The sequence below is a fragment of the Loktanella sp. M215 genome (assembly GCF_021735925.1).
Taxonomy (GTDB): domain Bacteria; phylum Pseudomonadota; class Alphaproteobacteria; order Rhodobacterales; family Rhodobacteraceae; genus Loktanella.
In genome coordinates this window covers 347501-403821 of record NZ_WMEA01000001.1, presented here as the reverse complement: position 1 = coordinate 403821, position 56321 = coordinate 347501, and the positions used below count along the sequence as shown (strand labels likewise).

At 65.4% G+C, this 56321-nt stretch carries 52 protein-coding genes, 1 tRNA gene and 1 pseudogene (2 of these 54 running past the window's edge); 30 read left to right on the top strand and 24 right to left on the bottom strand.

Annotated elements, in window-relative coordinates:
* From GLR48_RS01930 to GLR48_RS01895, 8 genes are all read right to left on the bottom strand, one after another.
* On the bottom strand, positions 1 to 620 hold the 5' portion of the coding sequence (locus GLR48_RS01930) for an ABC transporter permease (RefSeq protein ID WP_237058211.1). 295 nt of this gene lie to the left of the window's left edge; only the first 620 of its 915 coding nucleotides appear in the window; its start codon is at positions 618 to 620; its stop codon lies beyond the left edge, outside the window.
* Positions 620 to 1702 (bottom strand): ABC transporter permease, encoded by a 1083-nt coding sequence (locus GLR48_RS01925; RefSeq protein ID WP_237058209.1) that lies wholly within the window; start codon positions 1700 to 1702, stop codon positions 620 to 622. The genes GLR48_RS01930 and GLR48_RS01925 overlap by 1 nt, the downstream gene beginning before the upstream one ends.
* Before the next feature lie 168 nt (positions 1703 to 1870).
* The gene (locus GLR48_RS01920; RefSeq protein ID WP_237058207.1) at positions 1871 to 3388 is read right to left on the bottom strand and encodes an ABC transporter ATP-binding protein; all 1518 of its coding nucleotides are present in this window, start codon (positions 3386 to 3388) and stop codon (positions 1871 to 1873) included.
* The gene (xdhC, locus tag GLR48_RS01915) at positions 3385 to 4125 is read right to left on the bottom strand and encodes a xanthine dehydrogenase accessory protein XdhC (RefSeq protein ID WP_237058189.1); all 741 of its coding nucleotides are present in this window, start codon (positions 4123 to 4125) and stop codon (positions 3385 to 3387) included. The genes GLR48_RS01920 and xdhC overlap by 4 nt, the downstream gene beginning before the upstream one ends.
* Positions 4122 to 6539: a xanthine dehydrogenase molybdopterin binding subunit gene (xdhB, locus tag GLR48_RS01910; RefSeq protein ID WP_237058187.1), complete on the bottom strand. Its 2418-nt coding sequence runs from the start codon at positions 6537 to 6539 to the stop codon at positions 4122 to 4124. Before xdhB ends, xdhC begins: the two co-directional genes overlap by 4 nt.
* Complete coding sequence (locus GLR48_RS01905) at positions 6536 to 7885, bottom strand: xanthine dehydrogenase small subunit (RefSeq protein ID WP_237058185.1); 1350 nt, start codon at positions 7883 to 7885, stop codon at positions 6536 to 6538. Before GLR48_RS01905 ends, xdhB begins: the two co-directional genes overlap by 4 nt.
* A gap of 518 nt (positions 7886 to 8403) precedes the next feature.
* On the bottom strand, positions 8404 to 8883 hold the full coding sequence (locus tag GLR48_RS01900; RefSeq protein WP_237058183.1) for an SRPBCC domain-containing protein: 480 nt from the start codon (positions 8881 to 8883) through the stop codon (positions 8404 to 8406).
* Positions 8873 to 9217, bottom strand: a complete 345-nt coding sequence (locus GLR48_RS01895) for an ArsR/SmtB family transcription factor (RefSeq protein ID WP_237058181.1) — start codon at positions 9215 to 9217, stop codon at positions 8873 to 8875. The genes GLR48_RS01900 and GLR48_RS01895 overlap by 11 nt, the downstream gene beginning before the upstream one ends.
* 102 nt (positions 9218 to 9319) lie before the next feature.
* Between GLR48_RS01895 and dnaE the strand changes: the two genes are divergently transcribed.
* The 3 genes from dnaE (at position 9320) to GLR48_RS01880 (ending at position 14169) form a co-directional block, all read left to right on the top strand.
* On the top strand, positions 9320 to 12820 hold the full coding sequence (gene dnaE / locus GLR48_RS01890) for a DNA polymerase III subunit alpha (RefSeq protein ID WP_237058179.1): 3501 nt from the start codon (positions 9320 to 9322) through the stop codon (positions 12818 to 12820).
* A 68-nt stretch (positions 12821 to 12888) separates the two neighbouring features.
* Positions 12889 to 13455: a hypothetical protein gene (locus GLR48_RS01885; protein WP_237058177.1), complete on the top strand. Its 567-nt coding sequence runs from the start codon at positions 12889 to 12891 to the stop codon at positions 13453 to 13455.
* Between the two features lie 60 nt (positions 13456 to 13515).
* Positions 13516 to 14169, top strand: coding sequence for an NAD(P)H-binding protein (locus GLR48_RS01880; RefSeq protein WP_237058175.1), 654 nt, complete (start codon positions 13516 to 13518; stop codon positions 14167 to 14169).
* A 70-nt stretch (positions 14170 to 14239) separates the two neighbouring features.
* Here the strand turns inward: GLR48_RS01880 and GLR48_RS01875 are convergent, their stop codons facing one another.
* The gene (locus tag GLR48_RS01875; RefSeq protein ID WP_237058173.1) at positions 14240 to 14443 is read right to left on the bottom strand and encodes a SlyX family protein; all 204 of its coding nucleotides are present in this window, start codon (positions 14441 to 14443) and stop codon (positions 14240 to 14242) included.
* 219 nt (positions 14444 to 14662) lie between these two features.
* Between GLR48_RS01875 and hisS the strand changes: the two genes are divergently transcribed.
* The 9 genes from hisS (at position 14663) to GLR48_RS01830 (ending at position 24828) form a co-directional block, all read left to right on the top strand.
* Positions 14663 to 16141: a histidine--tRNA ligase gene (gene hisS / locus GLR48_RS01870; RefSeq protein ID WP_237058171.1), complete on the top strand. Its 1479-nt coding sequence runs from the start codon at positions 14663 to 14665 to the stop codon at positions 16139 to 16141.
* Positions 16138 to 17217, top strand: a complete 1080-nt coding sequence (locus GLR48_RS01865) for an ATP phosphoribosyltransferase regulatory subunit (protein ID WP_237058169.1) — start codon at positions 16138 to 16140, stop codon at positions 17215 to 17217. The genes hisS and GLR48_RS01865 overlap by 4 nt, the downstream gene beginning before the upstream one ends.
* Complete coding sequence (gene hisG / locus GLR48_RS01860) at positions 17214 to 17906, top strand: ATP phosphoribosyltransferase (RefSeq protein ID WP_237064294.1); 693 nt, start codon at positions 17214 to 17216, stop codon at positions 17904 to 17906. Before GLR48_RS01865 ends, hisG begins: the two co-directional genes overlap by 4 nt.
* A gap of 430 nt (positions 17907 to 18336) precedes the next feature.
* Positions 18337 to 19104, top strand: a complete 768-nt coding sequence (locus GLR48_RS01855) for a glycoside hydrolase family 25 protein (protein WP_237058168.1) — start codon at positions 18337 to 18339, stop codon at positions 19102 to 19104.
* Between the two features lie 238 nt (positions 19105 to 19342).
* On the top strand, positions 19343 to 20965 hold the full coding sequence (locus tag GLR48_RS01850; protein ID WP_237058165.1) for a peptide ABC transporter substrate-binding protein: 1623 nt from the start codon (positions 19343 to 19345) through the stop codon (positions 20963 to 20965).
* Positions 20966 to 21033: 68 nt separating this feature from the next.
* Positions 21034 to 21951, top strand: a complete 918-nt coding sequence (oppB, locus tag GLR48_RS01845) for an oligopeptide ABC transporter permease OppB (RefSeq protein WP_237058164.1) — start codon at positions 21034 to 21036, stop codon at positions 21949 to 21951.
* A gap of 1 nt (position 21952) precedes the next feature.
* Positions 21953 to 22864, top strand: a complete 912-nt coding sequence (locus GLR48_RS01840) for an ABC transporter permease subunit (RefSeq protein ID WP_237058163.1) — start codon at positions 21953 to 21955, stop codon at positions 22862 to 22864.
* The gene (locus GLR48_RS01835; protein ID WP_237058162.1) at positions 22865 to 23833 is read left to right on the top strand and encodes an oligopeptide/dipeptide ABC transporter ATP-binding protein; all 969 of its coding nucleotides are present in this window, start codon (positions 22865 to 22867) and stop codon (positions 23831 to 23833) included. It begins immediately after the preceding gene.
* Positions 23830 to 24828, top strand: coding sequence for an oligopeptide/dipeptide ABC transporter ATP-binding protein (locus GLR48_RS01830; protein WP_237058161.1), 999 nt, complete (start codon positions 23830 to 23832; stop codon positions 24826 to 24828). The genes GLR48_RS01835 and GLR48_RS01830 overlap by 4 nt, the downstream gene beginning before the upstream one ends.
* Here GLR48_RS01830 and GLR48_RS01825 read toward each other — a convergent pair.
* The 3 genes from GLR48_RS01825 to GLR48_RS01815 are packed head-to-tail and all read right to left on the bottom strand — an operon-like array spanning position 24825 to position 27690.
* The gene (locus GLR48_RS01825) at positions 24825 to 25679 is read right to left on the bottom strand and encodes an NAD-dependent epimerase/dehydratase family protein (RefSeq protein ID WP_237058160.1); all 855 of its coding nucleotides are present in this window, start codon (positions 25677 to 25679) and stop codon (positions 24825 to 24827) included. The genes GLR48_RS01830 and GLR48_RS01825 overlap by 4 nt on opposite strands.
* Positions 25676 to 26476: a glycosyltransferase gene (locus tag GLR48_RS01820; protein ID WP_237058159.1), complete on the bottom strand. Its 801-nt coding sequence runs from the start codon at positions 26474 to 26476 to the stop codon at positions 25676 to 25678. Before GLR48_RS01820 ends, GLR48_RS01825 begins: the two co-directional genes overlap by 4 nt.
* Positions 26476 to 27690, bottom strand: a complete 1215-nt coding sequence (locus GLR48_RS01815; RefSeq protein ID WP_237058157.1) for an NAD-dependent epimerase/dehydratase family protein — start codon at positions 27688 to 27690, stop codon at positions 26476 to 26478. Before GLR48_RS01815 ends, GLR48_RS01820 begins: the two co-directional genes overlap by 1 nt.
* A gap of 227 nt (positions 27691 to 27917) precedes the next feature.
* On the opposite strand from GLR48_RS01815, the gene GLR48_RS01810 reads away from it, so the two are divergent.
* The 3 genes from GLR48_RS01810 (at position 27918) to GLR48_RS01800 (ending at position 38376) form a co-directional block, all read left to right on the top strand.
* The gene (locus GLR48_RS01810) at positions 27918 to 36320 is read left to right on the top strand and encodes a GH36-type glycosyl hydrolase domain-containing protein (RefSeq protein WP_237058155.1); all 8403 of its coding nucleotides are present in this window, start codon (positions 27918 to 27920) and stop codon (positions 36318 to 36320) included.
* Positions 36321 to 36410: 90 nt separating this feature from the next.
* Positions 36411 to 37694, top strand: a complete 1284-nt coding sequence (locus GLR48_RS01805; RefSeq protein WP_237058153.1) for a lipoprotein-releasing ABC transporter permease subunit — start codon at positions 36411 to 36413, stop codon at positions 37692 to 37694.
* A complete protein-coding gene (locus GLR48_RS01800) occupies positions 37687 to 38376 on the top strand; it encodes an ABC transporter ATP-binding protein (RefSeq protein ID WP_237058151.1) in 690 nt (229 codons plus the stop codon). Before GLR48_RS01805 ends, GLR48_RS01800 begins: the two co-directional genes overlap by 8 nt.
* Here GLR48_RS01800 and GLR48_RS01795 read toward each other — a convergent pair.
* Entirely contained in the window at positions 38373 to 38807 is a 435-nt protein-coding gene (locus GLR48_RS01795; protein ID WP_237058149.1) for a DMT family transporter, read from the bottom strand. The genes GLR48_RS01800 and GLR48_RS01795 overlap by 4 nt on opposite strands.
* A 91-nt stretch (positions 38808 to 38898) precedes the next feature.
* Between GLR48_RS01795 and GLR48_RS01790 the strand changes: the two genes are divergently transcribed.
* Complete coding sequence (locus GLR48_RS01790; protein WP_237058147.1) at positions 38899 to 39297, top strand: c-type cytochrome; 399 nt, start codon at positions 38899 to 38901, stop codon at positions 39295 to 39297.
* Here GLR48_RS01790 and GLR48_RS01785 read toward each other — a convergent pair.
* Positions 39271 to 39978 (bottom strand): DUF1194 domain-containing protein, encoded by a 708-nt coding sequence (locus tag GLR48_RS01785; RefSeq protein WP_237058145.1) that lies wholly within the window; start codon positions 39976 to 39978, stop codon positions 39271 to 39273. The two genes, GLR48_RS01790 and GLR48_RS01785, sit on opposite strands and share 27 nt — an antisense overlap.
* Before the next feature lie 119 nt (positions 39979 to 40097).
* On the opposite strand from GLR48_RS01785, the gene GLR48_RS01780 reads away from it, so the two are divergent.
* Together GLR48_RS01780 and GLR48_RS01775 are read left to right on the top strand one after the other, a co-directional pair.
* Positions 40098 to 40733 (top strand): DUF3047 domain-containing protein, encoded by a 636-nt coding sequence (locus GLR48_RS01780; protein WP_237058143.1) that lies wholly within the window; start codon positions 40098 to 40100, stop codon positions 40731 to 40733.
* A 453-nt stretch (positions 40734 to 41186) separates the two neighbouring features.
* A complete protein-coding gene (locus tag GLR48_RS01775; protein WP_237064293.1) occupies positions 41187 to 41558 on the top strand; it encodes a helix-turn-helix domain-containing protein in 372 nt (123 codons plus the stop codon).
* A 338-nt stretch (positions 41559 to 41896) separates the two neighbouring features.
* On the opposite strand, the gene GLR48_RS01770 is transcribed toward GLR48_RS01775, so the two are convergent.
* Entirely contained in the window at positions 41897 to 42391 is a 495-nt protein-coding gene (locus GLR48_RS01770) for an autoinducer binding domain-containing protein (RefSeq protein WP_237058141.1), read from the bottom strand.
* 101 nt (positions 42392 to 42492) lie between these two features.
* Here GLR48_RS01770 and GLR48_RS01765 point away from each other — a divergent pair, with 101 nt between their 5' ends.
* The 4 genes from GLR48_RS01765 (at position 42493) to GLR48_RS01750 (ending at position 44949) form a co-directional block, all read left to right on the top strand.
* Positions 42493 to 43095 (top strand): helix-turn-helix transcriptional regulator, encoded by a 603-nt coding sequence (locus GLR48_RS01765; RefSeq protein WP_237058139.1) that lies wholly within the window; start codon positions 42493 to 42495, stop codon positions 43093 to 43095.
* Between the two features lie 126 nt (positions 43096 to 43221).
* Positions 43222 to 43923, top strand: coding sequence for an autoinducer binding domain-containing protein (locus tag GLR48_RS01760; protein ID WP_237058137.1), 702 nt, complete (start codon positions 43222 to 43224; stop codon positions 43921 to 43923).
* A gap of 82 nt (positions 43924 to 44005) precedes the next feature.
* The gene (locus GLR48_RS01755) at positions 44006 to 44647 is read left to right on the top strand and encodes an acyl-homoserine-lactone synthase (protein ID WP_237058135.1); all 642 of its coding nucleotides are present in this window, start codon (positions 44006 to 44008) and stop codon (positions 44645 to 44647) included.
* A complete protein-coding gene (locus GLR48_RS01750; RefSeq protein ID WP_237058133.1) occupies positions 44644 to 44949 on the top strand; it encodes a hypothetical protein in 306 nt (101 codons plus the stop codon). Before GLR48_RS01755 ends, GLR48_RS01750 begins: the two co-directional genes overlap by 4 nt.
* Before the next feature lie 176 nt (positions 44950 to 45125).
* Here GLR48_RS01750 and GLR48_RS01745 read toward each other — a convergent pair.
* Positions 45126 to 45246 (bottom strand): annotated as a pseudogene (locus tag GLR48_RS01745) (IS3 family transposase); the annotation flags it as partial.
* Between GLR48_RS01745 and GLR48_RS01740 the strand changes: the two are divergent.
* Both GLR48_RS01740 and GLR48_RS01735 read left to right on the top strand, forming a co-directional pair.
* Positions 45205 to 45438 carry a hypothetical protein gene (locus tag GLR48_RS01740; protein WP_237064614.1) on the top strand — a complete coding sequence of 78 codons (234 nt, stop codon included), beginning with the start codon at positions 45205 to 45207 and terminating at the stop codon, positions 45436 to 45438. The pseudogene GLR48_RS01745 and the gene GLR48_RS01740 sit on opposite strands and share 42 nt — an antisense overlap.
* Positions 45374 to 45865: a hypothetical protein gene (locus tag GLR48_RS01735; protein ID WP_237058131.1), complete on the top strand. Its 492-nt coding sequence runs from the start codon at positions 45374 to 45376 to the stop codon at positions 45863 to 45865. Before GLR48_RS01740 ends, GLR48_RS01735 begins: the two co-directional genes overlap by 65 nt.
* Here the strand turns inward: GLR48_RS01735 and GLR48_RS01730 are convergent.
* Together GLR48_RS01730 and GLR48_RS01725 are read right to left on the bottom strand one after the other, a co-directional pair.
* Positions 45828 to 46310, bottom strand: coding sequence for a hypothetical protein (locus GLR48_RS01730; protein ID WP_237058129.1), 483 nt, complete (start codon positions 46308 to 46310; stop codon positions 45828 to 45830). The genes GLR48_RS01735 and GLR48_RS01730 overlap by 38 nt on opposite strands.
* A gap of 95 nt (positions 46311 to 46405) precedes the next feature.
* Positions 46406 to 46702, bottom strand: coding sequence for a hypothetical protein (locus tag GLR48_RS01725; protein ID WP_237058128.1), 297 nt, complete (start codon positions 46700 to 46702; stop codon positions 46406 to 46408).
* On the opposite strand from GLR48_RS01725, the gene GLR48_RS01720 reads away from it, so the two are divergent.
* Positions 46701 to 47237 (top strand): hypothetical protein, encoded by a 537-nt coding sequence (locus tag GLR48_RS01720; RefSeq protein WP_237058127.1) that lies wholly within the window; start codon positions 46701 to 46703, stop codon positions 47235 to 47237. The two genes, GLR48_RS01725 and GLR48_RS01720, sit on opposite strands and share 2 nt — an antisense overlap.
* Positions 47238 to 47299: 62 nt before the next feature.
* Here GLR48_RS01720 and GLR48_RS01715 read toward each other — a convergent pair.
* Together GLR48_RS01715 and GLR48_RS01710 are read right to left on the bottom strand one after the other, a co-directional pair.
* Positions 47300 to 47373: transfer RNA gene (locus GLR48_RS01715), tRNA-Cys, on the bottom strand.
* Positions 47374 to 47442: 69 nt separating this feature from the next.
* The gene (locus GLR48_RS01710) at positions 47443 to 48375 is read right to left on the bottom strand and encodes an MYG1 family protein (protein ID WP_237058126.1); all 933 of its coding nucleotides are present in this window, start codon (positions 48373 to 48375) and stop codon (positions 47443 to 47445) included.
* A 329-nt stretch (positions 48376 to 48704) separates the two neighbouring features.
* Here GLR48_RS01710 and pcaH point away from each other — a divergent pair, with 329 nt between their 5' ends.
* Together pcaH and pcaG are read left to right on the top strand one after the other, a co-directional pair.
* Positions 48705 to 49439 carry a protocatechuate 3,4-dioxygenase subunit beta gene (pcaH, locus tag GLR48_RS01705; RefSeq protein WP_237058125.1) on the top strand — a complete coding sequence of 245 codons (735 nt, stop codon included), beginning with the start codon at positions 48705 to 48707 and terminating at the stop codon, positions 49437 to 49439.
* 2 nt (positions 49440 to 49441) lie between these two features.
* Positions 49442 to 50050 carry a protocatechuate 3,4-dioxygenase subunit alpha gene (gene pcaG / locus GLR48_RS01700; RefSeq protein WP_237058124.1) on the top strand — a complete coding sequence of 203 codons (609 nt, stop codon included), beginning with the start codon at positions 49442 to 49444 and terminating at the stop codon, positions 50048 to 50050.
* 203 nt (positions 50051 to 50253) lie between these two features.
* Here the strand turns inward: pcaG and GLR48_RS01695 are convergent, their stop codons facing one another.
* Positions 50254 to 51573, bottom strand: coding sequence for an ATP-binding protein (locus tag GLR48_RS01695; RefSeq protein ID WP_237058123.1), 1320 nt, complete (start codon positions 51571 to 51573; stop codon positions 50254 to 50256).
* A gap of 4 nt (positions 51574 to 51577) precedes the next feature.
* Here GLR48_RS01695 and GLR48_RS01690 point away from each other — a divergent pair, with 4 nt between their 5' ends.
* On the top strand, positions 51578 to 52513 hold the full coding sequence (locus GLR48_RS01690; protein ID WP_237058121.1) for an MBL fold metallo-hydrolase: 936 nt from the start codon (positions 51578 to 51580) through the stop codon (positions 52511 to 52513).
* 141 nt (positions 52514 to 52654) lie between these two features.
* Complete coding sequence (locus tag GLR48_RS01685; protein ID WP_237058119.1) at positions 52655 to 52855, top strand: hypothetical protein; 201 nt, start codon at positions 52655 to 52657, stop codon at positions 52853 to 52855.
* A 123-nt stretch (positions 52856 to 52978) separates the two neighbouring features.
* Here the strand turns inward: GLR48_RS01685 and GLR48_RS01680 are convergent, their stop codons facing one another.
* From GLR48_RS01680 to GLR48_RS01670, 3 genes are read right to left on the bottom strand one after another with little or no spacing between them, the layout of a single operon-like run.
* Positions 52979 to 53584 (bottom strand): Isoquinoline 1-oxidoreductase subunit, encoded by a 606-nt coding sequence (locus GLR48_RS01680; RefSeq protein ID WP_237058117.1) that lies wholly within the window; start codon positions 53582 to 53584, stop codon positions 52979 to 52981.
* A 3-nt stretch (positions 53585 to 53587) separates the two neighbouring features.
* Positions 53588 to 55759, bottom strand: coding sequence for a xanthine dehydrogenase family protein molybdopterin-binding subunit (locus tag GLR48_RS01675; protein ID WP_237058115.1), 2172 nt, complete (start codon positions 55757 to 55759; stop codon positions 53588 to 53590).
* Between the two features lie 3 nt (positions 55760 to 55762).
* Entirely contained in the window at positions 55763 to 56221 is a 459-nt protein-coding gene (locus GLR48_RS01670) for a (2Fe-2S)-binding protein (protein WP_237058113.1), read from the bottom strand.
* Between GLR48_RS01670 and GLR48_RS01665 the strand changes: the two genes are divergently transcribed.
* On the top strand, positions 56220 to 56321 hold the start of the coding sequence (locus GLR48_RS01665) for a hypothetical protein (RefSeq protein ID WP_237058111.1). 138 nt of this gene lie beyond the right edge of the window; 102 of the gene's 240 nt are visible here — the first part of the coding sequence; the start codon lies at positions 56220 to 56222; its stop codon lies beyond the right edge, outside the window. The two genes, GLR48_RS01670 and GLR48_RS01665, sit on opposite strands and share 2 nt — an antisense overlap.

Genomic DNA, 56321 nt, shown 5'->3' with positions numbered 1-56321 from the left:
GCCCCGCCCAGCCCCGCACAGGCCCCGCCGAACATGATCGCCAGCATCCGCGTGCGTCGCACGTGATAGCCCAGCGCATGGGCGGCATCGTGATTCTCGCCTACCGCGCGCAGGACCAGGCCAGCGCGGGTCCGGTTCAGGAACCACCAGACTCCGGCCACGATCCCAAGGCCCACATAGACCATTGGATCGTGCTGGAACACGATCGGCCCGATGACCGGAATATCGCCCAGCAGCGGCACGTGAATATCCGGAAACGCCGGCGCCCGGATACCAAGATAGCTTTGCCCCATCAGCGCCGACAGCCCCAGCCCGAACAGCGTCAGCGCAAGGCCCGTCGCCACCTGGTTGGACAAAAGGAACTGCGTCAGCACCCCGAACAGCAGCGAGAGCAGCGCCCCGCCCAGTGCCGCGCCCAGAAATCCCAGCCACGGCGACCCCGTCGCCGTGGCGACGATGAACCCGCAGACGGCCCCGGTGATCATCATCCCCTCGACGCCAAGGTTCAAAACCCCCGCCCGCTCGACCACCAGCTCTCCGATCGCGGCGAGCAGGATCGGCGTGGCGGCCACCATCAGCGAGGCCAGCAGCAGGATCGGGTTAATTGCACTCAGGTCCATCACGCCACCTGTCTCGCGGCGAACCGCACACGGTAATGGGTCAGCACATCGACCGCGAGAAGGAAGAACAACAGCATCCCCTGCAACAACGAAATTGCAGCGGCGGGCAGGCCCAGATTGCTCTGCGCGATGCCGCCACCGATATAGGTCAGCGCCATCAGCCCCCCCGCCAGCAAAATGCCGACCGGATGCAGGCGGCCCAGAAACGCCACGATGATCGCGGTAAAGCCGTAGCCCACGTTGAAATCGATGGTGACCTGCCCCGCGGGTCCCGCCACCTCGAATAGTCCGGCCATGCCCGCCAGCGCGCCCGACAACCCCATGCAGATCAGGATCATCCGCGCGGGATTGACCCCCGCAAAGCGCGCGGCCCGCGGTGCCTGTCCCGCAAGCCGCACCTGAAACCCGAAGATATGCCGCGCCAGCACGACATAGGCAAAGATCACCGCGATCAGCGCGGCCACGACCCCCCAGTGCAAACCCGTGCCCGCAATCAGCTCCAGATTGGCGGCACTGGGATATTGCGCGAGGTTACGGCTGCCCGGAAATCCCATGCCTTCCGGGTTCTTCAACGGCCCCAGCGCCATCGCCGCCAGCAGGCTTTCGGCCACATAAACCAGCATCAGCGACACGAGGATCTCGTTCGTCCCGAACTTCACCTTCAGCACACCCGGGATCATCGCCCAGATCCAGCCGCCGAAGGCCCCAGCCACGATCATCAGCGGAAAGATCCACCGCGTCTCGGCGGGGTACAATGCCAGCCCCACCGCCGCACCGCACAGCGCCCCGATGATGTATTGCCCCTCGGCCCCGATGTTCCAGATCCCCGCGCGAAACCCGAAGCTGAGCCCCACGGCGATCAGCACCAGCGGCGCCCCCTTGATCAGCAGTTGCGGGCGATAGAACCACGCAAACTCCGAAAACAGCGGGTCGAGGAAGATCGTCCGGATCACCTCCACCGGGTTCTTGCCCAGCGCCGCGAACAGCACACCGCCGACCAGCATGGTCAGCACGACCGCCAGCACCGGTGCCGCATAACTCCACAGGCGGCTCGGCTGCGGCCTCTTGTCCAGCACGATCATGCCTGCGTCCCCTGTTTCATGTGGCCGGATAGACGCCCGCCCCGATTATTGAGAGAAGCCAAATGCAGCTTCGAGGCTCCAGAGCCATCAGGGAGTGCCACCGCTCGAACAACCGCACCCCTCCTCGCTTTTTTCCAAATACTCGCCCGCGGCAGGCGTCCCACAGGCTCACACATGCGCGACCTCCAGATCATGCGCGCCACCCAGCATCATCCCGATCTCGTCCACCGTCAGCCCGCGCGCGGGCCGCGACGCCGACAGCCGGCCGTCCGTCAGTGCACAGAACCTGTCCGAGACCTCCATCAACTCGTCCAGATCCTGAGAAATCACGATCACTGCCACGCCCGCGTCCGCCAGCGTCAGCAACGCCTGCCGGATCGCGGCGGCGGCAGCGGCATCCACACCCCAGGTCGGCTGGTTCACCACCAGCACGCGGGGTGCCTGCAGGATCTCGCGCCCGATGACGAATTTCTGCAGGTTGCCGCCCGACAGCGACCGCGCCGTGTTCTCCGGCCCCGGTGTCCGCACATCGAAATCCGCGATGATCTTCTGGGCAAAGGCGCGCGCCGCGGGCCAGCGCAGAAATCCGTGCCGTGCCAGATCCATCCGCCCCACGCCGGTCATCAGCGCATTTTCCGTCAAGGTCATGTCCGGGGCCGCCGCATGGCCCAGCCGCTCCTCCGGTCCGCAGAGCAGCCCCGCGCTGCGGCGCGCATTGACACCCCAGTCGCCGATCTCCGCCTCCGCCAGCCGCACCATGCCGCCTGCCACCGGCATCTCGCCCGACAGCGCCGCGACCAACTCGTCCTGCCCGTTACCGGCCACGCCGCCGATCCCCAGCACTTCGCCGCCGCGCAGGGTCAGGTCGATCCCCTTCAGCGCCGTGCCGAACCGGTGCGGGGCAGGGGCCGCCAGCCCACGCAGCGTCAGCAGCACCGGCCCCTCCGGCCGGGTCGCACGCACGGGCGACTGCAGCACCGTGCCGACCATCAGCTCCGCCATCTCGCGCGGGGCGGTCTGGCGCGGATCGCAGGTTGCCACGACCTGACCCTGCCGCAGCACCGTTGCCGTGTCGCACAGCGCCGCGATCTCGCCCAGCTTGTGCGAGATATAAAGGATCGCCGTCCCCTCGGCCGACAGCTTGCGCAGGGTGGTGAAGAGAATCTCAACCTCCTGCGGCGTCAGCACGCTGGTCGGCTCGTCCATGATCAACAACTTCGGGTCCTGCAGCAGACAGCGCACGATCTCGACCCGCTGCCGCTCGCCCGCCGACAGATCGCCCACGATCCGCTCCGGATCCAGCGGCAGACCGTAAAGCTGGCTCACCCGCCGCACTTCGCCTGCAATCGCGCGGGGCGAGGGTGGATTGTCCATCCCCAGCACGATGTTCTCGGCCACGGTCATCGCATCGAACAGGGAAAAGTGCTGGAACACCATCGCGACGCCTGCACGCCGCGCGGCCCCCGGATCGGCAGGCGCAAAACCCGCACCGTTCAGCGTCATCGTCCCCGCATCGGGCTTCACCAGACCATAGATCGTCTTGACCAGCGTCGACTTGCCTGCTCCGTTCTCGCCGAGCAGTGCATGGATTTCGCCCCGTCCGATGCGGAACGACACATCGCGGTTCGCAATCACACCGGGATAGGCCTTGGTCAGACCGTCCAGTGCCAGCAGGGTTTCTCTCATCCGGCATCCTCAACGGCGCAGGACGCGCCGCGGCCCAGCATCGCCATGGCCACGCCGATGGCAATGGCCTGCGGATGTTTTCCAAGCGCGGGGTCACCGATGGGACACGCGATGCGCGCGATATGGGTGGGCGCGTGACCCAAGGCGGCCAGCCGCCCCCGGAACCGCGCCCATTTCGTTGCCGACCCGATCAGCCCGGCACTGGCAAAATCACGCGACAGCACCGCATGGCAGATCGCCAGATCGATCGCATGGCTGTAGGTCAGGATCAGGTGATGCGCCGCGTCCGGCGCATGCGCCACCGCCCGCGCCGGATCGGCGGCCACCAACGTCGTCACCGCCGCCGCCGCGGGAAACCGCTCTGCCGCCGTATCGACCCAGGTGATCTCCCACGCTGGCAGCGGCGCCATCACGCCGACCAAGGCCCGCCCCACATGCCCCGCGCCATAGATCCAAAGCGGCGCACCGGGCAGGGCCTCCAGCCCCTCGGCCACGGCAAAATCCAGCGTCACCGACCCACCGCAGCATTGTCCCAGCGCCGGTCCCAGCGGCAAGGTCAATACATCTTCCCTGTGCCCCTCTGCCAGCATGGTTCGCGCGTGCTGCATCGCCTGCCACTCCAGCGCGCCACCGCCGATGGTGCCGTCCGTCCGGTCCGCCCAGACCATCATCTGCGTGCCCGCCCCGCGCGGCACCGACCCTGCCGTGCGGGTCACCGTGATGCGGATGCCGGTCACGCCCGCGCCCGACCGATCGCGGCCAGCACCGCCTCCGGCGTCGCGGGCGCCTGCAGATCGGGCCACGCGGGCCCACAGGCCGCCACCGCGTCCCCCAGCGCCAGAAAGGCGGAAATCCCGTGCATGAACGGCGGCTCGCCCACCGCCTTGGACCGGTAGATCGTCGCAGCCGGGTTCGGCTGATCCCACAGCGCCACGTTGAACACGTCCGGCCGGTCCGCACAGGCGGGAATCTTGTAGGTGCTGGGCGCATGGGTCCGCAAACGCCCCGCATCATCCCAGACCAGCTCCTCCGTCGTCAGCCAGCCCGCCCCCTGCACATAGCCGCCCTCGATCTGCCCCAGATCAAGGGCGGGGTTCAGCGACGCCCCCGCATCGTGCAGGATGTCGCAACGCAGGATCCGGTTCTCGCCGGTCAGCGTGTCCACCACGACCTCGGTCACCGCACAGCCTTGCGCGAAATAAAAGAACGGCCGCCCCTGACCCTTCACCCGGTCCCAGGCCAGGTCCGGCGTCTTGTAGAACCCGGTCGCACTCAGCGACACGCGGTTCTGATAGGCCGTCATCACGGCGGCGGCAAAGCTGACCTTCTCCCCCGCCACCTGCACCTGACCGTCGCGGAACCGCACCGTATCCGGCGCCACCTGATGCAATTCCGCCAGACAGACTGCGATCCGGTCACGGATCGTGTCACAGGCAATCGCCACCGCCATCCCGTTCAGGTCTGCGCCCGACGACGCCGCCGTGGCGCTGGTATTCGGCACCTTCCCCGTATCCGTCGCCGTGATCTTCACCGCGCCCACATCGATCCCGAACCGCGATGCCGCCACTTGTGCTACTTTCTGGAACAACCCTTGCCCCATCTCCGTCCCGCCGTGGTTCAGATGCACCGAACCGTCCTGATACACATGCACCAAAGCGCCCGCCTGATTGAGGTGCGTCAGCGTAAACGAAATCCCGAACTTCACCGGGGAAAACCCGATCCCCCGCTTCAACAAGGGGTTCTGCGCGTTCCAATCCGCAATCGCCCCCCGCCGCGCCGCGTAATCGCTCGTCGCCAGCAGCGCCTCCGTCATCCCGTCCAGAATGAAATCCGTCACCTCCATCCCGTAGGGCGTCGCATTCTGCGCCGCTTTTGGCACCGCCACCCGGTCATCCGCGGTCACCTGCGCCCCGCGCGAGGCCACATCCTCCATCCTCGCTTTTTCCGAAATACTCTCGGGGGGCGGCGCATCGCGCCGGGGGGCAGACAGCCCCCCTCCGACCACGCCCATCGGCGCATAGTAATTCACCTGCCGCACCACCACCGGATCCAGCCCCAGCACATGGGCCACGTGATCCATCACCCGCTCGATCCCCAGCACCCCCTGCGGCCCGCCGAACCCGCGAAACGCCGTGGCGCTTTGGGTGTTCGTCTTCAACCGGTGGGACGTGATCCGGCAGGCGTCCAGCAGATAGGCGTTGTCTGCGTGCAGCATGGCCCGGTCGGCCACCGGCAGGGACAGGTCCATGGCCCAGCCGCAGCGGGTGAAATGGGTGAAATCCACGCCCGTCAGACGGCCCCTGTCGTCGAACCCCGCGTCGTAATCGACGCGGAAATCATGCCGCTTGCCGGTCACGATCATGTCGTCGTCGCGGTCATAGCGCATCTTGCAGGGCTTACCCGTCAACCGCGCCGCCACCGCACAGGCGACCGCCAAGGCGTTGCCCTGCGATTCCTTGCCACCAAAGCCGCCGCCCATCCGCCGGACCTCGACCCGGACGGCGTGCATCGGCACACCCAGCGCCTCGGCCACCTTGTGCTGGATTTCCGTCGGGTGCTGGGTGCTGGAATGGACGGTCATGTCGCCGCCTTCCTGCGGCAGCGCGAGGGCCGCCTGACCCTCCAGATAGAAATGCTCCTGACCGCCCATCTCGATCCGGCCCTGCACCCGGTGCGGCGCGCGGCTCAGGGCCGCGGTCACATCGCCCTTCGTCCAGACCCGCGGCCCATCCTCGAACCGGCTGTCGGCGGCCAAAGCCTCCTCCACCGTCAAAATCGGCGTCTCGGCGGCGATCTCGATCTGCCCCAGCCGCGCCGCATGGCGCGCTGCCAGATGGCTCTCCGCCACGACGGCAAACAGCGGCTGGCCCGCGTAATGCATCCGGCCTGTCGCCAGCAACGGCTCGTCGTGGTTACTGGGCGAGACATCGTTGGCAAAGGGCAGATCGGCGGCGGTCAGGACCGCAACGACGCCGGGTGCGCGTCGCACCGCCGTCAGGTCCATCGCCGTGATCGCACCCCGCGCGACCTGGGACAGGCCAAAGGCCAGATGCAGGGTGCCCGCAGGCACCGGCAGATCGTCGATATAGCGCGCAGCACCGGTCACATGCAGGTGGGCGGAATCGTGGGGCAGGGGGGTGGCGACGCTCATGCGCTGACCCTCCGCACATCGACATCGCCGCCCGACAGGTCCGCATGATACCGCCGCAGCATGTTCTGCGCCGCCGCCAGCCGGTAGGCCGCACTCGCCCGCATGTCGCCAAGCGGTTCGAAATCCTGCGCAAAGGCGGGCAGGGCCGCCATCACCGTTTCATCGGTCCAAGGCTGACCCACCAGCGCCGCCTCGACCGCGCCCGCACGCTTGGGCACACCCGCCATACCGCCAAAGGCGATCCGCGCTGCCTGCACCACGCCACCCGTCACTGTCACGTCGAACCCGCCGCAGACCGCGCTGATATCCTGATCGAACCGCTTGCTCAGTTTATAGACCCGGTGCGCCGCACGCCCCCGCGGGATCGTCACACCCGTCACGAACTCGCCGGGCTGCCGGTCCTGTTTGCCGTAGGCGAGAAAGAAATCCTCCAGCGCCAGATCGCGCACCACATCACCCCGCCGCAGATGCAGCACGGCCCCCAGTGCGATCAGCGCCGGCGGGTTGTCACCGATGGGCGAGCCGTTCGCGATATTGCCGCCGATCGTCGCCGCGTTGCGCACCTGCACAGAGCCATAGCGCCGGATCATCGCCGCATAGGAGGGGTACTCCCCTGCCACCGCCTCCAGCACCCGCGTCATCGTGACGCCCGCGCCGAAATGCATGGTATCCTCCGTCACCGAAACCTCTTGCAGGTCCGCGCAGGCATGCAGAAAGGCCACATCGCCCAGATCGCGGAACTGCTTGGTGACCCACAGGCCCACATCCGTCGCCCCGGCGATCAGCGTGCCGTCCGGATGATCCAGATACCACGCCGCCAGCGCATCCGCGTCACGCGGTGCCAGCGGCGTGCCGCCGCCGGGCGCCACGTCGCGCATGTGCTTCGGCACCGGCGCCTCCGCCGCGGCCTGTGCCGCGCGCACGATGGGGGCATAGCCGGTGCAGCGGCACAGGTTGCCCGCCAGCTGGTCATCGTGATCCACCCGGCCGTTCAGATGCGCCGTGGCCATGCTGACCACGAACCCCGGCGTGCAGAAGCCACATTGCGATCCGTGGTGATCGACCATCGCCTGCTGCACCGGATGCAGACCCTCCGGCCCCGCGATCCCCTCGACCGTGCGTACCGCCTTGCCTGCCAACTGCCCCATGAACAGGATGCAGGCGTTCAGGCTCTGCGCGCCGCGGTCGTCCGTCACCATCACGGTGCAGGCCCCGCAGTCGCCTTCGTTGCAACCTTCCTTGGTGCCGCACAGGCCCCGGTCCGTCCGCAGCCAGTCCAGCAACGTGACCGTGGGGGCCGTGCGGGCCGTGACAGTCTCTCCGTTCAGAAGAAACGTGATATCCATGTGAAAACCTGCCGCCTTACCAATATCAGTCGGGTGACGGCGCGACATCGATGCGGCGTAGAGATCGGCCCCCGTTTCGATCACCAAAGCGGCTTGCGGCCCGTTTGGCAAGGGCGCAGGCGCCCGCGTGGCAGTTCCTGTGGCGCAGGGCCTGCCGCCGTGGCCTGTCACGTCATCCTGTCGGGGCCAGACTGCACCGCACCGCAGCTGCCGCCCGCCAAGGCGTCTTTGCGGTCCGAGGCGCGCGGAACCTGCGCGTTTTCAGCATAGGGTGAGGGCGCTTGTGCCTTTCGGTGCCGACAGGACAATCAGGAGACATGCACGCACTGGCGAAAAGTGTGGGCCACGGGCTGCGCGCCCGGCGTCATCAGCGGGTCTGGTGCGGCATGGGGTCTGCTGCCCATGCGGCCAGCCCGCGAATGACGCAGGATGCCCGTGGATGGAGGGGGCAGTGGGGGCGCTGCCCCCGGCCTGCGGCCTCCCCCGAAGTATTTTTGACCAGAAGAAGGGGCGCGCGATTACAGGCCGCGCGCGACCTCTTCCAGCTGCGTGGTGGCGGCGCCCCATCCGTCGAAGAAGCCCATGTCCTTGTGGGTATGGGCGGCCTGCGGCGTCGCATGCATGACAGTCGCGGTATAGGTGCAGCCACCGGGGGCGGCGGCAATCAGGATCTCGGCGGTGAAGGCGAAATCCATGGGGCCGTCGCCCATCGCGTTGGGCCGGAACCCCGGTCCCAGCGCGTTGGTCCAGACCAGCCGCCGGTCGGTGTCCGCCACGAGGATACAGCCTGCGTCGCCTGCCATCGTGCCGTGATCCGGCACCTCCATCACCGTGCGGAAGGTGCCGCCGGGGGTCAGGTTGATCTCGACCGCGGTGGTTGCGACCGGGCGGGGGGCAAACCACTGGCGGATCAGCTCCGGCTCGGTCCAGCAGCGCCAGACGGCGGCGGGCGAGGCGGCCAGCGTGCGGGTGAAGCTCAGGGTCAGATCATCGGTCATCGGCGCTTTCCTTTTCGGCGTCCAGCGCGAGCGCCAGCTGGTCCAAGTGATCCAGCCGGGTTTCCCACAGGCTGCGCTGCCACGCGATCCAGCCCTGTGCCGTCACCAGCGGTGTCGCGTCCAGATGGCAGGTCCGGACGCGGCCCTTCTTGATCGTCTGCACGAGGCCCGCCCGTTCCAGCACTTTCAGATGCTTCATGAAGGTCGGCAGGGCCATCGGATGCGGGGCCGCGAGGTCGCTGACGGACGCAGGCCCGGCCGTCAGGTGTTCCACGATAGCCCGGCGCGTCGGGTCCGACAGGGCGGCGAAAAATTGATTGAGGTGCATGGTCATGGCAGCGATCCTGCACCCGGCGCGGCGGTGTGTCAATAAACTTAGCTTTATGACTAAGCGTTAGCGGCTTTCCCCCGCCTGACCCGCGTCCTATGGTGGCGCATGACCCAATCCCCCCGATTCATCCACCTGCGCGTCCATACGGAATACTCCCTTCTGGAAGGCGCCGTGCCTGTCAAGAAGCTGTCCGGCATGGCCGAGGCGGCAGGCATGCCCGCCGTCGCCGTGACCGACACGAACAACATGTTCGCCGCCCTCGAATTCAGCGAATATGCCTCCAAGGCGGGGATCCAGCCGATCATCGGCTGCCAGATGTCGCTGGCCTACGTGACGCCGGAACCGGGCAAGCGCGCGCCCGATCCCGCCCCCATCGTGCTGCTGGCGCAGACCGAGGCGGGGTATCTGAACCTGATGAAGCTGAACTCTGCCGCCTACCTCGACAATGGCGGGCAGGCGGCGCAGATCGACTTCGACGATCTGAGCCATCACAACACCGGCCTAATCTGTCTGACCGGTGGCCCCGACGGCCCCGTCGGGCGCCTGCTGCGGCAAGGCCAGCGGCCCCGTGCCGAACAGGTGCTGGACACGCTGCACAGCCTCTTTGGCGACCGCCTTTATGTCGAACTGCAGCGTCACCCCGACGGCGGCGGCCTGCCAGAGGCAGAGGCCCTGTCCGAACAGGGCCATATCGAGATGGCCTATGCCAAGGGTCTGCCCATCGTCGCCACGAACGACGTCTATTTCCCCAAGACCGGTCTGTACGAGGCGCATGACGCGCTGTTGTGCATTTCCGAAGGGTCCTATGTCGACCAGTCCGAACCGCGCAGGCGTCTGACGCCGCAGCACTACTTCAAGTCCGAGCGTGAGATGGCGACCCTGTTCGCTGACCTGCCCGAAGCGCTGGAAAACACCATCGAGATCGCGAAGCGCTGCGCCTTCAAGGTCTACAAGCGTGCGCCGATCCTGCCGAAATTCGCCGACGACGAGGTGGCCGAGTTGCGCCGTCAGGCGCAGGAGGGGCTGAAATTCCGCCTGTCGATTATCCCCCACGCGGTGAGTGTGGAGGAGTATGAGGCGCGGCTGGAATTCGAACTCGGCATCATCGAAGGCATGGGATTCCCCGGCTATTTCCTGATCGTGGCCGATTTCATCAAATGGGCCAAGGACAACGGCATCCCCGTGGGGCCGGGTCGTGGTTCGGGTGCCGGTTCACTGGTCGCCTATGCTCTTTTGATCACCGACCTCGATCCGCTGCGTTATTCTCTGCTTTTCGAACGTTTCCTCAATCCCGAACGGGTCTCCATGCCCGACTTCGACATCGACTTCTGCATGGACCGACGCGAAGAAGTGATCCGCTACGTGCAGGAGAAGTATGGCCGCGACAAGGTCGGCCAGATCATCACCTTCGGCGCCCTGCTGTCCAAGGCCGCCGTCCGTGACGTGGGACGCGTGCTGCAGATGCCCTACGGTCAGGTCGACCGGTTGTCCAAGATGATCCCTGTCGAAGGCGTCAAACCGGTTTCGATCGAGAAGGCGCTGGCGGACGAGCCGCGGCTGCGCGAAGAGGCGAAGAACGAGGAAGTCGTCGACCGCCTTCTGAAATACGCGCAACAGGTCGAAGGGCTGCTGCGCAACGCGTCCACCCACGCCGCCGGTGTCGTGATCGGCGACCGGCCCCTAGACGAGCTTGTGCCGCTGTATCAGGACCCGCGGTCCGACATGCCCGCGACCCAGTTCAACATGAAATGGGTCGAACAGGCCGGTCTGGTGAAATTCGACTTTCTGGGCCTCAAGACCCTGACCGTCATCCAGAACGCCGTCGAACTGGTGCGCAAGACCGGGCGGCCCCTGAACCACGCTGCCGATGGCACAGAACTCTACCAGCCGCCCGCAGGCTTTGAGTATGAAATCGGGGCGATCCCGCTGGACGACGAGGCCAGCTACAAGCTCTATGCCTCCGCCAAGACCGTCGCCGTCTTTCAGGTGGAATCCAGCGGCATGATGGACGCGCTCAAGCGCATGAAGCCGACCTGTATCGAGGATATCGTGGCGCTGGTTGCCCTCTACCGTCCCGGTCCGATGGAAAACATCCCTGTCTATTGCGAGGTCAAGAACGGGTTGCGAGAGATCGAATCCGTCCACCCGTCCATCGACCACCTGCTGGCGGAAACCCAGGGCATCATCGTCTATCAGGAACAGGTGATGCAGATCGCGCAGGTCATGGCGGGGTACTCGCTTGGCGGCGCCGACCTGTTGCGCCGCGCCATGGGCAAGAAGATCGCCGAGGAGATGGCCAAGGAACGCCCCAAGTTCGAAAAGGGCGCGATGGCCAATGGCGTGGATAAAAAGAAGGCGAGCGAGGTCTTCGACCTTCTGGAAAAATTCGCCAACTACGGCTTCAACAAGTCCCACGCCGCGGCCTACGCCGTCGTCAGCTATCAGACCGCCTGGATGAAGGCGAACCACCCGGTCGAATTCATGGCCGGCGTGATGAACTGCGATATCCACCTGACCGACAAGCTGGGCGTCTATTTTCAGGAAGTGAAAAAGGGTCTTGGCCTTGGCTACATTCCGCCCTGCGTGAACCGCTCCATGGCGACCTTCGACGTGAAGGACGGCAAGCTGGTCTATGCGCTGGGCGCGCTCAAGAACGTCGGTGTCGAGGCGATGAAGCTGGTCGTCGAAGGGCGCGCAGGCAAACCCTTCGTCAACCTCTTCGACGTGGCCCGCCGGGTCGACCTGAAACGCGTCGGCAAGCGCCCGATGGAAATGCTGGCCCGTGCGGGCGCATTTGATATCCTCGACCCCAATCGACGGCGTGTCATGTCCTCCCTTGATGCGCTCGTTGGCTATTCCGCCGCGATCCATGACCAGAAGTCGTCCAATCAGGTCAGCCTGTTTGGCGAGGCCGGCGATGACCTGCCCGAACCGCGCCTCGCGGGCGGCGACGACTGGCTGCCGGCAGAGCGTCTGGCCGAGGAGTTCAAGGCCATCGGCTTCTACCTCTCCGGTCACCCGCTCGACGACTACATGGGCGCCTTGAAGCGCAAGAATGTGCTGACGCTGGACGAGGTGCTGGTGAAGGCCGAACGCGCCGCCTGCATCGTCAAGATGGCCGGCACCGTGTCGGGCCGTCAGGAACGCAAGTCGGCGCGCGGCAACCGCTTTGCCTTCGTGCAGCTGTCGGACCCCACCGGCCAATACGAAGTCACCATGTTTTCGGACACGCTGGAAGTCGCCCGGGAGCATCTTGAAACCGGCTCTCAGGTCGTGATCCAGGTCGAGGCGACGATGGAATCCGACCAGCTGAAACTGCTGGGCCGCTCTGTCAGTCCGATCGATACCGCCGTCGTCGACGCGACCACCAACGGGCTGCGGGTCTTCCTCGATTGCGCCGACGCGATCCCCTCGGTCGCCTCGATCCTCGAGGCCGCGACCCGGGACAAGGTCAAGGGCGCGCGCGGGCCGATCTATTTCTGCCTGATGGACCCGGACCTGCCGGGCGAGGTCGAACTCGACCTCGGGCAGGACTTCCCGGTCAATCCGCAGATCCGCGGCGCGCTGCGGTCGCTGGGTGGCGTGATAGAGGTGGAAGACGCCTAGTGCCGTCAAAGGGACTCGCTTTGACCGGCGGTGATGCTAATTCAGGCGGACACCAACGGGGTCTGTCCATGCATCGCAGTTTTACCAGTCTGATCCTTTGCCTTGTCGTCGCGGGCTGCGCCGGCACCGGCGGTGGCGCGCCCGTCGTCAACAGTGACGTGGACGCGGGGCAGGTGGCGCCCGGGGCCGGATTGCCCTTTGGCCGGATCGACACGACCTGCGGCGTCAGCGCCGCGAGCCTCGGCAAACCCGTGGTGACCGCGGCGGGCTATACGGTCTATGACACCAACCCCAGCAGCACGGCCCAGCGGGCGCATTACATCGACGGCTTCACCGACGGTTGCCTGCGTCAGTTCACCGCCGCCCTCGTGCTGATGGGTGACGCGGCGACCCACGAAGGCGTCCGCTACCAGCCGACGAACAAGCGCCCCTATTCCGATACGGACAAGACCTACGAGGTCATCAAGGCCGCCTATTGCGGCGCCCCGTCCGGCCAACCCTGCGGTGCGAAGCTTGACGCACTCAGCCGCCGGACGGTCTTCGTCACCGCCTATCCGTCGTTTTCCGACAGCGACACCTGGGTCGAATACCTGCTGCACGAAGGCGTCGTGGCCGAAGCGGGCGACGAACGCTGAGGCGGAACAATCCCGCAGCAAAGCCATTGTGCCGGGTCAAACCAGATCAAGAAACATCCCATGGCCCACGTCTTTATCATCGGCGCGACCGGCGGCGTCGGTCAGCGCCTGATCCCGTTGCTGCAGGACCGCGGCCATACCGTCAGCGGGTTGCACCGCAAGCCCGAACAGGCGGACGACCTGCGCGCGAAGGGTGTGACCCCCGTCGCCGGTGACCTGATGCAGATGGACGAGGCCGCAATGACCGCGGCGCTGAAAGGTGCCGATGTCGTGGTCTTTTCAGCCGGTGCCGCCGGGTCCGGGCAGGACCGGGCGACCGTTATCGACGGCGACGGCCCGATCAAGATGCTCGCCGCCGCCCGCGCCAACGGCATCCGCCGCCTGCTGGTCGTCTCGGTCTTTCCCGAGGCGGGGCGGACGCAGGATCTGGGCGCGGGGTTCGAGCACTATATGACCCAGAAAAAGCGCGCCGACGTGGCGATCGCCGCAAGCGATCTGGACTGGGTGCTGCTGCGCCCGGGCACGCTGAAGGACGATGATGGCGACGGACATGTCACGCTGGGCCGTGCGATTGCCTATGGCGACGTGGCGCGCGGGCACGTGGCGGGCGTGCTGGCCGAACTGGTCGATGCGCCCGGCATCCGGCAGGAGGCGCTGGAGCTGACCGACGGTGACATGCCCCTGCCGCAGGCCGTTGCGGCGATGGTGCGCTGATGACGGGCGTGGCTGGGGGCTCTGCCCCCGGCTGCGCCTCCCCCGAAGTATTTTTGACCAGAAGAAGGGGCTACCAGTGCGGCGGGCGCTGGTCGCCAAGCGGGACCGTGCCGCCGGCGTCAGCCTCGCGGGTGGCCTCGCGCTGCATCAGCATCTCGATCCGGCGGGTCGCCGTGTCGATGGCGCGGTCCTGACGGGCGACGACATCGCTCAGGTCTTCGACCAGGCGGGTCAGGTGGGCGATCTGTTCTTCGAGGCGCATGATATCGGTCATGGGCAAAGGTCTAGCGCACCGCGGCAGGGGGCGCCACTGCCCGTTGCGGCAGGATCGGTGGCGCATGTGAATAACCCGTTCATTTCGCTGATCTATTTTACATAATATGTTTCGCATGCGAAACATTGAGGTTTTGCGATGCAAAGCGCCGCGTCCTTGCCCCGCAGGCGGGCGCAGGTTATGTCGCGCCACAAGATCCCCCGCAGCCAGAGGACCATCATGGCCAAGGACAAGAAGACCCCGCGCCCCAAGGCCGAGACGCCCAAGGGCTTTCGCGATTATTTCGGTGCCGAGGTCACGCAGCGCACCGAGATGCTGCGCAAGATCGCCGCGGTCTATCATCGCTATGGCTTCGATCCCTTGGAGACGAGCGGGGTCGAGACGGTCGAGGCGCTTGGCAAGTTCCTGCCCGACGTGGACCGGCCGAACGAGGGGGTCTTTGCCTGGGAAGAGGACGCCGACTGGCTGGCACTGCGCTACGACCTGACAGCACCGCTGGCGCGGGTCGCGGCGCAGTATCGCAACGATCTGCCAAGCCCCTATCGCCGCTATGCGATGGGGCCGGTCTGGCGCAACGAAAAGCCCGGTCCGGGGCGGTTTCGCCAGTTTTATCAATGCGACGCCGATACGGTGGGCGCGCCGTCTGTCGCCGCGGACGCCGAGATCTGCGCGATGCTTTCGGATACGCTGGAGGCCGTGGGGATCAAGCGCGGCGACTACGTGATCCGCGTGAACAACCGCAAAGTCCTGAACGGCGTGCTGGAGGTGGCGGGCCTGTCAGGCGACGACAAGGAAGCCGAGCGCGGCATCGTGTTGCGCGCCATCGACAAGCTGGACCGGCTGGGCGTGGACGGTGTCCGCGCGCTTCTGGGCGAGGGGCGCCGCGACGAAAGCGGGGATGTGACGAAGGGGGCAGGGCTGGGCGACGCACAGGCGCAGGTCGTGCTTGATTTCGTCGCAGCCTTGGCCGGCGACAACGCAGAGACTCTGGGTCGGTTGGCGACGCTTGTGACGGGATCGGACACAGGCGCCGAGGGTGTGGAAGAGCTTCAAACCATCGCCGATCTGCTGGCCGCCCAAGGTTACGGCCCCGACCGCATCGTCATCGACCCTTCCGTCGTGCGCGGCCTCGGCTATTACACCGGGCCGGTGTTCGAGGCGGAGCTGACCTTCGAGGTCACCGACGAAAAGGGCAACGTGCGCAACTTCGGCTCTGTCGCGGGTGGCGGGCGGTATGACGATCTGGTCAAGCGGTTCACCGGGCAGGCGGTGCCGGCGACGGGTGTGTCCATCGGCGTCGACCGCTTGCTGGCGGCGCTGCATGCGACGGGGCGGCTGGATACGACCGACGCAGGCCCCGTCGTCGTGACCGTCATGGAGAAGGCGCGGATGGCGGATTATCAGACGATGGTTGCCGATCTGCGCAACGCGGGCATCCGGGCAGAGGTCTATCTGGGCAATCCGAAGAACTTCGGCAACCAGTTGAAATATGCGGATAAACGCAACTCCCCAGTCGCCGTGATCGCGGGGGGCGATGAATTCGACCGGGGTGTCGTGCAGATCAAGGACCTGATCCTTGGCAAGCAGCTGGCTGAAAACGCCACGCTGGAGGAATGGAAAGACCGCCCGAGCCAGAAGGAAGTGCCGCTGGCCGACCTTGTGGTCGAGGTGCAAAAGATGCTGGCGGATCAGGCGTGACCCTCGCCGCTCAACTGGCCGAGGCGGACCGTTTGCGCGACCTCTTTGCCGCGCGCGACGCGGTGATCGTGCAGACCGACGTGCTGCAACCGGCGGACACGCTGCTGGACCTTTACGGCGAGGATATTCGTGGCCGGTCCTATCTGACCAGCGATCCGGTGCGCGGCGAGATGGTGCTGCGGCCCGACTTCACCGTGCCCGTGGTGCAGATGCACATGGAAAGCCACGCCGAACCCGCCCGTTATACCTATGCGGGCAAGGTGTTCCGCAAGCAGGACAATGCCCCTGACCGCCTGAGCGAATTCGTGCAGGTCGGCTACGAGGTCTTTGACGGCACCAATCCCGCGCTGGCCGATGCAGAGGTCTTTGCCGCGATCCGTGACGCGCTGGGCGATCTGCCGCTGCGGGCGGCCACGGGGGATATCGGCATCCTGATGGCCGCCGTCGCCGGGCTGCGCACATCAGATGCGCGCAAGGCGGCGCTGGCGCGGCACATCTGGCGGCCGCGGCGGTTCCGCACGCTGCTGGACCGCTTTGGCGGACGCTCGCCTGTGCCGCCGACGCGCGCGGCGCTGCTGGCGGCCGCCGATCCCTTTGCCACCGCCGGGCCGGACATCGGCAAACGCAGCCGGACCGAGGTTGCGGACCGCATCGCGACCCTGCGCGCCGACGCTGCGACCCCGCCGATCAGCAGCGAGGAGCTGGCCTTGCTCGATACGCTGCTGGGCCTGCGCGAAACCTCGGATCACGTGCTGAGTCAGCTGCGCGATATCGCCGTGGACATGCCCGCCATCGGTCCCGCCGTGATGCGGCTGAACGCGCGGCTGGATGCGCTGGAGGATTATGGCGTCGACGTCAGCGCGCTGGAGTTCGAGGGCAGCTATGGCCGCACGTCGCTGGAATATTACGACGGCTTCGTCTTCGGGTTCTACGCCGCCGATCCGAACCTGCCGCCGGTGGCGACGGGCGGACGCTATGACGCGCTGACGGCACGTCTGGGTGACGGAAACGCCGTGCCTGCGGTCGGTGGTGTCATCCGGCCCGATCTGGTGCTGGCCGTGCGGGGGATGGTCTGATGCTGAAACTGGGTGTGCCGTCCAAGGGGCGGCTGATGGAAAAGACATTCCAGTGGTTCGGCAACCGCGGCGTGACCCTGCGCAAGTCCGGCAGCGAGCGGGAATATGCGGGTGCCGTCGACGGGATCGACGGCGTCGAACTGGTGCTGCTGAGTGCGGGCGAGATCCCGCGCGAACTAGCGGCGGGGCGCATCCAGATGGGTGTGACCGGGTCCGACCTCGTGCGCGAAAAGCTGGTGAACTGGGAAAACACGGTGCGCGAGGTGGCGCTGCTGGGCTTTGGCGGGGCGGACCTGATCATTGCCGTGCCGCAGGCCTGGGTCGATGTGGATACGCTTGACGATCTTGATGCGGCGGCGTCGGCATTCCGGGCGCGGCACGGTCACCGGTTGCGGATCGCCACGAAATACCACCGGCTGGTGCGCGATTTCCTGAAACAGGCGGGGGTCGCGGATTACGCGCTGATCGACAGTCAGGGCGCCACCGAAGGCACCGTCAAGAACGAGACGGCAGAGGCGATTGCCGACATCACCTCGACCGGGGAGACCCTGCGGGCGAACGGCCTGAAGATCCTCAGCGACGGGATGATCCACGCGAGCCAGGCGACGCTGTTCCGCACGTCCCGCCGCGACTGGAGCACCGAACAGCGTCTGACCTTCAAGGCGCTGGAGGCGCGGCTGGGGCTTTAGTCGCCAAGGCAGAACCGGAACGACTGCGCCGCACCTGCGCTGCGCCTGCGCTCAAGGCCAGCAGCCCGTCGAGCGTCACCGTCGCGGGCCATGTGGACGGCGTGCCGCTGGAGGTATCGGTGCAGGTCTGGATGCCGCGATAAGTCTGGCCGGTCTTCTTTGGCAGATAAAGCCGGCAATCGCTTGTCGCGCCCCCTGATATGCCCGCCCCGGTGAAGGTGCGCAGCGCGGCGTTCGGCACATGGCGAGAGCCTTTGCATCGGTGATCTGCGGCAGGATAACGCGGCGGGCCCCCCAGAACGTCCGCTTCTTTTGGCAAAGCGCAGTTTTCTGCCGTGCGCGGGCCCGGCGGGGTCATCGCGTGGTTGACTTGGACCGGGGCGCGTGCGGTTGTGTCCGTGTTGAATTCGCCTTGTTTGCAGGAGCCGTGATGCGGTCATTTACCACCCTGATGCTCTGTGCGGTCCTGTTGGCGGGGTGCGGTGGCCGGACGGCGCAGGTCAGCCGCGCGGCGCCGGTGTCCTATCCGTCATTTGCGGACGTCAAGCCGCATGACAATGTCGGACGCCAGCCGTCGTTCTATCCGATCCACGGTGTCGACGTGTCGCGGTACCAGGGTAACGTCGACTGGCGCGCCGCGCGGGCCTCCGGCATTTCGTTCGCCTACATCAAGGCGACAGAGGGCGGCGATCTGGCCGATCCGATGTTCCACACCTACCGCACCGGCGCTGCGGCGGCCGGGGTGCGGCAGGGGGCCTATCACTTCTATTATTTCTGCCGGTCCGCGCGCGAGCAGGCGGAATGGTTCATCCGCAACGTGCCGCGCGACCCGTCGGCGCTGCCGCCGGTGCTGGATCTGGAATGGAACCACCAGTCGCGCAGCTGCACCAGACGCCCGTCCGGGGCAGAGGTGCGGGCCGAGGCGACCCTGTTCCTCGACATGCTGGAACGCCACTACGGCAAGCGACCGCTGGTCTATACGACGCCGGATTTCTATCACCAGACCGGGCTGGGACAACTGCCGCGCACCCAGTTCTGGCTGCGGTCCGTCGCCGCCCACCCGTCGGAACGCTATCCCGGCGAAGGCTGGTCGTTCTGGCAATACACCGGCACCGGCGTCGTGCCGGGGTTCGCGCGGCCCGTCGATATCAACGCCTTTGCCGGATCACCGTCGCAATGGGCGAAGTGGATCGAATGACGCAGCGGCACAGCGCCTGAGGCGCTGTCGGGTCGCACCTATGCTGGACCGCCTGTCTTTAGTGCGGACAGGATGCGTGACCGTTTGGTGGCGCGGGCCTATTGCGTCAGGCGCGGGGTCCCGCGCATCGTGGCATTGCCGTCAAGTCAACCATTGCATCTTGTGTCCACCATGGGTTGATTGCCGCATCCGGTTCGCTGCGAACCGCCCAAAATCAAACCATGCCCGGAGAACCCTTATGAAAATGAGAACATTCCTCGCCTCGACGGCCATTGCCGTAGGCCTCGCCGCCTCGGCCCATGCGGCCTCCGTGCCGGACGGCGTCACGCTGGCGGACGAGCAGACCTATACCTTCTGGCTGCTGGACGCGATCAAGTCGATGGACCCGCAGATCAACACCGATGTCGAAGGCTCTGACATCCTGCGCAACTTGTTCGAAGGGCTGTACAACGAGGACGGCGACGGCAACCTGACACCGGGCGTGGCGCTGGACCATACCCTGTCCGACGACGGCCTGACCTATACCTTCAACCTGCGCGACACCGCGAAGTGGTCGAACGGTGAACCGGTCACGGCGCAGGACTTCGTCTACAGCTGGCGCCGTCTGGCCGATCCCGCGACCGCGTCGGAATACGCGTGGTACATGGAACTGATGCAGGTCGAAAATGCCGCCGCGGTCATCGCCGGCGACATGCCCACCGACCAGCTGGGCGTGAAGGCCATCGACGACCACACGCTCGAGGTCAAGATCATCACGCCACTGCCTTATTTTCCGCAGATGCTGGTCCATGGCTCGACCTTCCCGATCCTGCAGTCCGTGGTCGAGGAATTCGGCGACAACTGGACCCAACCCGGCAATCTGGTCGGCAACGGCGCCTACAACTTGACAGAGCATCAGCTGGGCGAGCGGGTCGTGATGACCAAGAACGACACCTACTGGGACGCCGAGAACACGGTGATGGAGACGCTGACCGCGCTGACCATCAACGACAACAATCAGGCGCTGACCCGCTACCTCGCGGGCGAACTGGACCGGGTGCAGATCCCCGCAGGCCAGTATCCGCGTCTGAAGGAAGAATATCCCGATCAGGCGATCTCCACCCCCTACAACTGTTCCTACATCTACATGCTGAACGTGGGCGAGAAGGGTCCGGAGGCGCTGAAGGACAAGCGCGTGCGTCAGGCGATGTCCTTTGCCATCGACCGCGACGTGATCGTGGACCGCATCCTGCAGGGCGGCCAGAAAGCGGCCTATAACTGGACCCATTGGGCCATCGCCGATTTCGAGCGTCCGCATATCGCCTATGCCGACGACATGGATCAGGCCGAGCGGATCGCGAAGGCCAAGGAGTTGATGCAAGAGGCCGGTTACGGTCCCGACAACCCCCTGACCCTGCGTCTGCAATACAACACAGACGACAGTCACAAGAAGATCGCGATTGCCGCGTCGCAGATGCTGAAGGCGATCGGCGTGAACGCGGAACTCGACAACTACGAGTGGAAGATCCACACGGACCGGATGCAGAACCAGGACTTCGACATGGCGCGCTATGCTTGGTGCGGCGACTACAACGAGGCGTCGACCTACCTCGACCTGATGACCTCCTACTCGGGTCACAACAACGGCCAGTGGTTCAACGACCAGTACGACAAGATCATGGCGGACTCGAAAACCGCCGCTGATCCGCAGCCGCTGTATAAAGAGGCCGAGGCGCTGCTGGCCGACGAGATGCCGATCATCCCGATCTATCACTACGCCAAGGTCGACATGATCAACCCCGTCATCAAGGGTCTGCCGCAGAACAACGTGCAGAATACCTGGTATGGCAAGGATCTGTACCGCGTCGCCGCCGAAGAGTGACATTGCGGACGGGCCACCATCGCAGTAGGTGGCCCGTCTGACCCCGACCCCTTCCGAAAGTCCCGGATTTGCTGTCTTACACATTGAAACGCATCGCCATCGCGATCCCGACGCTGCTTGTCCTGATCGTGGTGTCCTTCGTGCTGATGCACTCCGCCCCCGGCGGTCCCTTTACCGCCGAACGGCAGTTGCCGCCCGAAGTGCTGGCGAACCTGAACGCGAAATACGGGCTGGACCAGCCGCTGTGGCGGCAGATCGTGACCTACGTCTGGAACATCGTCTCGGCCTTCGATTTCGGGCCAAGCTTCGTTTACAAGGACCGCACGGTGAACCAGATCATCGCGCAGGGCTTTCCCATCACGCTGACCTATGGCCTGCTGTCGTTCGCCGTGGCCGTCATCGCCGGGGTCAGCCTCGGCGTCGTCGCAGCGATCCGCCACAACTCTGCCGTGGATTATGCCGCCGTCGGCGTGTCGATCGGCGCGCAGGTGCTGCCGAACTTCGTCATGGCGCCGATCCTCGTGCTGGTCTTCACCCTTTGGCTGGGCTGGTTGCCCGGCGGCGGCTGGCAGGGGCCGGAATACTGGATCATGCCGGTGATCGCGCTGTCGACGTCCTTCATGGCGTCCATCGCGCGGATCACCCGGTCGAGCATGCTGGAGGTGCTGACGTCGAACCACATCCGCACCGCCCGCGCCAAGGGTCTGCCGGAACGCCGCGTGATCCTGCGCCACGCGCTGAAGCCCGCGATGCTGCCGGTGATCTCCTACCTCGGCCCGGCTTTTGTGGCGATGATCACCGGGTCTGTCGTCGTGGATATCTATTTTTCCACCGGCGGCATCGGCAAGGCCTTCGTGGACAGCGCGTTGAACCGCGATTACGCGGTGATGATGGGGGTCACGATCCTCGTCGGCGCGCTGACGATCGCCTTCAACCTCGTGGTCGACATCCTCTACGGGTACATCGACCCCAAGATCAGGTACTGACATGGTCGCCACAACCGAGAATAATCCCGCGACGGCCCATGTGACCAAGGGCCGCTCGCCCTGGGCCGACGCCCGTCGCCGGTTTTTCCGCAACAAGGCCGCGATGTTCGGGCTGATCCTGCTGGTTTGCGTGGCCCTCTTCGCGCTGTTCGGCGGCCTGCTGTCGCAATGGTCGAACGAGGAGCTGGATTACAACGTCATGGGGCAGGTGGCCGAACTGGGCGCGCCCTCCATCGCGTCGGGGCATTACTTCGGCACCGACGATCTGGGCCGCGACCTCTTTGCGCGGACCGTGCAGGGGACGCAGATCTCCCTTGCCGTCGGCGTCGTGGGCGCGCTGATCGCGATCATCGTCGGCACGCTTTACGGGGCCACGGCAGGCTACGTCGGGGGCCGCGTCGATGGCTTCATGATGCGGCTGGTCGATATCCTGATGGCCGTCCCCTACATGTTCGTGCTGATCCTGTTGCTGGTCATGTATGGCCGGTCGATCACCATCCTCTTCGTCGGCGTCGGGCTGATTTCATGGATGGACATGTCGCGCATCGTGCGCGGCCAGACCCTGTCCCTGAAAGGCCGCGAATATGTCGAGGCGGCGCGCGCCACCGGAGTCTCTGCCCCCGTCATCATCCTGCGCCATATCGTGCCGAACCTGCTGGGCGTGATCGTGGTCTATGCGACGCTGCTGGTGCCGCTGATGATCCTGACGGAAAGCTTCATCTCGTTCCTCGGCCTTGGCGTGCAGGAACCGATGACATCGCTGGGTGCGCTGATTTCCGAAGGGGCGGGCACCATCGCCTATGGCACGACGTGGCAGCTGGGCTTTCCGCTGCTGTTCTTCGTGCTGACGCTGTTCGGCTTCTTCTTCGTGGGCGACGGCCTGCGCGACGCCCTCGACCCCAAGGATCGCTGAATGCCCCTGCTGAGTATCAACAACCTGTCGGTCACTTTCGACGGGCAGGACGGTCCCGTCCATGCGGTGAACGACCTGTCCCTGTCCATCGACAAGGGGCAGACGCTGGGCATCGTCGGCGAAAGCGGATCGGGCAAGTCCCAGACCGCGTTTTCCATCATGGGCCTGCTGGCGTCGAACGGCCGCACCTCTGGGTCGGTCAAATTCGACGGGCAGGAATTGCTGGGCGCCACGCAAAAGCAGCTGAACCAGCTGCGCGCGCGGCGCATCGCGATGATCTTTCAGGACCCGATGACGTCCCTGAACCCCTACATGCGCATCTCCGACCAGATGGCAGAGGTGCTGACCCTGCATCAGGGCATGTCCAAGCGGGACGCCGTGACCGAATGTGTGCGGATGCTGGACGCGGTCAAGATCCCGGCGGCGGCGGAACGTATCCGCCTTCATCCCCACGAATTTTCGGGCGGGATGCGCCAGCGCGTGATGATCGCGATGTCGCTGCTCTGCCGTCCCGACCTGCTGATCGCGGACGAGCCGACGACGGCGCTGGACGTGACCGTGCAGGCGCAGATCATGGACCTGCTGAACGACTTGCAGCGTGAATTCGGCATGGCGACGATCCTGATCACCCACGACCTTGGCGTCGTCGCAGGCTTCTGCGAACGCGTGCTGGTCATGTATGGCGGCCGCGTGATGGAACAGGCGCCGACCGATCCCCTGTTCGCCACGCCGACCCATCCCTATACCCGCGGTCTGCTGGGTGCCGTGCCGCGCGTCGATGACGAGAATGCGATCATGACCGCGATCCCCGGCAACCCGCCCAACATGGCCGCCCCGCCCGAAGGCTGCCCGTTCCGCCCGCGCTGCGACTTTGCCGGCGACGACTGCCGCGTGATGCCCCCCCTGGTGCCGTTCGACGGCGCCCGCGCCCGCGCCTGTCACCGCCCGGTGGCGGAGGTCGCCGCATGAGCCCGTTGCTGCGCGTCCGTGACCTGAGCGTCACCTTCCCCATCACCCGCCCCGGCGACATGCCCTGGACCGCGCCCCGCGCATTGCGCGCGGTGAACGGCGTCAGTTTCGATCTGGAGGCGGGGCAGACCCTTGGCGTCGTCGGCGAATCCGGTTGCGGTAAATCCACGATGGCCCGCGGTCTGATCCAGATGGTGCCCGCCAAGGGTCAGGTGATGTGGCGCGGAGAGACGGATCTTCTGTCGCTCTCGCCGCGCCAGATGAAGCCGCACCGCGCCGAAATCCAAATGGTGTTTCAGGACCCGCTCGCGTCGCTGAACCCGCGCATGACCGTGGGCCAGATTATCGCGGAGCCTCTGCGCACCCACCGGGGCACCCTCTCGGCCAATGAACGCCGCACCCGCGTTGCCGCGATGATGGAGCGTGTCGGGTTGCTGCCGCAGATGATCAACCGCTATCCGCACGAGTTCTCCGGCGGGCAGTGCCAGCGCATCGGGATCGCCCGCGCGCTGATCGTGGAACCGAAGCTTCTGATCTGCGACGAGCCGGTGTCGGCGCTGGATGTGTCGATTCAGGCGCAGGTCGTCGATCTGCTGAAGGAATTGCAGCGCGATCTGGGGCTGGCGATGATCTTCATCGCCCACGATCTGAGCGTGGTGAAGAACATCTCTCACGACGTGATGGTCCTCTATCTGGGCCGCGTGATGGAGAAGGCGGCGCGCCGCGAGCTTTACGCCAACCCGCAGCACCCCTATACGCAGGCGCTTCTGTCGGCGGTGCCGGTCCCCGATCCGGTGATCGAGCGGGCCAAGCGGATCATCGCGCTGGACGGCGACATGCCCTCGCCGATGGCGCCGCCGTCAGGCTGCGTCTTCCGCACCCGCTGCGCGCGGGCGCAGGCCGATTGCGCCGAGGTCGTGCCGCAGCCCGAGGGTGGCGATCATCAGGTGGCTTGCCTGCATCCGGGGCCGGTCCGGGACAGCGAACTGGTCTAGGCGATCAGGTCGGCGATCGCGGGTCTCAGACCCGCCAAGCCGCGCGGTTGCCAGCCCAAAGCGCGCAGCCGGTCGCAGGCCATGACGCTGACCTGTGACGGGTCGGCGCGTGGGGGCAGGGGGTGCGTGATGCCGGTCAGGTCTGCGTAGGCCGCCAGCAGATCGTGTTGATCCAGCAGGATGTCAGAGACATTGAAGGTCGCGGGCGCCAGTGCCGCAGCGGGGGCTGACAGCAAGAGGTCGACGGCGGCGGCAAGGTCGCCTGCATGCACCTCCGACCCGACGCGCGGGGGCGGGGTCCGGCCTTTGGCGTAGCCCGCGAAGAGGTCCGCCCACTTGTGCGGCTGGCCGGGGGCGCCGGGGCCGTAGACGCCGGTGGCGCGCAGGCTGGCGGTGGCGAGGCCGGTCTGTGCCGCGAGCCACGCCTCCGCCTCCGCCTTGAGCTGGCCATAGAGGCTGTCGGCGCGGGCGGGCAGGCCATCGGGCAAAGCCGTCCCTGCGGGATAACCGTCAAAGACCGCGCGGGAGGACAGGAAGAGGATGCGGCCCACGTCCACGTCGCGGGCCTGCTGGAAAAGCCGTAGGGTGCCGTCCAGATTCAGGGCGCGAAAGGTCGCGGGATCGTCACCCTCTCCACCGCGATACTTGCCCGCGACGTGGGCGAAGGCCGCATGGACCAGTGCGTCCTGACCGGTCAGGTCCGGCGGCGGCTGCGACAGGTCCCACGTCACATGCGCCATGCCCGGCAAGGCGCTGCGGCCCAGTGTCGTGACCTGATGACCCTGCGCCACCAGATGTGCCGCGATGGCATGACCCACGCGCCCCGTTGCCCCGGTCAGCGCGACCTTCATGCGGGGCCGGGCAGGGTGGCCACGTCTGGCACCGGCCCGTCACCGGCGTAGGCCTGCCAAAGGGCGATCAGGGGCGCGAGGTCCGCGGCCTTGGGATGGTCGGTCTGCCACGGTTTTTCATATTGGTAATGAAGGACGTGGATATCGGGCCAGTGCCACAGGGCGGGCATCGCGAACCAGACGTATTGCAGCATGTTGTAAAAAACCGGCAGCCCGTGCCAGTCGGGATAGAACGCCTGCAAAAAGCTCTGATCCGTGCGGGGCCAGAAGGCACCGGGCGCATCCAGCACCGTCATCATCGCGGCAAAGGTCGCCGGATCGGGCCGGGCGGTGAACACGCCGGAGTTCATGCGGCGGAAATCGGCAAGGCCCTCGTAGACGTTGGGCGCAGCGCAGAATTCGGGATAGTCGAACAGCTTGTCGCAGTTGCGCAAGACCAGCGTATCGGCGTCAAGGAACACGACTCGGTCATAGGGCAGTTGCCACAGCCGCAGCTTGGCGAAGTTGTCGAGCGGCGTGTGGAAGGCGGGCTTGTTACCCTTGGTGAAGGGCACGCGCCCGTGCAGCGTGGCGCGGTCGTGGGCAGCGTTGAAGGCGTCAGAGGTGTCCAGCAGATCGACCGGCACCAACACCGCGCCGAGGGCGGTCAGGGGCGCCAGTGCCTCTGCCGCCACGCCGCCCGTGTGCATCACGACGAGGTCGGCCTCCGTGCCCGTCAGGGACAAAGACCGGACCAGCGCCCGCGCCCCCAACGCGAAATCCGCGTTGGTGACGAGGGTGACGTAGGCGTAGCCCATCAGACGGCGCGCAGCTTCTTGCCTTCGGGATCGCGTTCGACCTTGTCGGCCAGATCGCGGGTCCAGGCGGACACGGCGGGCACGCGGCTGCGGTCGATGCGGTGGGCATACTTGCGCGCGACCTCGACCACCTCGGTCAGCAGGCCTTCGGCCAGCGTCGTGGGGTTCAGGCCAAGGGCGAGGAACTGCGCGTTTTCCACGATCAGGTCGTTCTCGGCGGCTTCCTTGCGGGGGTTGGGCAGGTTCATCACCTGCGCCCCGGTCTGGTCGGCGATCAGTTTTGCTAAATCGCGGACCCGGTGGGTTTCGGTCATCTGGTTGAAGATGCGCACGCGGTCGCCGACCTTGGGCGCGTCACCCATCGCAAGCTCGATGCAGCGGACCGAATCCTGAATGTGGATGAACGCCCGCGTCTGCCCGCCGGTGCCATGCACGGTCAGCGGATAGCCGATGGCGGCCTGGATCAGGAAGCGGTTCAGCACGGTGCCATAGTCGCCGTCGTAATCGAACCGGTTGATCAGCTGGTCGTGCATCCGGGTCTGCGTCGTATGGGTGCCCCAGACGATGCCCTGATGCAGGTCGGTGATCCGCAGGCCGTCGTTCTGCGCGTAGAACTGGAACAGGATCTGATCCATGCTCTTGGTCATGTGATAGACCGAACCGGGCTTGGTGGGATAAAGGATCTCCTGCTCCTTCGGGCCGGTCGGCGTGTCGATCTGCACATCGAGGTAGCCTTCGGGGATCGGCGCACCGACGCTCGAATACCCGTAGACGCCCATGGTGCCGAGGTGGATCACATGCGCGTCGATGCCGGTTTCCACAAGCGCGGCCAGCAGGTTGTGCGTCGCGTTGATGTTGTTGTTGACGGTATAGACCTTGTGACGGTCGGTCTTCATCGAATAGGGGGCGGCGCGTTGCTCGGCAAAGTGGATCACGACGTCGGGCTTGTGATCGCCCAGCCACGCTTTCAGCCGTTCGTATTCCTGTGCCAGATCCAGCAGGTGGAAATTGATCTTGCGGCCCGTCAGGTCGCGCCAGATGCGGCAGCGTTCCTGAATGGAATCCATCGGCGTCAGGGACTGCACCCCCAATTCCGCGTCGATCCAGCGGCGCGAGAGGTTGTCGACGACATGCACCTCGTGGCCCTGATCGGACAGATGAAGGGTGGTGGGCCAGCCGACGAAGCCGTCGCCGCCAAGAATTGCGATTTTCATGTTGAAGCCTCCATGAGGGGAGCGTTGCGCAAGCGTATGACACGCGTATGACGCGACAGGCCGCGCGGTGCCAGTGCGTCCCGCAGTCCGGGCGGCAGTTTTCTGCCGTGACCGCCCCCCGGCGCCCGAAAAGGTTCGCAGTTGCAGCATGGGGTCGGAACAGGCGGGTCTGCCGCGGCGTTTGAATACTGCGACCGCCAGTTGCGGTCCTCTTATCGGATAGTGTTATGCGCGTTGTACGCGACGGAGAAGGTCACCCGGCTGCGCTGGGGATCATCAGGCGTGAGTCGGGGGCAGAGGCGGGTTACGCCGGACCCGGGACCGCACTCGCGCAGGAAAGCCCCGTGCATCTGGTGGGGTTCGCGCCCTTCGCCTACCCGGCGCGGCTGGGCGCCAACAAGGCGGCGCTGCTTGCAAACTACTCCGACATCCTCGCCGCGACCCGGACCGGAGAGTTGGTCACCCCCGCCGCCGAATGGCTGATCGACAATCATTACGTGGTCGAGGAAAGCTTTCGCCACCTCAAGCGCGACCTTGTTCCGCGCTATTACCACAAGCTGCCGCAGGTCACGCTGGACGGGCAGGGTGATGTCCCGGCCGTGCTGGCCTTTGCCTGGCGGTATGTGGCGCTGGGCAATTCGGATTTTCACACCGAGACGCTGACCGCCATGGCGCGCGGCTACCAGGAACACCGGGTTCTCACCATCGGCGAGATCTGGGCGATTCCCGCGATGCTGCGCTTCGTGCTGCTGGAAAACCTGCGCCGGATTTCCGACCGGGTGAATGCGGCGCGCGCGGACCGGGTGGCCGCGAACACGCTGGCCGACCGGCTGACGCCGGGGGACGGCGCCGACTGGCCCTTTGGTCCCGACCGCCCGATTTCAGAGGCGTTTGCGGCGCAGCTTCTCTACCGGCTGCGCGATGGCAGTCAGGCAGCGGACGATGCGCTGGCCCGGCTGGAAATGACGCTGGACGCGCAGGGGACCGACAGCGCGCAGGTGCTGCAGCACGAACACGCGCGCCAGTCGGCGGCCAACGTGGCCATCGGCAACGTGATCCGCAGCATGCGGCGGCTGGACGAGACGAACTGGACCACATGGTTCGAGGATGTCAGCCGCGTGGACGAGATTCTGCGCGAGACCGAGGATTTTCCCCGCCTCGACCGGGCCACGCGCAACGATTACCGCGATACCATCGAACGGATCGCGCACCGGTCGGACCTGAGCGAAAGCGACGTGGCGCTGCGGGCCATCGCGATGGCGCAGGACCGGCTGGTGGGTCATCTGCTGGTCGGACGCGATGCGGCCGCCTTCCACGCCGCCTGCGGTTACCGCGCGACGTGGCGCGAACGGGGGCTGGCGCAGGTGCGGCGGGCGGACTGGCTTGGCATCTTCGTGCCCGCGCTGGTGCTGACCATCGCCATCGCATGGGGCGTCACGGCGCTGCTACCGGACACTCTGCCGTGGATCATCGAGGCGCTGTTCTTTGTCCTGTCGCTGCTGACCGTGTCAGAGGCCGCGATGGGCATCGTGAACCTTGTGGGCGCGCGGCTCGTGCCGGTCACCCGGTTGCCCGCCTATGATTATGACGCTGGCATCCCCGATGACGCCCGCACGCTGGTCGCCGTCCCCACCCTGATCGGCGATCTGGACAGCGTCGACGACGCGGTGCGGCTGCTGGAACTGCATTATCTGGCGAACCCCGACGGCGCCGTGGATTTCGCGCTGGTCACCGACTGGCCCGATTCGGCACAAGAGGAATCGTCCGAGGATCGCCGCATCCTCGACCACGCGCTGGCCGAGATCGACGCGCTGGCCGCGCGTTACGCCCACGTCGGGCGGCGGTTCTACCTGGTGCACCGCAACCGGATCTGGAACGATGTGGACCGCATCTGGATGGGGTGGGAACGCAAGCGCGGCAAGCTCGCGGAACTGAACGCCCTGCTGCTGGGCACCGGCGAGACGACGTTCATGGACATCAGCCCGCGCCCGCCGCTGGGTATCCGCTATGTCGTGACGCTGGACAGTGACACGCGCCTGCCGCGCGGCACGATTGCCGCCCTCGTCGGCAAGATGATGCACCCGGTCAACATGCCGGTCACCGACCCCGACAGCGGCATCGTCACCGCCGGTCACGCCCTGATGCAGCCCCGCGTCACCCCGTCGCTGACGACAGGAGAGGACGCATCGGTCTTTCAGAAGGTGTTCTCGGCCGGGCGGGGCATGGACCCTTACGTCTTTACCGTGTCCGACCTTTATCAGGATCTGCTGGATCAGGGGTCGTTCACCGGCAAGGGCATCTATGACGTCCGCGCCTTCGACGCCGCCATGTCGGGCCGGTTCCCCGAAAACACGGTGCTGAGCCATGATTTGATCGAAGGCAACCTTGCCCGCGCGGCGCTGGCGACCGACGTGCAGGTGGTCGAGGATTATCCCGTCCGCTACGACGTGGACGTGTCGCGGCAGCACCGCTGGATCCGGGGCGACTGGCAGCTGCTGCCGTTCATCCTCGATCCCCGCAACGGCATCGGCGGGCTGGGGCGGCTGAAGATGGTGGATAACCTGCGCCGGTCGCTGGTGCCGCCCGCATGGGTGCTGTCGGTCGTGCTGGGCTGGCTGGTGCTGCCCGCCGCGAGCGTCTGGCTGTGGATGCTGACGCTGATCGTCACGCTGTTCTTCATGCCGCTGATGACGGTGCCGCTGGGGCTGGTGCCGTCGCAACCGGGCGTCGCGGTGGGGCGCCACCTGACGCGGATCGCGCAGGATCTGGGCGCCCGGGGCAGCGAGATCGGCCTGCGCCTGATCTTCATGGCGCATCAGGCCAGCAACGCGGTCGATGCAATCGCGCGGACCATTTGGCGGCTGGGTGTCACCCGGCGGCACATGCTGGAATGGCGCACGGCGCAGCAGGTCCAGGCGGGGGCCAACCGCAGCCGGCGCGCGTGGTGGCAGCGGATGGCGGCATCGCCGATCATCGGTGTCGTGGCCTTTGTCCTGACCCTGCTGCTGAACCCCGCCGCCTGGGCGCCCGCAGCCTTGATATGCTTCTGCTGGATCGCGGCCCCCGGCGTGGCGCATGCCGTCTCTCGCTCGATGGAGACGGAGGACCGTTTGGTCGTCTCGCCACAGGAGGCCGCCACCCTGCGCCGCGTTGCGCGCACGACATGGCGCTATTTCGAAACCTTCGTGACCGAGGCCACGCATCACCTGCCGCCCGACAATTATCAGGACGATCCCGCGCCCAAGGTGGCGGAGCGGACCTCTCCGACCAATATCGGCCTGTATCTTCTGTCCGTGCTGTCGGCCCGCGATCTGGGCTGGATCGGGCAGACCGACGCGCTGGGCCGGATCGAACGGACCGTCACCACGCTGGAACGGATGGAGCGTTTCAAGGGCCACCTGTTCAACTGGTACGACACGCGCGATCTGTCGGTGCTGCACCCGCGCTATATCTCTGCGGTCGACAGCGGCAATCTTGCGGGACATCTGATCGCACTCTCCTCCGCGCTGCGGGCCTGGGCGGATAACCCCAGCGTGCATGCGCAGGGCAATCTGTGCGGCATCGGCGATACGCTGGCGGTGCTGGTGGAACGGCTGGCCCATGTGCCCGACGACCGCCGCACCCTGCGCCCCATGCGCCGCAGGCTGGATCAGTTGATCGAAGGGTTCGGCCGCAGTCACGCGGCCTATATGGCGGAACCGCAACTGGCGACCTTGCGGGCGCTGAACCTGACGCTGATCGCCGCCGACATCGCCCGGCTGGCTGCGGATTTCCACGGCGAATCCGACCGTGCGGAAACCGCAGAGGTCCTGTGGTGGGCGCAGGCCCTGCGCGCGAACTGCGACCAGATCGTGGGCGACACCGGCGAGGGCGGGCTGTCGCGCAGCGATCTGATCCGCACCGTCGGCGCCTTGGCCGAACGTGTGCGCAAGCTGGCGTTCGAGATGGACTTTGCCATGCTGCTGAACCCCGAAAAGCGCCTCCTGTCGATCGGCTATCGGCCCGACAGCCGCGAACTGGACGACAGCTGCTATGACCTGCTCGCGTCAGAGGCGCGTCTGGCGAGCCTTTTTGCCATCGCCAAGGGCGACGTTCCCACCGCGCACTGGCTGCGGCTGGGCCGTCCCGTCACCAGCATCGGCACCCACAGCGCCTTGCTGTCGTGGTCGGGGTCGATGTTCGAATACCTGATGCCGCCGCTGGTGATGCACGAACGCATGGGCGGCATCCTGAACGGGGCAAACACGCAGGCCGTGCGCGCGCAGATGCAATACGGGCGCAGCCTGAACCTGCCGTGGGGCGTGTCGGAAAGCGCGTTCTCCGCCCGCGACCGGGACATGAACTATCAGTATTATGCCTTCGGCGTGCCGCACCTCGCGCTCAAGCGGATGCAAAGCAGCGATCACGTCGTGGCCCCCTATGCCACGCTGATGGCCGCCCAGATCAACCCGGCCGCGGCGGTGCAGAACCTTGCCCGGCTGGACCGGCTGGGGGCGTTCGGGCCCTACGGCTATTTCGACGCCATCGACTTTACCGCGACCCGGATGCCCGAAGGGCAGACCTGCGTCGTCGTGCGCAACGTCATGGCGCATCACCACGGCATGTCGATCGTCGCGATCGCGAACGTCATCCTCGACGGCATCCACCGCGACCGGTTCCACGCCGACCCGGTCATCAAGGCCGCCGAACTGCTGCTGCAGGAAAAGGCCCCCCGCGAAATCATCCCCGTCACCCGGGGGGGAGAGTTGGAGCCGCGCCTGCCCGATATGGATGGCGATGCCTCGACCGTCACCATGTCGGACAGCCCCGCGACCGACACGCCCATGGTGGCGCTGCTGTCCAACGGGCGGCTGTCGTCGCTGGTGTCGGGCACCGGTGCCGGCCCGCTGTGGCTGAACGACATTGCGATCACCCGCTGGCGGCCCGATCCGACCGTGGATACCGGCGGCAGTTTCCTGTTCCTGCGTGATCTGGCCTCGAACGACTGGTGGTCGGCGACCACGACGCCGCGCGCCGCCCATGGCGAGACGGCACGGGCCGTCTTTTCCGATCACAAGGCGGAATTCGCCAAATCCGCCCACGGCATCGACAGCCTGATGGAGGTCATTGTCGCCACCGAAGCCATGGGCGAGGGCCGCCGCCTGTCCCTGCGCAACACCACGACCCGCAGCCGCACCATCGAGGTCACAAGCTACGGCGAGATCGTGCTGGACCGCGCCGACGCCGATATCGCGCACCCGGCGTTTTCCAAGATGTTCGTCAAGACCGCGATCCGCGACGACGGCCGCACCATCACCGCCTTCCGCAACCCGCGCGCCGCCGGCGACCGGGTGGTGCACATGGCGCATCTGCTGGCGGGGGCCGCCGACCGCAGGCCCGCGCAGGCGGAAACCGACCGCCGCGCCTTCATCGGACGGGGCCGCGATCTGGGCAACGCGGCGGCTTTTGATGCAGGCGCACGGCTGGGCGGGGCGGACGGCTTCACGCTCGACCCGATCTTTGCGATCCGCCGGCAGGTCACGATCCCGCCCGGCAAGGCCGTGATGCTGACCTACTGGACGCTGGTGGCCGAAACGGCAGAGGAACTGGACCACGCGATCCTGCACCACCGGCAGGACGACATCTTTGCCCACGAGGACCGGATGTCATGGAGCATGAGTCAGGTGCAACTGCGCCACGCGGCGATTTCCTTGGCCGAGGCCGCGCTGTTCCGGCAAGCCGCCGCAGGGCTGCTGTGGCCCGACGCGCGGCTGGCGATTCAGGACGCGGGGCTGCGCGATGCGGTCGGCCCGCAAGATACGCTCTGGCCCATGGGGCTGTCCGGCGATCACCCGATCATGCTGCTGCGCACCGATGACGAGGCGGACCTTGAAATCGTGCGCAAGGCGATCCGGCTGGCGGATTATCTGCGGATGCACGGGCTGCAGGCCGATCTGGTGATCCTGAACGAGCGTCGCTCGTCCTACACGCAGGACCTGCAATCGGCGATCCAGAACATGTGCGACATGGCGGCGCGTGCCGGGCACCTCGACCCCGCGCGGCGGACGGTGTTCCCGGTCAGGCGTGACCAGATCTCTGACCAGACATATCAGACGCTGATGGCCACCGCCCGCATCGTGCTGCACACCCGCAACGGCAAGCTGAGCGAGCAGTTCGCGCGGCTGCTGGTGCCGGGCGAAAGCGTCCTGCCGCCCGCCATCGCACTGCCGGCAAAGCTGCCTCCGCTGCACCGGCGCACGCCCGACTTTCCGCAAGAGGATCTGCGGATGTGGAACGGCACTGGGGGATTCTCGGCTGACGGGCTGGAATATGTCGTGCGGATGCGCCACGGCGAACGCACGCCGCATCCGTGGATCAACGTCATCGCGCACGAGGATTTCGGGTTCCACGTCTCGGCCGGCGGGGCGGCCTTCACATGGTCCGTCAACTCCCGCGACTACCAGATCACACCGTGGAGCAACGATCCCGTCAGCAACCGCCCCGGCGAGGCGATCCTGATCCACGACCCCGCGACGGGGCGGGTGATCTCGCCCTTCGCGGCGCTGTCGGACGATCCCCACGCGATCCACGAGGCGCGGCACGGGCTGGGCAAATCCACCTTCCGGGTCTGGACCGACTGGATCGAGGCCGAGGCGGTCATGACCCTCGTGCCGGGCGCACCCGCCCGCCTGACCGCGCTGACCCTGCGCCACCGGGGGGCGCAGCCCTTGCGGCTGAACGTGATCGCCTGTGTCGATCTGGTGCTGGGCAACAACCGGGGCCGCACGGCGCAGGTGATCCGCGCGGGGCGCGATGCGGCGCTGAACGCGGTCGTCGGGCGTAATGCCTACGGCACCGGCATCACCGGCCGCGTCACGGCATTGGCCGCCAGCCTGCCGCTGCAGGCGACGACAGTGTCCCGCGGTGCCTATCTGGGGCGCAATGGCAATCCGGCGCGGCCTGCAGCACTGCTCGCCTGGCCGCAAGCGGGTGACACCGGCGGTGATCCCTGCCTCGCGGCACGTGTCGCCGTCACCGTACCGCAGAACGCGGCGCGACAGGTCACCTTCATCCTCGCCGACGCGGAAGAGACCGAAATCGGCGATGTGCTGGACCGCGCGCGGGCCGCAGATGCGGTGTCGCAGGCGCTGGATGCGGCGCAGGCGGAATGGTCCGATTTCCTCGGCCATCTGCAGATCGACACGCCGGACCCGCAGATGAACCTGATGGTCAACACATGGCTGCCCTATCAGTCGCTGACCTGCCGCATCCGGGCGCGGAGCGCCTTCTATCAGGCCTCCGGTGCCTACGGATTCAGGGATCAGTTGCAGGATACCTCTGCGTTGATCCTGCAAAACCCGGGGCTGGCGCGGGACCAGATTCTGAACGCCGCCAGCCGTCAGTTTGCCGAAGGCGACGTGCAGCACTGGTGGCTGCCGCGTAGCGGGGCGGGGGTGCGGACGACGATCTCCGACGACGTGGTCTGGCTGGCGCATATCACCGCGCGCTATGTCACGATGACGGGCGACCGAAGCGTGCTGGACGAGGCGCTGCACTTCGTCGAAGGGGCAACACTCGAAGACGGCGCGCACGATGCCTTCTACACGCCAGAGCGGTCCGCGCATCAGGCGCCGCTTTACGAGCATTGCGCGCTGGCGCTGGAGTTGGCGATCAAGCGCACCGGGCCGCACGGCCTGCCCTTGATGCTGGGCGGCGACTGGAACGACGGGATGAACCGCGTGGGCGAGGGCGGTCAGGGCGAAAGCGTCTGGCTGGGCTGGTTCCTGATGGCGACCCTCGACGCCTTCCTGCCGCTGGCAGAGGCGCGGGGCGACAGCGCCCGCGTGACCGCCTTGCGCGACCATCGCGCCAGCCTGCTGGCCGCCTTGGAAGGTGCGGGCTGGGACGGCGCGTGGTACAGGCGGGCCTATTACGACGACGGCACGCCGCTCGGCTCTCGGGACAGTGCGGAATGTCGGATCGACTCCATCGCGCAATCCTGGGCTGCGATTTCCGGTGCGGGCGATCCCGACCGGGCGCGTCAGGCGCTGGATTCGGTGATGGAAAGCCTTGCTGACCGCGACGACGGCCTGCTGCGCCTGTTCACCCCGCCGTTCGAGGAGACCGACCGCGAGCCCGGCTATATCAAGGGTTATCCACCCGGCGTACGCGAAAATGGCGGGCAATATACCCACGCGGCCACATGGGTCGTGCATGCGCTGGGCCGGTCAGGCCGCGGGACAGAGGCGCTGGCGATGTTCGACCTCATCAACCCGATCAGTCACACCCACACACCGGACGCGGTCGCGCGCTACCGGGTGGAGCCTTACGTCGTGGCCGCCGACGTCTACGGGGCCGGTCCGCGCACCGGGCGGGGTGGCTGGACGTGGTACACCGGATCGGCCAGCTGGCTCTACCGCGCGGCGGTCGAGGGGATCCTTGGCATCACGCTGGTCGGTGGCGACCGGGTCGCGGTCGATCCGGCCTTGCCGGACGGCTGGGACGGGTTCAGCGCGCGGATGGTCCACGCCGGTCACAGCCACCTGATCGAGGTCAAGCGCGAAAACGGGCGGGTCGTGGTGACCTGCGACGGACGGACCTCTGATGACGGTCACTGGGTGTTGGGGCCAAAAGAGGCGGCGCTGGCCTGAGGGTCACGCCGCCGCAGTCACACCCGCTTGCATTGACGCTGACCCCGATTTGCGATCAAGGTCCGCGCGACCCAGCGACCGGACACCGCAATGCCCCATACGCCGCCCTTTTCCCGCTTCGAATGGCTGATCGCCTGGCGTTACATCCGCGCCAAGCGGGCGGAAGGCGGCGTGTCCACGATGACGTGGATCAGCCTGATCGGCATCACGCTGGCCGTCTTCGCCCTGATCGCGACGCTGGCGATCCGGTCCGGGTTCCGGGCCGAATTCGTGGATACGATCCTGGGCGCCAACGCCCACGTCACGGTCTATGAACAGACGCCGATCGAAGGCACCGACCAGTTCACGCGCATCATCTCTGACTACGCCGCCCTGACCGACCGCATTTCCAAGGTGCCGGGCGTCACCCGTGCGGCGCCGCTAGTGCGCCAGCAGGTCATGGCGAACCGCGGCACGGAAAACGCAGGCGTCGAGGTTTTCGGCATCACCGAGGCCGACCTGCGCGCCGTCCCGCGCATCGCCAACCCGGAGGAGGCGCTGGGCAGCCTTGACGATTTCGCGCAAGGGATCGCCATCGGGTCGGGTGTCGCGCGTGAACTGGGCGTCACCGTCGGCGACCGGATCAAGCTGATTTCGCCCAACGGGGTGCGCACGGCGATGGGCACCAGCCCTCGCGTCAGCGTCTATACGGTGGAATACATCTTTACCGCCGGGCGCTACGACATCGACAAGACGCGGGTCTACATGCCGCTGGCCGAGGCGCAGACCTTCTTCAACCGCGAAGGTGTCGCCGACGAGATCGAGGTCATGGTGGCCGATCCCGACCGGGTCGAGGATGTGATGCCCGGCATCCTCGCGGCCGCTGGCGATTATGCCTACCTGTGGTCGTGGCGCGACAGCGCCGGTGCCTTCCTGCGGGCGCTGACGGTAGAGGACAACGTGATGTTCGTCCTGCTGTCGATCCTCGTGCTGATCGCCTCGATGAACATCATCTCTGGCCTGATCATGCTGGTGAAAAACAAGGGCCGCGACATCGGCATCCTGCGCACGATGGGCCTGACCGAAGGGTCGATCCTGCGCATCTTCTTCATCTGCGGGGCGGGAATCGGGACCGTGGGCACGCTGCTGGGCCTGATCCTTGGCTGCCTCTTCGCGCTCTATATCGACCCGATCTTCTCTTTCGTGAACTACGTCGCGGGCGGCGGGGTCTGGGACCCCGAAATCCGCGGCATCTACGCGCTGCCAGCACAACTGAACTTGGGCGACGTCCTGTCATCCGTGGTGCTGTCGCTGGGGCTGTCGTGGATCGTCACCATCTTTCCGGCCCGCCGCGCGGCCCGCATGAACCCGGTCGAGGCGCTGCGCTATGAGTGATCCCATCCTGACCCTGACTGACCTGCGCAAGGGCTACAATCCCGGCAAGCCGAACGAGGTGCGCGTGTTGCAAGGCGTCGATCTGACCGTGCAACCGGGCGAGGTCGTGGCCCTTGTCGCCCCCTCCGGCGCCGGCAAATCCACGCTGCTGCACATCGCGGGTCTGCTGGACACGCCAGACACCGGCACCGTCGCGATCCGGGGCGAGGACATGACCAACCTCAACGACCGCAGGCGCACGGCGATCCGGCGCAATGACGTGGGCTTCATCTATCAGTTCCACCACCTGCTGCCGGAGTTTTCGGCGCTGGAAAACATCACCCTGCCGCAGATGGCGAACGGCGTGCCGGACCGCGATGCCAAGGCCCGCGCGATGCAACTGCTGGACACCGTCGGCGTCGCCCACCGCGCCAGCCACCGCCCGGCAGAGCTGTCGGGCGGCGAACAGCAGCGCGTCGCCTTTTGCCGCGCGCTGGCGAATGACCCGGTGCTGCTGCTGGCGGACGAGCCGACGGGCAACCTCGACCCCGCGACCTCGGACCGGGTATTCGATGCGCTGATGGGCCTCGTGCGCAGCACCGGCCTTGCCGCCGTGATCGCGACCCACAACCTTGAACTGGCGTCACGGATGGACCGCGCCGTGCGTCTGGTCGACGGGCGGCTGGTGGCGGGGGCGGCCTAGACCCGCTGAGTCACGTAGATGCCAGCGCACATCAGACCGATGCCCGCCGCGCGCGTCCATGTCAGGGCGGCGACGCGGGCATTGAACAGGCCGAAGTGGTCGATGACCGCGGCGGCGATCAACTGCCCCAGCAGGACGTAGAACACCGCCCGCCCGATCCCCATGTCCGGCCCGATCCAGGTAATCGCCAGCACGTAGAAGGCGACGAAGGACCCGGCCAGAAACCACTGCTTTGGCGCGTCTGGCAGTTTCGCCACGGCACCGGGGTTCGTGACCAGCGCCGCGACCAGCGCGATGGTAAAGGCCACGGCAAACAGAACGCAGGCCGCGACCGCGGGCGACCCGATGTAGCGCCCCAGCGCGCCGTTCATCGCGGCCAGCACGGGGATGCCGAACCCCGTGGCCAACATGATCCACACCTGCAACGTCATCGCCAACCTCACTTGCCAAGACGCACCCGTGCGCCCATCGTAAGCGCAACATGCGCCGGAGAACCGGCGCGCACAAGCGGGCGGGCAAACCATGCGTTATATCATCCTCGGGCTTGGTCTGGCGCTGGCCGCCTGCGCCCCCGAACAAAAGCAGATCGACGGAGAGGCGGCGTTTATGGCGCAGTGTTCCGGCTGTCACGGCCGCGACGGGCGCGGCGCCGGGCCGATGGCCGCTGGCCTGCCGAAGGCGCCCGCTGACCTGACCACGATCAGCGCGCGGAACGGCGGCACCTTTCCCGAGGCCAAGGTCATGAGCCAGATCGACGGCTTCAATCGGGGCAAGCACGGTGGCGCAGACCCGATGCCGCATTTCGGCGACGGCGATCTGGGGCCGGTGGTCATGACCGAAGACGACGGCAACCCTGTGCCGGTCCCCGCCGAACTGCTGGCCCTGTCGAATTACCTACGGCTGATCCAGCGCCAGCCTTAAGGGCGGCACCTCGCCTGCAATCTCCAGAAATAGCTTGCGCTGGACGGCTTGTGCGAAACTGTCGCGCCCCTCGGCCGTCACCATAAAGGCGCCGGGGCCGCCGATGATATTGTCGGCATAAAGCTGTTCAAGGTCATAGCCCGCCCGGCGCGGGCTGTCGGGGCGCAGGATCGGCAGGGCGTTGATCACCGTGCCCTGCGCCAGCACCGTGTCGCGTGACGGCAGGATCGCGGGACCTGATGAATTGCCCATGCTGTCGCCGGAAAAGTCGATCACATGGCGGAATCCGTCGAAATCGTTCACCTCGATCAGCCGCTGGCCTTCCAGCAGGGCGGCCCCGATCGCGTTTCGCCCGTATGCGGCGCGCGGGGCCGTGGTCAGCGCGTCGGCAAAGGCCTGCGCCGCCGGGCGCCCGTCGATCAGCATCCAGTCCACGACCTGCACCTGATTGGTCGCCCATTCGACGTAGGTGACGGCGATGTGGCCGTGCAGGGTATTGGCGATGGCGCTTTGCACCGTGTCCGACAGCAGCGCGTCGGCGTAGCCCTGGCGCTGGAACGCCAGCTCTCCGGCATCGATGGACCCGCTGGCGTCGGCCAGCAGCACCAGTTCAAGCGAGGTTTCTTGCTGGGCGCTCGCGGCGGTGGCCCAGAGGGCGAGGGCGGGGATCAAATATCTCATGATCCCACGTTAGCCGGGCCGGCGCGTGTCAGGCCCTGACAATGGCGTGAAAGCGCATGTCATGCGGTGAAATGGCGCAGTTTTGGGCTAAAGTTTGGGCAACGCCCGAGGAGAGCACCATGAAACGCACCCTGACCGCCGCCCTGATCCTTGCCGCCACGACCGCCGCCGCCGGTCCCGTCAGCTTTGCGGACTGGAAAGAGCAGCGCCTGAAGCTTTTCGGGTCGAACGACTACAGCTTTGGCCAGACGTTGCAGATGAGTTCCAATGGCACGGTCAGCATCGCCTGGGGCCGGGTGCCGCAGGGCGACTGGGGCGCGACACAGGCGTCCTGGACCTGGGATGTGACGGAAGGCGTGCCGCCGACGGACCTGAGCAAGAAGGGCGGCGACGACCGCAACCTCGCGGTCTATTTCGTCTTCGTCCCGCAGGACGCGGCGGCGGGGCTTGCCAGCGCCGACATCAAGGCGTTGCTGGGGCGGTCCGACGTGCGGGTGCTGCAATATGCCTACGGCGGCAACAACGCGGTGGGGTCCGTGTTGCCCTCGCCCTATGGCACGCCCGGGACCGGCGTCACGATCCCGCTGCGGCAGGCCGGCACCGGGTCGCATGCGGAACGGGTGGACCTTACCGCCGACTACGCCCGCGCGTTCGGCGGCACGCCGGGTGCGCTGATCGGACTGGCGATCTCTGGCGACAGCGACGACACGCGCAGCACGATCCGCGCGGCGGTGGGCGGGCTGACACTGAACTGATCGGGGTCCGAGAGGGGTCAGCCTTCGGCCTTCCCGGCATATCTCGCGTGCGGCTGTTGCGGTCCATCGCAGCTGTCGTCCCTGACGGGCACCGGCACACCGCCCTCGGCTTGGTGCCGTATCGCAAGGATCTTGGGCTAAACGCGTCATTTTCATCAGGTTCTCCTCAACCATCGGGCTGAGAAAATGCGACCTTCAGATCCGCAGATCGGGACGACGTCGGCGCCGCGCTTCAGCTATGCCGCGCTGCCGTTGACCCGTGGAACGGCGTCACACGGTAAAGTTGACTTTTTAGCCAACTTTACGGTCGCGACAGCATCCTCAAAGACTTGACCCAGCCAGCGGCATCCACGTGTAAACTGAACCAAAGCGCGTCTGTCGCGGCTGCGGGTCAGGCATCGCAGCAGCAGGGCGTGACGTGATCTGATTTTGAAGAAAATATGGATAGTTAAGATGAAACATAGTGTAGACATTCACGTCGGACAACGTATCCGCCATAGAAGATGGATGACCGGCACGACGCAGCAGCAGCTTGCAGAGGTTGTCGGGATCAAGTTTCAGCAAATTCAGAAATATGAAACCGGCATGAACCGCGTGAGCGCCTCGCGGTTATGGGACATTGCGAACGCATTGAACGTGGACGTCCCGTTTTTCTTCCAAGGCCTCGATTCCGATGACAAGCAGGAAACGCAGTCCGGCGTCCTGCCCGGAGACATCCTGAGCGACAAGGAAGCGCTGGCATTGCTGCGATCCTACTACGCGATTCCGGAAAACCAAAGGCGGCGGCTGTTCGATCTGGCCCGCGTCCTCAGCGAAGTGGCGTGACGACGGCGGATTAGCCGTGTCAACATGGTTGAAACGGGCCGGGTGTCGCTGCGGTGACAGCCGGTCAGGCGGCCGCCGCTCGGATGCATGTCGCTTGATCCGGGCAACGGGAAACCTTCGGGACTGTGATGACGACACGCATACCTGCTTGATTCCCTGCGCGCGCTAAGGCGAAGACATCGCCTCACCGCACGCAGGGCATCAGTCCCGGCCTGTGGTCTTTTGCGGTGGTTCCCATGATGCCGTTATGGGTCGCAAGGTGGGCCAACGGCTTGCCGGTCACACCATCGCGATGAATCAAAAATCTCGGATGTGACAAATTTCGGCTTTGTCGCGGGTCAGTGATCGGACCGGTGCGCGCCCAGCGTCAGGTTCAGGTCCCGCAGGTCCAGCAATTCCGTTTCAGACATCTGGTCGGTGCCCTGGGTTGCGTCGTGCAACTCCACGAACACTGCTTCGGCCGCGGCGATTTCGTCTGTCGTGATCGGCCGCTCGCCATGCGCAAAAAACCCGAAAGACTTGGTTTGTTGGCCGATCGAGACCACTTTTCCGAATTTCAGCCCGTAATCGGCGGCTTGGCCCAGCACGTTATTTGCATCCTGCGGCGCCAGATCGGACCAGTCGCAGATGCCCGTATGGTCAATCGCCCATCGGACCACAGGATCGCTAAAAAACATCCCCTCGGACGCGTATAGATCAATCCATTCTTGAGGATATGTCTGGTAGAGCAAGGTCGGGTTCGCGAACCGGATGTGCAGCCCCAAGGCGTATTTCCAGTCCGTGATCGCACTCATGCGTTGCAAGAGCTGCCTTATTGTGTCCACCTTGGTCATGATTAAACCGTCATAATTTCGAGTCAATGACCCTGCGCTGCGCCAATCATCCAGGTCACGAACATACGCACAAACGAGCCTAAATGGAACTGTCGTAGAATATGAATTTCGAGAGGTTTCGCAGCCGATTTGCCGAACTCGCACCGGCTGGGTGTTATGTCGCACTCCGGGTCGGGTTCTACGCGCCCGAGGCAGAGCTGAACATGTTCGCGCCAGACTGGGTCGACCATTATACGCTGTCAGGGCATGCGCTTTCCGATCCCCTGTTGCGGTGGTGTCAAAAGAGCGAAGGCATCGTCCGCTGGAGCGATGTCGAATGCCCTTACACGTCGGATGTCTTGCTGGATTACAAGGCATACGGCTACAGATATGGCAGTGTCGTTTCCATTCGTGGCACATCGACGCAGCCAAAGGGCAGTCTCGGCGTCTTCGCCCGCAAAGAGCGAGAGCCGTCCGACGCCGAGATGGCCGAGATCAGACGCATCATCAGCGAACTGCATGCGGATGAGCCGCGCCAGATGACGAAGGCACAGCTGGAAGCGTTGCGCCTTTATGCACAGGGTTTTCTGCAAAAGCAGATCGCTCATGAATTGAATATCTCGGTCGGTGCTGTCAAGGCGCGGCTACGGGGCGGGGCGGATCGCCTCAACGTCAAGACAAGCCGGGAGGCCGCGTTGATCGCCGCGAGCCGTGGCCTGCTCTAGGCGGTTGTCGCTGCACGTGGCGCATCATTTGTGCAGCATTCGGTGCTATAGTCCTCAGGCCGCGATTCCGCATTTTGTGACAATGGGGGGTGATGAACGTTTGCTCTGGTCAGATGGGATAAGATCATGAACATCGTCGATCTTGGCACCCTGCCGGCCACGACCGAGAACTATGTCGGCTACCTCGACCAGATGTGTGCGGAACTCGGCCTCGATTACGCATCCTATGCATCGGTGAATCCCGTCACCGGCGCGGTGCAAGGGTATGCGAATTATCCGGAGTCTTGGAAATTACACTACATGACCCGGAATTTGCATCGCATCGATCCGACGCTGCAAAAGGCGGGCCTGAGTATTGCGCCAGTCGACTGGGAGCGATTCGAACGGGACCAGAAGTTTCGCGCCGTCTTCTTTGCAGCAGAGGATTTCGGCATCACGTCCCGCGGTCTGACCGTCCCGATCCGTGGACCCTACGGCGACCGGGGGCTTCTGTCCGTGACGCGGTCCTGTGGTCAGACCGAATGGAACACGCTGAAGCGGCAGATCATGGGCGATCTGCAAATCGCTGCGGTGCATCTGCACGACTCGATCATGCGCAGCTGCGGTTTAACCGGTATCCTCGGCTATTCGGTCCTGTCGTCCAGAGAAAAAGAGGTTCTGCAATGGGTCGCGGCCGGCAAGTTGCAGCAGGAAATCGGTGATATCCTGTCGATCTCTCATCGCACGGTCGAGATTCACTTAAGATCGGCGCGCGAAAAACTGGGGGCCTTCACAACCATTCAGGCAGTCGGCCGGGCCATCGGCATGGGTCTGATCTACCCCCAGTAAGGCGGCTAAGGGATTCCCCCTATTTTCAAGTGCCTGCACAAAATAGCATGAATGATTTTGTAGTCACTTTGGGGTCACAGACATGATCGTTATCATCGATTCGTTGAACGCGCACGAATATCCGGATCTTCTCGACAAGATGCATCAGTTGCGGGCGCGAGTCTTTAGCGACCGTCTGGGTTGGGACGTGCAGGTGATAAACGGCAGAGAGCGGGATGCATTCGACGATATGGATCCGGCTCATGTCGTCAGCGTCGACGACGACGGACGTGTCGTCGGCTGCATGCGGCTGTTGCAGACAACCGGTCCTCACATGCTGTCCGATGTCTTCAGCTGCCTGCTGGACGGTGAACCTCCGATCCGCAGCGCCCTTGTCTGGGAAGCCACGCGCTTCTGCGTCGACACCTCTCTTCCGGGGCGGGGCATCGCGCGCAACTCGATTTCCTACGTCACAAGCGAAGTGATGATCGGGGCCTTCGAATTCGGTCTGTCCGCGGGCATTACCGATGCGGTGGCCGTCATCGATCCCGTCATGAACCGCGTCATGAAACGGTCCGGCAACGCGCCCTACGATTATCTGGGATCGCCGCATGCGATGGGTAAAGTCACAGCGCTCGCAGCCTTGATGGATTGTTCAGAACAGCGAATTGCAAGCATCCGCGCATTTTCGGGCATCCGGCACGATGTTTTCGCACCGCATGTGGTCGAGGAAACCTGGAGATGAAGGACCCGACGCGCGAAACCTCACGGTCTTCTGCGGCACAGTTCAATTCGAACAGCGGTGGCCCGGTCGTGTCCCATCGCTGGATCGTCAATGTCCTGGCGCAGATGATCGAATATTCAGAGGCTCACGAACTGCCCGAGGTCTCGCGCCAGCTGATTTCTGCGATCGAAAAGATTTCGCCGGTGTTGATCGATCCAACACAGGGCGCGGCAAAGGCTGATCCCAAAGATGGCCCCGGGATGCGCCCCGACCTCTCGAATGTCTTCTACCTGCATGACCCGAAGCGTGACCACGCAGATTGATCGACCGATCATGCGACGCGACAAAACAAGCGTCGAATACAAGCTGACCAGGCCCCCTGACTGTCCCTCGCTCATAACGAGGGTCTGCCGGTTCGAGATCGGTCGTCTTCGGACTGGTTTTGCGCAAGCGCGCCGGGCGCGGAGCCCTCAACTTGCGCTAGTGCCCGGCGAGCTTATCGCTGTGTGTGATTGACCAGCGATAAATGCGGCCTGACGATGCTGGCGTGATATCGCCAGCTTGCGGCGGGCGTCGTCTTGGGTATCGAAGACCACTTCGTTCAGCAGGTCGTCCCGCAGGCGGTGCGGATCGACGCCTATCTCGATCAATTGCAGCCGCGCCATAAAGCGTCGACGGGGCTTGCCTTCGGGCTTTTGGTGCTTCTGGGTATCGCCATGCTCGCAGCAGGTCTGGCCTGTCAGGCCGATGTCACGCAACAGCGCCGCAAGCCGTGCAGATGGTGCAGGCCGGCGGCTACGATGTCGTTGTGATGGACATTCAGATCCCGGTGATGGACGGCCTGATCGCAACGGCCTTGATCCGACACGGGATCATCCTGCAGCACTTGTGCCGATCATCGCCATGACGGTCAACGTGCTGCCGCACCAGATTGCGATGTTCGGCAAATCCAGCCTGAATGGCTTCGTCACGAAACCCTTCCGTGGCAACGCGCTTCTAAAGAAGGTGGCTGAATGCGTAGGGGCTTCGGTTTGCGGGCAGAATTCGCAGGAACCGGCGATCGACACGTGCGATTCAATGGCGATGCATGACCTCATGGGCAACCCGAAGATGGATCAGGCGACCCGTGAACTGCGACGCCGAGTCGACGAGGTCTTTGACACAGATCCCGCGACGCATGGGCGACTGATTTCCGTGGGACTTAATCGCTTACGGTTTCAGTTCTGCGCAATACCTTGAAGGCAAGCATCAGGATTAGCATACAGGCAAACAGCCCGGAAACATCGCCAATGAAATATCCAACGGACGTCAAAGCGGCATGGTGAAAGGCCAGCAACATGCCGCTGGTGTTGATGACGGAAGCGATCAGACCGGCAATCAGGATGTCTCGCCAGTTTGCACGGTTGCCCGAGGTGATGCGAAAATCCATGCCGGCGTTTGCCAGTGCCCAAAATGTCATAACGGCACAGACGACGCCTGACATCATTCCGGTGACCCCAAGCGGTGTGAACCCGGCCCAGCCGAAGTTGAGCCAGTGGGTGAATGCCGCGGCCGGAAGCAGGAGAGGGATCGCCTTCCACCCCAGCAGCCAAGCGGAAAGGACCCGAACACCGTGCGGGAGGAACAGGAGGCTTGCGTAGGCCGCGATCTGAGGGGTGTATTGCTGTTGCCACGGTAAAAGCACCTCTATCGAGAGGCTGAAAGCCGCGAGATACGCAACAGATACAACAGCGAACGCGATAAGGAGGCTGCCTAGATTTTTACCGGATTCTGAAATGGTTACGTCAACTTCTTTGATAATGAGTAGGTTGATCGCTTTTTCTCGTTGCTATGGACAAGATACCCGGCATCCACGACGTCCTTCATGGCGCGGAAAAAGCTACTGCGTGGCACGCCAGCAAGCAATGCGTGCTTGCGGATTTCGTCCGTCTCCACGGTTGTGCCATTGGTCTCGGACAAGATTGTAGCGGCATAGACAATGTTCTTTTGAATCGACCCTAAATCATCGATCCCAAGATCCCGCTCCATCCCGAGGAGCAGTTCTTTGAGATGAGCGATTGACGCGAACCGTGTCATGAAAACCTTTCTACGCGACGGCAAGTTTGTCAAACCCGTCTGGTCACCAACGATAGGAATTGACATGCGCGAGAGCAAGTCCCAAATTGGGACTACATTAGCAGAAAAAATCCATATTGCAGCACCAGCGCCCCGCGAGTTTACGACCGCGGGGCGTGATTTTTTCAGCCGATCAGGGGACTTTTGCGGGAGCGATGTTCGACAGCATCTCATGCGAAAAGTAGTCGACCGCAGCGGACACGTCCTCGCGCTCACGCGGGCGACGGGCGCGCTGGATCTGCCCGGCCTTGCGATCCTGCTGGGCATCGTATGTGGCGATCGATGCCGGCGATTGGTGGCCATAGCCGTGGAACTGCGGCAACACGGCTATTTCGCGCGGGACTTAGCCTCAACCAGATCGCGAACAATATGGGTTGGTCACTGCGACATGCTGCATCGCTTATTGAACATTCTGCAGCAGTTGCGCCTGCTGAAAGCGCCGAAGTTCTCAAGTTGCTGCCGCGGGAGAAACGGCGAGGTAAGGGTGAAACTGTAAACGTGAAGGTAAACGACCCTACCGGTGCCAGTAGATGAGCCGACTAAGTGCTAGAAATTAAATGGAGGCGAGTACCGGAATCGAACCGGTCTACACGGATTTGCAATCCGCTGCGTAACCTCTCCGCCAACTCGCCGCCGGGCCAAGGCCTATGGATGTGTCACCTAGGGTTTTCGTGGCAGGTGCGCAAGCGGTTTTCGCAGGGCTACAGGCCGGCTGCCTCGGCCTCGCGGACGGCGGCCTCGGCCATGGCGCGGATCGCGGTGTAGGAGGAGGCGGCGGCGATGAAGCGGCCGTTGTGGCAGAACTTGGCGCCGGGAATGCCGCTGGCCTGCTCCAGCGGGGCACCGGTCAGCCCGGCCCAGGCGGCGGGCAGGTCGGCGCGCAGATCGAAGCCGTCCGCGTGGGTCTGGATGCCGCCGAGGGTCCAGTCGTCCTCGCCGCGCGGCGTGATCACGAAGAGGAGCTGGTCGGCACCGGCGCGCATGACGGCGGGGCGGAACGGCATGCCCATCGGCAGTTCGAGGATCCGGCCGTCGCCCGCCGCTGTGATCGCGTCCATCACCATGCCGTCGGCGCGCAGGCCGGCCGCACTACGGGCGATGCGGGCCTCGACGAAGGCGCGGGCGATGGCGAGGGCCGCGTGAAAGCCGCGCATCTCGGCCTCTGGTCCGCCCTGGTCGAAAACGGGTTTGAGGGTTTCCAGCAGGGCCGGCAGGGTCATGCCGGACAGCGGCCCTGCGACGGATGGCGCGATGGCGCCGTTGTCGAGCAGGTCGATGGGCAGCACGAAGCCCGCGTCGAACTTGGCGTGGATCGTTTCGATATCCGCGGCGGGGATGGCGAGGGCTGTCAGATACGCGCGCCCGAAGTGACGCCAGATCAGCCCGAAAGAGCTGAACGGCTGGCCGTCGTCGCGCAGCGGGGCGTCGCGCTGGTGGTGGTCGAAGAGGTGCCGGTCGGCGTCGAAGCCGCCGCCCACGTCATAGACGATGCGGTCAGTGCCCGGCGTGATCCATGCGGCGTCGCGGCTGCGGATGATCTGGGCTGTGGGGTACAGGCGGGTCAGGATGACGCTCGACATCAGCTCGTCGGCGTGGAAGCCGCCGGAATGGGTCACAAGATAGTCGATCGACATGCAAAAGGCCTTTTTTCAACGTTGCCGAATGTCAAACGCGGAAGCGTGGCGGATTTCAATACGGAAATGTGTGGAAAGCTACTGTGCCGCAGGAAATTGCGCCGAAGCGCAACGCGGCGGTCACAGGGAGGATTACATTACAAATTCCAAATGTTTCGCATGCGAGACATATTATGTAAAAGAATCGTTATTTCGGACAAAGGGTTAGGAATGCCTTGCCATGGCGTGCGGAGGTCTGGGCGACCTTGGACGGGTTCGGCCTTGCAATAGTCCGGCACGCGCTGCATTTTTTGGCCCGATAGCGCAGGCTGATATGCGAGGAGGTCGCGATGACGGAACATGTGACGGGCAGGGGCGGCTTCGTCGCGCGGGACAGGGACTGGCATCCGGCCCCGTATCATCCGGCCTACAAGACCAGTGTGAAGCGGTCGCCGCAGGCGGCACTGCTGTCCTTTCCCACGACGGCGAGCGAGATCACCGGGCCGACCTTTGGCCACGGCATCCTTGGTGCGCACGACGCGGACCTGATCCACAACTTTACCGGAGAAAGCGCCATCGGCCCACGGATCGTCGTGCATGGCCGGGTGCAGGACGAATTCGGGCGCGGTGTCGGCGGCGCGCTGGTCGAGGTCTGGCAAGCCAATGCGGGCGGACGCTATCGCCACAAGAAAGAAGGCTATGTCGCGGCGCTGGACCCAAATTTCGGTGGGTGCGGGCGGGTGATTACCGACGCCGAGGGCTTTTATGAATTCCGCACGATCATGCCGGGGGCCTATCCCTGGCCCAATGGCATGAACGACTGGCGGCCCGCGCATATCCACTTTTCGGTGTTCGGCCACAGCTTCGCCCAGCGTCTGATCACCCAGATGTATTTCGAAGGCGATCCGCTGATCCCGCTGTGTCCCATCGTGGGCACGATCCAGAACCCCGATGCGGTGAAGGCGCTGATCGCCCCGCTGGACAAGGCGCGGACGGTGCCGATGGATGCGCTGGCCTACAAGTTTGACATCATCCTGCGCGGGCGCCGTCAGACGGCGTTCGAGACGCGGCCGGAGGGACTTTGACCATGGTGCAACCGTTGAACGTATTGAAGGAAAGCCCGAGCCAGACCGCCGGGCCGTATGTCCATATTGGCTGCACGCCGAATTTCTGCGGCATCGGTGGGGTTTACCCAGAGGATCTGGGCGCGCGGATGAAGACCGGACCCGTGCAGGGCGAAGAGATCGTTATTACCGGCGCGGTCCACGACGGCATGGGCATGGCGTTGAAGGACGCGCTGGTGGAAATCTGGCAGGCGGACGCGCAGGGCCGGTTCGCGGGGCATGACGCAGAGGCGGACCCCAACTTTACCGGGTTCGGGCGCAGTCCCGGCGACATGGACACCGGCGCCTTCCGGTTCGAGACGGTGAAGCCCGGTCGCGTACGCTGGCCAGACGGGCGCCTGCAGGCGCCGCATGTCAGCGTCTGGATCGTGGCGCGGGGGATCAACATCGGATTGCAGACGCGGATCTATTTCAGCGACGAGGCGGCGGCCAATGCCGAAGACCCGATCCTGACGCGGCTGGAGCATCAGAGCCGTGTGCAGACATTGATCGCCGCGCGTCAGGACGACGGCAGCTACCGGTTCGATGTGCATATTCAGGGCCCGCAGGAAACGGTGTTTTTCGACATTTAAGTTTGAATCATCGTTGTCTGTCGCGTTTCAGACAATGTCCTATCACCGAAGCGTCATGTTTGTGCGCCATAGAGAGCGGAAGCATGGCCGACGGGCGATTATTGCGTCCCGAAGGGTGTGCCTGCGACGGTTTTTCAGGTTTCCGTGCAAAGGATTTGTGTCCGGCGCCAAAAAAACCTGGCCTATCCCGGCGACAGGTCTGGCTATCGCGCGAGGACCAGTTCGGCCTTCAACCCGCCCATATCGTCGCTGTCGCCCAGACGCAGGACGCCGCCGTGGCTGCGCGCGATGTCGGCCACGATGGCAAGGCCCAGACCGACGCCAGACCCGCGGTCCTGATTGCGCGCGGGGTCGAGGCGGGTGAAGGGGCGGACAGCTTCGTCGCGTTGGTCGGCGGGGATGCCGGGGCCGTCATCCTCGACCACGTAGCGGACGGCGCGGTCGGTGACATGGACGGCGACGCGGGCCTGCGTGCCGTAGCGCAGGGCGTTGCCCACTAGGTTGTCCAGCGCCCGGCGGATCGCGGCGGGCCGCAGCGGCAGGGTCGCCGGGTCCGCGGTGCTGACCGTGAGGGTCACGGGCAGGCCGATGCGGGTATAATCCGCAACCAGATCGGACAGGATGGCCGCGGGATCGATACGCTCCAGTGCGTCGCCCGCATCCGAGCGGACGAAGTCGAGGAAACTGTCCAGCAGGCGCTGCATCTCGTCCACGTCGCGGGTCAGGGGGGCGGCTTCCTCGTCATCGAGCAGGGACAGGCCGAGGCGTAGGCGCGTGAGCGGCGTGCGCAGGTCGTGGCTGACGCCCGAGAGCATCATGGTGCGCTGCTGGATCTGACGTTCCAGCCGGTTGCGCATGTCGAGGAAGGCCATGCCGGCGGCGCGCACCTCGGTCGCGCCACCGGGGCTGTAGGGCGTGATGCGGCCCTTGCCATAGTCGGCGGCGGCGCGGGCCATGCGGGTGATGGGGCGCAGCTGGTTGCGCAGGAAGATGTAGGAGATCGTGGTCAGCACGGCGCCGAGGATCACCATGACGACCAGCAGCTGGTGCGGGTTGGACGCGGACAGGCGGCGGCGCGCGATTTCGACCGAGAGCGGCCCCTGACGGCTGCCGATCCAGACGGTCACGAAGCGGCGGTCCGCCATCGAGATCGCGCCGATTTCCGGCACGCCGTCGCGCAGGCGGGCGGCGACGGTGTCGCCGGTGAAATCGGTCCAGCGGCGGTCGTCACCGATCTGCGGGATCGTCGTGGGCCAGTCGACGTCGAGTTCCAGCGGGGCGGCGACGGCGTTGACGTCGCGGATCGCGGTCAACCGGTCGGGGGCGGCGTCGGCCACGTCGCGCAGGTAGCGCAGGTCGATGGTGACGGCGTCGGACATCTGGCGGGTCACGCCTTCGAAATGGCGCTGGATGAACAGCACCGAGACCAGCAGCTGCACGCTCAGCACCGGGAGGATCAGGATGAGCAGCGCACGGGTGTAGAGGCCGCGCGGCATGTAGCGTTTGAGCCATTGGAAGAACATGTGCATGATCGTAGCGACAGGGTTCGGGATTGGCAAAGCGATGGATGACGTGTTCGACCCGGCGGCGGGTGTGGCAGAGGCGATTGCGCCGGGGGTGCGGCGGGTGCTGGCGCCGAATCCCTCTGCGATGACCTATCGCGGCACGAATACCTATCTGCTGGGGCAGGGGCGGGTGACGGTGATCGACCCCGGTCCCGACGATCCGGCGCATGGGGCCGCGCTGATGCGCGCGCTGGCGGGCGAGGCGGTGAGCCATATCGTCGTGACGCACAGCCATCTGGATCATTCGCCGCTGGCCGCCCGGCTGGCGCAGCAGACCGGGGCGGAGGTCTGGGCCTTTGGCGGTTCGGAGACGGGGCGCAGCGATGTGATGCGCGCACTGGTGGCGGGGGGCTATGACGGCGGGGGCGAGGGGGTCGACGCGGGTTTTGCGCCGCACCGGGTGGTAACGGACGGCGAGCTGATCGCGACACCGGCGGGGGCGCTGCGGGTGCTGCATACGCCGGGGCACATGGGCAACCATATCTGCCTGCGCTGGCAGGATGCGGTGTTCAGCGGCGATCTGGTGATGGGGTGGGCGACGTCGCTGGTGTCGCCGCCCGACGGGGACATCAGCGACTTTCTGGCGTCCTGCGCGAAGGTCAGGGCCGAGGGCGCGCAGGTCCTGTATCCGGGGCATGGCGCGCCGGTGACGGAGCCTGCGGTGCGAATCGACTGGCTGATCGCGCACCGGATGGAGCGGCGGGCGCAGGTGCTGGCGGCGCTGGATGTGCCGCGGGATGTCGCGGCGCTGACAGAGGTGATCTATACGGACGTCGCACCGGCGCTGTGGCCGATCGCGGCGCGTAACGTCTTTGCACAACTGGTGGAATTGGTGGGGGCCGGGCTGGTGCGGGCGGTGCCGGACCTGTCACCGGGTGCCACGTTCCACAAGATGTAGTGTCTGCGCGATCACGGCAACACGTCGGCGTGAGATCGCCTGATCGCCACGTCCGGCGGGTGTCTTTTTCGCGGGTTTCTGATATGCCTGTCGTCAATGGAGTGCGCGATCAACGCGCGCCCGGCCGAGCAGGACATGAGCATGAGCATAGCGAACGATACCCCCGAGTCCGATCTTCCGTGGTACCGGATGAAATCCAGCATCATGATGATCACGGTCACGCTGATTGCACTGGCGAGCGTGGTGTTCGATTATACCGGACGGGACAATACCCCGGCCGCAGGCTTTCGGCTGGTCGAGAACGGAACGATCAGCAACAGCGCCATGACCTATCAACGCTGAACCGGCGTCAGGTGTCGTGATCCGGTCCGCGGGGACCGCAGACATGAAATAATGCGCGGACGTCAGCAGGGCGTCCGCTGAAGAAAGGCCCCCGGCGCTGGATCGCGCCGGGGGCCTTTTTGGTTACATCGTCGGGCAGACGGCGCCGGTGTCGATCCAGGCCTGCGTCAACTCTCCGAAGATCGCCTGCGTGCCGGGGGCGGGTGTGCGGCCTTCGCCGGGTTCCCAGCCCCAGCCGACCAGACCGTCCGTCGCGTTGTGTTCGTGCAGGTCAGCGAGGGTGCGGTTGCCGTTACGCTCCGGGTCTTTCAACTGGGCACAGATCTCGGCGGCGGATTTGCCGATCCAGCCCATCTCGATCGGGGCGAGTTGCCAGGGGTTGTGGCCGGGGATGGAGCCTTGCCCGGTGGTGAACGACACGTTTTCCGCGCCGTGGCAGGTGGAACAGCGCATGCCGGGCGCGCCCATGCCACCTGCGCCGCGCACGACGGGGGGCTGGTGCGGCGTCATCAGGTCGCCCTGTGCCGGCACGTCACCCACCGGGTGACAGTTCAGGCAGCGCGGGCTTTCGATCACGACGAACATCTCGTTGAAGAGCGCAGCAGAGCGTTCGGAGTCGTCGGCGATGGCGCCGAATTCATCCACGGTGCGCAGGCCGTTCACGGTTTCGGCGTGGGCCGGGACCGCCCAGAGAAGGGCGGCCGCGGTCAGTTTTGTCAGGGTCTTCATGGATTACGCTCCGGCCGGGGTCTTGAAGGGAAGGGTGGTGACATTGGTGCCGGTCAGGGCGCGCCATGCGTTGGCGACGGCCGGGCCGACGGGGGGCAGGCCGGGTTCGCCGACGCCGGTGGGGTCCATGCTGCTCTCGATGATCTCGACCTCGACGGCCGGCATCTCGTTGATGCGGATCATGCGGTAGTCGTCGAAGTTCTGCTCGACCACGTTGCCGCCTTCGCCCAGCGTCAGCGCGTTGAAGAGGACGGAGCCGAGGCCGAAGCCGATGCCGCCTTCCATCTGGGCGCGGATCACGTTGGGGTTCACGGCGACGCCGCAATCGACGGCGCACCAGACCTTGGTGACATGCGGGAAGCCGTCGCGATCCTCGACCTCTGCGATCTGGGCGACATAGGTGTTGAAGGATTCGTGCAGGGCCACGCCGTAGCCCTTGTTACCCTTCACCTTCTGGCCGTCCCAGCCGGCCATTGCGGCGACCTTTTCCAGCACGGCCCGGTCACGGGTCATGTCGGATTTCAGCAGATCGAGGCGCCCTTGCACAGGATCCTTGCCGCCCGCTTCGAGGAGTTGATCGAGGAAGACCTCTGTCGCGTAGCCGGTGTGGGTGTGGCCCACGGACCGCCACCACAGGACCGGCACCGGACTTTCGGCGCGGACCCAGTTCACCCGCAGGTTCGCGAGGTCATAGGGCATCTTGGTCGACCCTTCGTAGGAGGTCGGGTCCTTGCCGTCCTCCATCATCTGCTCCATTGGGCCACCGGCCATGATGGACTGGTTCACCACGACGTTGTGCCAGCCGAGGATGTTGCCTTCGGCATCCAGCGCACCGCGCATCTTGTGCACGGTCATCGGGCGGTAGAAACCGCCGGCCAGATCGTCTTCGCGGGTCCAGATCAATTTCCACGCGCCGTCACGGCCTGCGGCCTTGGCGATGGCACCGATCTCGTTCCCGATCTGGGCGGTGGGCTGGGCGCGACGGCCAAACGATCCGCCCGCCAGCATGACGTTCAGTTTCACGTTGGCCGCGTCGATGCCGAGGTTGGTCGCCACCGCCTGCTTGTCGAAGCCGGGGAACTGGTAGCCGCCCCAGGTTTCAGCCGATCCGTCCTTGACCTGAATGACGGCGTCCAGCGGTTCCATCGGCGCGTGGGCGAGGAAGGGGAAGCGGAACTCTGTCTCGATCACCTGGGCGGCGTCGGTCAGGGTGGCGTCGATGTCGCCTGCCTCTTCGGCGACCAGCAACTCGCCGCTGGCGGCCAGATTGACGAAGTCGTCCATCATCTGGGCAGAGGACCGGGTTTCGGCGTTGCTGTCGTCCCAGTCGACGGTCAGGGCGCTGCGGCCCGAGAGGGCGGCATAGGTCGAGGTCGCATAGACCGCGATGCCCTGCGGGATCTGGCGGACGGCCGTGACGCCGGGGACCTTCATGGCCTCGGTGTCGTCAAAGCTGGCGACGGTGCCGCCCAGCATGGGCGCGTGACGGATCACGACATATTCCATGTCGGGCAGGTCCATATCCATCGTAAAGACGGCCTGACCGGTGGACTTGGCGTAGCTGTCGAGCTTGGGACGGTCCTTGCCGATCAGGACGAAGTCCTTGGGATCCTTGACGGCGGGATCTTCCGGCGGGGTCAGTTTCGCGGCCTTGGCGGCCAGCGGGCCGAAGGTCGAGGTCTTGTCGCCGGAGGTGAGCACGCCGTTGGCGATCGTGATGGTCGAGGCGTCGACGCCCCACTCCTCGGCGGCGGCCTGCACCAACATGGCACGCGCGGCGGCACCGGCCTTGCGCATCTGGGTGTAGGAGTTCGCCATGGCGGTGGACCCGCCGGTGGCCTGCAGGCCGAACAGCAGGTTCTTGTACTTCTCGTCGTCGGCGGGGGCGGATTCGGCGCGCATCTGGCCCCAGTCGGCGTCCATCTCTTCGGCCACGAGGGTCGAGAGGCCGGTCATCGGGCCCTGACCGAATTCGATGTGCTTGATGATGACGGTGACGGTGTCATCCTCTGCCACGCGGATGAAGGCGTTGGGGGCGAAGGTCGCGTCCGTGCCGTCGGGCTGGAACGCGAGGGCGGCACCGGATTGCGCGCGACCGCGCATCGGCAGCGACACCGCGATCACGAGGCCGAGGGAGGAGGCGAGGAAGTTGCGGCGGTTCTGTGTGATGGTCATGTCTTAACCCTCCAGCGTCTTGGCGGCGTCTTTGATCGCCTGACGGATGCGCACGTAGGATGCACAGCGGCAGATGTTGCCGGCCATGGCCTGGTCGATCTGTTCGTCCGTCGGATTCGGGATTTCGTAAAGAAGGGCTGCGGCGCTGACGACCTGACCGGACTGGCACCAGCCGCATTGCGGCACGTCGATGGCGGTCCAGGCGGCCTGCACGGCCTGCGCTTCGGGCGAATCGAGGCCTTCGATTGTCCGGATGTCGGCGCCTTCGAGTGTGGAGACGGGCGTCACGCAGGACCGGCGTGTCGTGCCATCGAGCATCACGGTGCAGGCGCCGCATTGGGCGACGCCGCAGCCGAACTTGGTGCCGGTCAGCTTCAGCTCGTCACGCAGCACCCACAGCAGGGGGGTGTCGCCGGGCACATCAACGGTGCGCTCCTCGCCGTTCACGGTGAAAGTGGTCATGGATCCCTCGTTTTATCTGGATTGTGTTGAGATAGGAAAATGGGGCGATCAGGCCAAAAGTCACATGGATTCTGCAGTGCCGCAGCGGCAGCGCGGGATC

What these genes read in the sequence shown, in the direction of transcription:
- GLR48_RS01840 (WP_237058163.1), top strand. Translation starts at nt 21,953, where the DNA reads ATGGTCGCCACAACCGAGAATAATCCCGCGACGGCCCATGTGACCAAG.
- GLR48_RS01920 (WP_237058207.1), bottom strand. Translation starts at nt 3,388, where the DNA reads ATGAGAGAAACCCTGCTGGCACTGGACGGTCTGACCAAGGCCTATCCC.
- GLR48_RS01830 (WP_237058161.1), top strand. Translation starts at nt 23,830, where the DNA reads ATGAGCCCGTTGCTGCGCGTCCGTGACCTGAGCGTCACCTTCCCCATC.
- GLR48_RS01850 (WP_237058165.1), top strand. Translation starts at nt 19,343, where the DNA reads ATGAAAATGAGAACATTCCTCGCCTCGACGGCCATTGCCGTAGGCCTC.
- GLR48_RS01680 (WP_237058117.1), bottom strand. Translation starts at nt 53,584, where the DNA reads ATGAAGACCCTGACAAAACTGACCGCGGCCGCCCTTCTCTGGGCGGTC.
- GLR48_RS01750 (WP_237058133.1), top strand. Translation starts at nt 44,644, where the DNA reads ATGAAGGACCCGACGCGCGAAACCTCACGGTCTTCTGCGGCACAGTTC.
- pcaH (WP_237058125.1), top strand. Translation starts at nt 48,705, where the DNA reads ATGACGGAACATGTGACGGGCAGGGGCGGCTTCGTCGCGCGGGACAGG.
- pcaG (WP_237058124.1), top strand. Translation starts at nt 49,442, where the DNA reads ATGGTGCAACCGTTGAACGTATTGAAGGAAAGCCCGAGCCAGACCGCC.
- GLR48_RS01875 (WP_237058173.1), bottom strand. Translation starts at nt 14,443, where the DNA reads ATGACCGATATCATGCGCCTCGAAGAACAGATCGCCCACCTGACCCGC.
- GLR48_RS01670 (WP_237058113.1), bottom strand. Translation starts at nt 56,221, where the DNA reads ATGACCACTTTCACCGTGAACGGCGAGGAGCGCACCGTTGATGTGCCC.
- GLR48_RS01780 (WP_237058143.1), top strand. Translation starts at nt 40,098, where the DNA reads ATGAAACGCACCCTGACCGCCGCCCTGATCCTTGCCGCCACGACCGCC.
- GLR48_RS01770 (WP_237058141.1), bottom strand. Translation starts at nt 42,391, where the DNA reads ATGACCAAGGTGGACACAATAAGGCAGCTCTTGCAACGCATGAGTGCG.
- GLR48_RS01695 (WP_237058123.1), bottom strand. Translation starts at nt 51,573, where the DNA reads ATGTTCTTCCAATGGCTCAAACGCTACATGCCGCGCGGCCTCTACACC.
- GLR48_RS01825 (WP_237058160.1), bottom strand. Translation starts at nt 25,679, where the DNA reads ATGAAGGTCGCGCTGACCGGGGCAACGGGGCGCGTGGGTCATGCCATC.
- GLR48_RS01725 (WP_237058128.1), bottom strand. Translation starts at nt 46,702, where the DNA reads ATGACACGGTTCGCGTCAATCGCTCATCTCAAAGAACTGCTCCTCGGG.
- hisS (WP_237058171.1), top strand. Translation starts at nt 14,663, where the DNA reads ATGGCCAAGGACAAGAAGACCCCGCGCCCCAAGGCCGAGACGCCCAAG.
- GLR48_RS01835 (WP_237058162.1), top strand. Translation starts at nt 22,865, where the DNA reads ATGCCCCTGCTGAGTATCAACAACCTGTCGGTCACTTTCGACGGGCAG.
- GLR48_RS01820 (WP_237058159.1), bottom strand. Translation starts at nt 26,476, where the DNA reads ATGGGCTACGCCTACGTCACCCTCGTCACCAACGCGGATTTCGCGTTG.
- GLR48_RS01785 (WP_237058145.1), bottom strand. Translation starts at nt 39,978, where the DNA reads ATGAGATATTTGATCCCCGCCCTCGCCCTCTGGGCCACCGCCGCGAGC.
- GLR48_RS01685 (WP_237058119.1), top strand. Translation starts at nt 52,655, where the DNA reads ATGAGCATAGCGAACGATACCCCCGAGTCCGATCTTCCGTGGTACCGG.
- GLR48_RS01925 (WP_237058209.1), bottom strand. Translation starts at nt 1,702, where the DNA reads ATGATCGTGCTGGACAAGAGGCCGCAGCCGAGCCGCCTGTGGAGTTAT.
- GLR48_RS01805 (WP_237058153.1), top strand. Translation starts at nt 36,411, where the DNA reads ATGCCCCATACGCCGCCCTTTTCCCGCTTCGAATGGCTGATCGCCTGG.
- GLR48_RS01810 (WP_237058155.1), top strand. Translation starts at nt 27,918, where the DNA reads ATGCGCGTTGTACGCGACGGAGAAGGTCACCCGGCTGCGCTGGGGATC.
- GLR48_RS01855 (WP_237058168.1), top strand. Translation starts at nt 18,337, where the DNA reads ATGCGGTCATTTACCACCCTGATGCTCTGTGCGGTCCTGTTGGCGGGG.
- GLR48_RS01720 (WP_237058127.1), top strand. Translation starts at nt 46,701, where the DNA reads ATGAAAACCTTTCTACGCGACGGCAAGTTTGTCAAACCCGTCTGGTCA.
- GLR48_RS01735 (WP_237058131.1), top strand. Translation starts at nt 45,374, where the DNA reads ATGTCACGCAACAGCGCCGCAAGCCGTGCAGATGGTGCAGGCCGGCGG.
- dnaE (WP_237058179.1), top strand. Translation starts at nt 9,320, where the DNA reads ATGACCCAATCCCCCCGATTCATCCACCTGCGCGTCCATACGGAATAC.
- GLR48_RS01710 (WP_237058126.1), bottom strand. Translation starts at nt 48,375, where the DNA reads ATGTCGATCGACTATCTTGTGACCCATTCCGGCGGCTTCCACGCCGAC.
- GLR48_RS01905 (WP_237058185.1), bottom strand. Translation starts at nt 7,885, where the DNA reads ATGGATATCACGTTTCTTCTGAACGGAGAGACTGTCACGGCCCGCACG.
- GLR48_RS01760 (WP_237058137.1), top strand. Translation starts at nt 43,222, where the DNA reads ATGAACATCGTCGATCTTGGCACCCTGCCGGCCACGACCGAGAACTAT.
- GLR48_RS01880 (WP_237058175.1), top strand. Translation starts at nt 13,516, where the DNA reads ATGGCCCACGTCTTTATCATCGGCGCGACCGGCGGCGTCGGTCAGCGC.
- GLR48_RS01755 (WP_237058135.1), top strand. Translation starts at nt 44,006, where the DNA reads ATGATCGTTATCATCGATTCGTTGAACGCGCACGAATATCCGGATCTT.
- GLR48_RS01765 (WP_237058139.1), top strand. Translation starts at nt 42,493, where the DNA reads ATGAATTTCGAGAGGTTTCGCAGCCGATTTGCCGAACTCGCACCGGCT.
- GLR48_RS01800 (WP_237058151.1), top strand. Translation starts at nt 37,687, where the DNA reads ATGAGTGATCCCATCCTGACCCTGACTGACCTGCGCAAGGGCTACAAT.
- GLR48_RS01675 (WP_237058115.1), bottom strand. Translation starts at nt 55,759, where the DNA reads ATGACCATCACACAGAACCGCCGCAACTTCCTCGCCTCCTCCCTCGGC.
- GLR48_RS01795 (WP_237058149.1), bottom strand. Translation starts at nt 38,807, where the DNA reads ATGACGTTGCAGGTGTGGATCATGTTGGCCACGGGGTTCGGCATCCCC.
- GLR48_RS01775 (WP_237064293.1), top strand. Translation starts at nt 41,187, where the DNA reads ATGAAACATAGTGTAGACATTCACGTCGGACAACGTATCCGCCATAGA.
- xdhB (WP_237058187.1), bottom strand. Translation starts at nt 6,539, where the DNA reads ATGAGCGTCGCCACCCCCCTGCCCCACGATTCCGCCCACCTGCATGTG.
- GLR48_RS01815 (WP_237058157.1), bottom strand. Translation starts at nt 27,690, where the DNA reads ATGAAAATCGCAATTCTTGGCGGCGACGGCTTCGTCGGCTGGCCCACC.
- GLR48_RS01885 (WP_237058177.1), top strand. Translation starts at nt 12,889, where the DNA reads ATGCATCGCAGTTTTACCAGTCTGATCCTTTGCCTTGTCGTCGCGGGC.
- GLR48_RS01895 (WP_237058181.1), bottom strand. Translation starts at nt 9,217, where the DNA reads ATGACCATGCACCTCAATCAATTTTTCGCCGCCCTGTCGGACCCGACG.
- GLR48_RS01690 (WP_237058121.1), top strand. Translation starts at nt 51,578, where the DNA reads ATGATCGTAGCGACAGGGTTCGGGATTGGCAAAGCGATGGATGACGTG.
- GLR48_RS01790 (WP_237058147.1), top strand. Translation starts at nt 38,899, where the DNA reads ATGCGTTATATCATCCTCGGGCTTGGTCTGGCGCTGGCCGCCTGCGCC.
- GLR48_RS01900 (WP_237058183.1), bottom strand. Translation starts at nt 8,883, where the DNA reads ATGACCGATGATCTGACCCTGAGCTTCACCCGCACGCTGGCCGCCTCG.